46 protein-coding genes (2 of these 46 running past the window's edge) are annotated in these 57671 nt (G+C 62.8%); 19 read left to right on the top strand and 27 right to left on the bottom strand.

Annotated elements, in window-relative coordinates; all coding sequences use genetic code 11:
• The 9 genes from AABE10_RS16285 to AABE10_RS16325 form a co-directional block, all read right to left on the bottom strand.
• Positions 1–122 carry the 5' portion of a glycogen/starch/alpha-glucan phosphorylase gene (locus AABE10_RS16285; protein ID WP_428983331.1) on the bottom strand. Its footprint begins 2473 nt before the window's first position, so only the first 122 of its 2595 coding nucleotides appear in the window; its start codon is at positions 120–122; its stop codon lies beyond the left edge, outside the window.
• 105 nt (positions 123–227) lie between these two features.
• Positions 228–1184, bottom strand: coding sequence for a helix-turn-helix domain-containing protein (locus AABE10_RS16290; protein WP_342934297.1), 957 nt, complete (start codon positions 1182–1184; stop codon positions 228–230).
• Between the two features lie 192 nt (positions 1185–1376).
• On the bottom strand, positions 1377–2777 hold the full coding sequence (locus AABE10_RS16295) for a response regulator receiver protein (RefSeq protein WP_342934298.1): 1401 nt from the start codon (positions 2775–2777) through the stop codon (positions 1377–1379).
• A 194-nt stretch (positions 2778–2971) separates the two neighbouring features.
• Positions 2972–4342, bottom strand: a complete 1371-nt coding sequence (locus AABE10_RS16300; protein ID WP_428983332.1) for a c-type cytochrome — start codon at positions 4340–4342, stop codon at positions 2972–2974.
• 5 nt (positions 4343–4347) lie between these two features.
• On the bottom strand, positions 4348–4806 hold the full coding sequence (locus tag AABE10_RS16305) for a hypothetical protein (protein WP_342934299.1): 459 nt from the start codon (positions 4804–4806) through the stop codon (positions 4348–4350).
• Positions 4803–5459, bottom strand: coding sequence for a cytochrome c oxidase subunit 3 (locus AABE10_RS16310; RefSeq protein ID WP_342934300.1), 657 nt, complete (start codon positions 5457–5459; stop codon positions 4803–4805). The genes AABE10_RS16305 and AABE10_RS16310 overlap by 4 nt, the downstream gene beginning before the upstream one ends.
• A gap of 1 nt (position 5460) precedes the next feature.
• On the bottom strand, positions 5461–7464 hold the full coding sequence (gene ctaD / locus AABE10_RS16315; RefSeq protein ID WP_342934301.1) for a cytochrome c oxidase subunit I: 2004 nt from the start codon (positions 7462–7464) through the stop codon (positions 5461–5463).
• Positions 7465–7480: 16 nt separating this feature from the next.
• The gene (gene coxB / locus AABE10_RS16320) at positions 7481–8554 is read right to left on the bottom strand and encodes a cytochrome c oxidase subunit II (RefSeq protein WP_428983333.1); all 1074 of its coding nucleotides are present in this window, start codon (positions 8552–8554) and stop codon (positions 7481–7483) included.
• A 256-nt stretch (positions 8555–8810) separates the two neighbouring features.
• The gene (locus AABE10_RS16325; protein ID WP_342934302.1) at positions 8811–10604 is read right to left on the bottom strand and encodes a thiamine pyrophosphate-requiring protein; all 1794 of its coding nucleotides are present in this window, start codon (positions 10602–10604) and stop codon (positions 8811–8813) included.
• Between the two features lie 198 nt (positions 10605–10802).
• Here AABE10_RS16325 and AABE10_RS16330 point away from each other — a divergent pair, with 198 nt between their 5' ends.
• The 5 genes from AABE10_RS16330 (at position 10803) to AABE10_RS16350 (ending at position 16326) form a co-directional block, all read left to right on the top strand.
• Entirely contained in the window at positions 10803–11951 is a 1149-nt protein-coding gene (locus AABE10_RS16330) for an enolase C-terminal domain-like protein (protein ID WP_428983334.1), read from the top strand.
• A gap of 70 nt (positions 11952–12021) precedes the next feature.
• Complete coding sequence (locus AABE10_RS16335) at positions 12022–12978, top strand: hypothetical protein (RefSeq protein WP_342934303.1); 957 nt, start codon at positions 12022–12024, stop codon at positions 12976–12978.
• On the top strand, positions 12971–13621 hold the full coding sequence (locus AABE10_RS16340; RefSeq protein WP_342934304.1) for a gluconate 2-dehydrogenase subunit 3 family protein: 651 nt from the start codon (positions 12971–12973) through the stop codon (positions 13619–13621). The genes AABE10_RS16335 and AABE10_RS16340 overlap by 8 nt, the downstream gene beginning before the upstream one ends.
• The gene (locus AABE10_RS16345) at positions 13611–15254 is read left to right on the top strand and encodes a GMC family oxidoreductase (protein WP_342934305.1); all 1644 of its coding nucleotides are present in this window, start codon (positions 13611–13613) and stop codon (positions 15252–15254) included. The genes AABE10_RS16340 and AABE10_RS16345 overlap by 11 nt, the downstream gene beginning before the upstream one ends.
• A gap of 16 nt (positions 15255–15270) precedes the next feature.
• Positions 15271–16326 carry an SDR family oxidoreductase gene (locus AABE10_RS16350; RefSeq protein WP_342934306.1) on the top strand — a complete coding sequence of 352 codons (1056 nt, stop codon included), beginning with the start codon at positions 15271–15273 and terminating at the stop codon, positions 16324–16326.
• 32 nt (positions 16327–16358) lie between these two features.
• Here AABE10_RS16350 and AABE10_RS16355 read toward each other — a convergent pair whose 3' ends face one another.
• From AABE10_RS16355 to AABE10_RS16370, 4 genes are all read right to left on the bottom strand, one after another.
• Complete coding sequence (locus AABE10_RS16355; RefSeq protein WP_342934307.1) at positions 16359–17681, bottom strand: NRAMP family divalent metal transporter; 1323 nt, start codon at positions 17679–17681, stop codon at positions 16359–16361.
• 17 nt (positions 17682–17698) lie between these two features.
• Complete coding sequence (locus tag AABE10_RS16360; protein ID WP_428983335.1) at positions 17699–19462, bottom strand: SulP family inorganic anion transporter; 1764 nt, start codon at positions 19460–19462, stop codon at positions 17699–17701.
• 111 nt (positions 19463–19573) lie between these two features.
• Positions 19574–20530 carry an NADP-dependent oxidoreductase gene (locus tag AABE10_RS16365; protein WP_342934308.1) on the bottom strand — a complete coding sequence of 319 codons (957 nt, stop codon included), beginning with the start codon at positions 20528–20530 and terminating at the stop codon, positions 19574–19576.
• A 45-nt stretch (positions 20531–20575) separates the two neighbouring features.
• A complete protein-coding gene (locus AABE10_RS16370) occupies positions 20576–21712 on the bottom strand; it encodes a glutathione-independent formaldehyde dehydrogenase (protein ID WP_342934309.1) in 1137 nt (378 codons plus the stop codon).
• Between the two features lie 167 nt (positions 21713–21879).
• Between AABE10_RS16370 and AABE10_RS16375 the strand changes: the two genes are divergently transcribed.
• From AABE10_RS16375 to AABE10_RS16415, 9 genes are all read left to right on the top strand, one after another.
• A complete protein-coding gene (locus AABE10_RS16375) occupies positions 21880–22473 on the top strand; it encodes a ParB/Srx family N-terminal domain-containing protein (RefSeq protein ID WP_342934310.1) in 594 nt (197 codons plus the stop codon).
• An 88-nt stretch (positions 22474–22561) separates the two neighbouring features.
• Positions 22562–23059, top strand: coding sequence for a DUF421 domain-containing protein (locus AABE10_RS16380; protein WP_342934311.1), 498 nt, complete (start codon positions 22562–22564; stop codon positions 23057–23059).
• 301 nt (positions 23060–23360) lie between these two features.
• Complete coding sequence (locus AABE10_RS16385; RefSeq protein ID WP_342934312.1) at positions 23361–24146, top strand: SDR family NAD(P)-dependent oxidoreductase; 786 nt, start codon at positions 23361–23363, stop codon at positions 24144–24146.
• Between the two features lie 436 nt (positions 24147–24582).
• Positions 24583–25626 (top strand): methyltransferase, encoded by a 1044-nt coding sequence (locus AABE10_RS16390; RefSeq protein ID WP_342934440.1) that lies wholly within the window; start codon positions 24583–24585, stop codon positions 25624–25626.
• 428 nt (positions 25627–26054) lie between these two features.
• Positions 26055–27638, top strand: coding sequence for an alpha-galactosidase (locus AABE10_RS16395; protein ID WP_342934313.1), 1584 nt, complete (start codon positions 26055–26057; stop codon positions 27636–27638).
• Positions 27639–27742: 104 nt separating this feature from the next.
• Positions 27743–28645 carry a LysR family transcriptional regulator gene (locus AABE10_RS16400; protein ID WP_342934314.1) on the top strand — a complete coding sequence of 301 codons (903 nt, stop codon included), beginning with the start codon at positions 27743–27745 and terminating at the stop codon, positions 28643–28645.
• A 294-nt stretch (positions 28646–28939) separates the two neighbouring features.
• A complete protein-coding gene (locus AABE10_RS16405) occupies positions 28940–30142 on the top strand; it encodes a CoA transferase (protein ID WP_342934315.1) in 1203 nt (400 codons plus the stop codon).
• Complete coding sequence (locus tag AABE10_RS16410) at positions 30139–30903, top strand: enoyl-CoA hydratase (RefSeq protein ID WP_342934316.1); 765 nt, start codon at positions 30139–30141, stop codon at positions 30901–30903. Before AABE10_RS16405 ends, AABE10_RS16410 begins: the two co-directional genes overlap by 4 nt.
• Positions 30904–30929: 26 nt before the next feature.
• The gene (locus AABE10_RS16415) at positions 30930–32228 is read left to right on the top strand and encodes an MFS transporter (RefSeq protein ID WP_342934317.1); all 1299 of its coding nucleotides are present in this window, start codon (positions 30930–30932) and stop codon (positions 32226–32228) included.
• 76 nt (positions 32229–32304) lie between these two features.
• Here AABE10_RS16415 and AABE10_RS16420 read toward each other — a convergent pair whose 3' ends face one another.
• The 6 genes from AABE10_RS16420 to AABE10_RS16445 form a co-directional block, all read right to left on the bottom strand.
• Positions 32305–32565: a hypothetical protein gene (locus tag AABE10_RS16420; RefSeq protein WP_342934318.1), complete on the bottom strand. Its 261-nt coding sequence runs from the start codon at positions 32563–32565 to the stop codon at positions 32305–32307.
• An 87-nt stretch (positions 32566–32652) separates the two neighbouring features.
• A complete protein-coding gene (locus AABE10_RS16425; RefSeq protein ID WP_152761854.1) occupies positions 32653–32817 on the bottom strand; it encodes an FmdB family zinc ribbon protein in 165 nt (54 codons plus the stop codon).
• A gap of 134 nt (positions 32818–32951) precedes the next feature.
• The gene (locus AABE10_RS16430) at positions 32952–35096 is read right to left on the bottom strand and encodes a response regulator (protein WP_342934319.1); all 2145 of its coding nucleotides are present in this window, start codon (positions 35094–35096) and stop codon (positions 32952–32954) included.
• Between the two features lie 9 nt (positions 35097–35105).
• Complete coding sequence (locus tag AABE10_RS16435) at positions 35106–41123, bottom strand: hybrid sensor histidine kinase/response regulator (RefSeq protein ID WP_342934320.1); 6018 nt, start codon at positions 41121–41123, stop codon at positions 35106–35108.
• A 474-nt stretch (positions 41124–41597) separates the two neighbouring features.
• Positions 41598–43895 (bottom strand): hypothetical protein, encoded by a 2298-nt coding sequence (locus tag AABE10_RS16440; protein WP_342934321.1) that lies wholly within the window; start codon positions 43893–43895, stop codon positions 41598–41600.
• 1043 nt (positions 43896–44938) lie between these two features.
• Entirely contained in the window at positions 44939–45145 is a 207-nt protein-coding gene (locus AABE10_RS16445) for a hypothetical protein (RefSeq protein WP_342934322.1), read from the bottom strand.
• Between the two features lie 216 nt (positions 45146–45361).
• On the opposite strand from AABE10_RS16445, the gene AABE10_RS16450 reads away from it, so the two are divergent.
• The 3 genes from AABE10_RS16450 to AABE10_RS16460 all read left to right on the top strand — a co-directional run bounded on the left by AABE10_RS16450 (position 45362) and on the right by AABE10_RS16460 (position 49311).
• On the top strand, positions 45362–46321 hold the full coding sequence (locus AABE10_RS16450) for a substrate-binding domain-containing protein (protein WP_342934323.1): 960 nt from the start codon (positions 45362–45364) through the stop codon (positions 46319–46321).
• Between the two features lie 72 nt (positions 46322–46393).
• On the top strand, positions 46394–47659 hold the full coding sequence (locus AABE10_RS16455) for a leucine-rich repeat domain-containing protein (protein ID WP_342934324.1): 1266 nt from the start codon (positions 46394–46396) through the stop codon (positions 47657–47659).
• Between the two features lie 272 nt (positions 47660–47931).
• Positions 47932–49311, top strand: coding sequence for an MFS transporter (locus tag AABE10_RS16460; protein WP_342934325.1), 1380 nt, complete (start codon positions 47932–47934; stop codon positions 49309–49311).
• Between the two features lie 95 nt (positions 49312–49406).
• Here AABE10_RS16460 and AABE10_RS16465 read toward each other — a convergent pair whose 3' ends face one another.
• Positions 49407–49769, bottom strand: a complete 363-nt coding sequence (locus AABE10_RS16465; protein ID WP_428983336.1) for an NAD(P)H-dependent oxidoreductase — start codon at positions 49767–49769, stop codon at positions 49407–49409.
• 142 nt (positions 49770–49911) lie between these two features.
• Between AABE10_RS16465 and pssA the strand changes: the two genes are divergently transcribed.
• On the top strand, positions 49912–50505 hold the full coding sequence (gene pssA, locus AABE10_RS16470; protein ID WP_342934441.1) for a CDP-diacylglycerol--serine O-phosphatidyltransferase: 594 nt from the start codon (positions 49912–49914) through the stop codon (positions 50503–50505).
• Between the two features lie 22 nt (positions 50506–50527).
• On the opposite strand, the gene AABE10_RS16475 is transcribed toward pssA, so the two are convergent.
• The 4 genes from AABE10_RS16475 to AABE10_RS16490 all read right to left on the bottom strand — a co-directional run bounded on the left by AABE10_RS16475 (position 50528) and on the right by AABE10_RS16490 (position 53825).
• Complete coding sequence (locus AABE10_RS16475) at positions 50528–50824, bottom strand: DUF4148 domain-containing protein (RefSeq protein ID WP_342934326.1); 297 nt, start codon at positions 50822–50824, stop codon at positions 50528–50530.
• Positions 50825–51185: 361 nt separating this feature from the next.
• A complete protein-coding gene (locus AABE10_RS16480) occupies positions 51186–52703 on the bottom strand; it encodes a diguanylate cyclase domain-containing protein (RefSeq protein WP_342934327.1) in 1518 nt (505 codons plus the stop codon).
• Positions 52704–52941: 238 nt separating this feature from the next.
• Positions 52942–53115 carry an LWXIA domain-containing protein gene (locus AABE10_RS16485; RefSeq protein WP_342934328.1) on the bottom strand — a complete coding sequence of 58 codons (174 nt, stop codon included), beginning with the start codon at positions 53113–53115 and terminating at the stop codon, positions 52942–52944.
• Between the two features lie 62 nt (positions 53116–53177).
• Complete coding sequence (locus tag AABE10_RS16490; protein ID WP_342934329.1) at positions 53178–53825, bottom strand: DsbA family oxidoreductase; 648 nt, start codon at positions 53823–53825, stop codon at positions 53178–53180.
• A gap of 172 nt (positions 53826–53997) precedes the next feature.
• Between AABE10_RS16490 and fusA the strand changes: the two genes are divergently transcribed.
• Positions 53998–56043 carry an elongation factor G gene (fusA, locus tag AABE10_RS16495; RefSeq protein WP_342934330.1) on the top strand — a complete coding sequence of 682 codons (2046 nt, stop codon included), beginning with the start codon at positions 53998–54000 and terminating at the stop codon, positions 56041–56043.
• Between the two features lie 40 nt (positions 56044–56083).
• Here the strand turns inward: fusA and AABE10_RS16500 are convergent, their stop codons facing one another.
• The 3 genes in view from AABE10_RS16500 to AABE10_RS16510 are tightly spaced (at most 35 nt apart) and all read right to left on the bottom strand, a layout consistent with a single transcriptional unit that may run on beyond the window.
• On the bottom strand, positions 56084–56731 hold the full coding sequence (locus tag AABE10_RS16500; protein ID WP_342934442.1) for a DUF2894 domain-containing protein: 648 nt from the start codon (positions 56729–56731) through the stop codon (positions 56084–56086).
• 35 nt (positions 56732–56766) lie between these two features.
• Complete coding sequence (locus AABE10_RS16505; protein ID WP_342934331.1) at positions 56767–57414, bottom strand: OmpA family protein; 648 nt, start codon at positions 57412–57414, stop codon at positions 56767–56769.
• Positions 57411–57671 carry the 3' end of a DUF802 domain-containing protein gene (locus AABE10_RS16510; RefSeq protein WP_342934332.1) on the bottom strand. The gene runs 1839 nt beyond the window's last position, so the window shows 261 of its 2100 coding nt (coding positions 1840–2100); its start codon lies beyond the right edge, outside the window; it ends in the stop codon at positions 57411–57413. The genes AABE10_RS16505 and AABE10_RS16510 overlap by 4 nt, the downstream gene beginning before the upstream one ends.

Raw genomic sequence — 57671 nt, forward strand, 5'->3', positions numbered from 1 at the left:
GATGCCGGATTGGTGGTCACGATGCCTCCTCCCGATTCGCCGCGTCGAACGCATGACGCTGTCGAGTCCGTTCGCCGGGGGCGCGATCCGCGCCCCCGGCGAACGAACCTCAACGGCAGCATATGTTACGGCGCAAGGATTGCAAGCTCGATGAACCGAACCGCGCATGCTTTCTGCTGACGATTATCGGCCGCGCAACGCTACGTATGCCGGGGAACGAAGGAAGATCACGCGGCGGCGCACTGCGTTGCGTCCATGTCGGCGTCAATCTCCAAGGGCCGCTCGCTCGCATGGATCGTCTGAAGACCATTCGTCCTGGCACGCTGCCACGCGCGATATTCGGTCGGCGACTTCCCGATACAACGGCGAAACAGCTTGCCGAGCCTGCCGCCGTCGGTCAAGCCGACGCGTCGCGCGATCTTGTCGGCGGGCAGCGAGGTTTCGGCCAGCAGCACGCACGCCAGATCGAGCCTCGCGCGTTGCAGGTATTCCGATGGCGAAGTCCCCAGACACGCCTGAAAGTAGCGCAGCAACGTGCGCTGGCTCATCGCGCACGCATGCGCGGCATCGGCGACACTCACGGGCCGATGGCAGTTGCGCTTGAGCCACCGTCCCGCGGCGCGCACCTTGTCGGCCGTGCTGATGCTCGCATCGATCGACGTCAGAATCGTGTCGACGTGTACGCTGACCGTGCGATGCAAGGCCTCGCGCGCAATCGGCTCGCCGATATCGTCGCGGATGATTTCGAAAGCCGCTTTCATCGCGCCGGATAATCGTGGCTTGGCCCGCGAGCCTTGCATGACGCGATCGTGCTCCGATACGCGCGCCGATATGTGTTCCGATCCGCACGTATCGTCGTTCACGGTATCGGCGGCAAGGAACCGCACGGGCGTGCCGGCCGCCCTGACCCGTTGCAGCCACGCCGCGTGCGCGAGCCCGTTGCACACATCATCGGCGTTCGGTCCTGCTGCGACGAACACGCACGCGAATCGCGTCCCGACCGTATCGCCCAATTTGCCCGTCGACACGACGAGCGAGCGATGGCACGTCACGGAGCCGCCATTCGCGGACAGAAACTGCATCCCGTATCTGCATGCATGCTGAGCGCTCGCCAGTTCGCTCGCGCAATCGAGCGCTTCGGCGACGACGGCCACGCCTAACAGGTCGCAAGCATCCGTCAGCACGAACGCGATTCGTTGCAAGCTTGAAACACTGCCTCTGTATCCGTCGGCGCGTTGACGCCCGTTCTCCGCCACAAACATGATTCCTCCGCCCGATTCGTCGCGACATGCGTTGGCATGCATCGATTGACAAGACGAACTTCTTCATACGTTTCCGAAATGGTCGAACGTATGGGGACGATGCGCACCTCCGCGCTACCGTCGGGCCAGCGCTTCCATGACCGCTTCGACCACTTCGCCCGGATCGGCGGAGCGCGGAAACCAGCCGTCCCACTGCGTCCAGTCGAGGCGCGCATCGTCGGCCGAAAACGCGATCATCACGGGACGGCCCACGCCGGCCGCACTGTGCAACGCGGTGTCCGATACCTCGCCATCATCGGCACCAGCAAAGGGACTCGACGTAACGATCACGCGCGGATCGAGCCGCCGCGCGGCATCGCGTGCTTCTTCCATCGTGAGGGCCGGCATGACGACGACGCCACGCGAGGTCAGCCGTGAAGCCAGCGCCGACAACCGGCCCGCATCGGGATCGAGAATCAGCACATCGACCCTCGCAGCGTGACTGACGGGCATCACGCGCAAACGCGCGCGTGCGCGACGCCACTGCCTGAGCGGCCACAGCATCCGGTTGAGCGCGTGCGCGAGCACGATCCTGCGCCAGATACGCTTCGCGCTGAACGTCGCGCGGCGGGCCTGACGTTCGAGCAGCCGCTTGCTGCCCGGCAGATGCACAAACGCACATCCCTTGTACCAGCGCAGATCGCGATGCGTGTTGCCGGACCAATGGCGACCCACGAGCCGGTGCGCGCCGAGATCGATGATCTGCTGCCCTTCTTCGACGAACAGGTTCAGCGCCGCGGAGATGAACGCTTCATCGCCGTGATGGTTCAACTGCCCGATCGAGGACCTGTATCGCTCGAAGCACAGGCGCGCGCGAGGCACGAGCTTGTCGATGAACGCCGCCGATGCCAGCAGCGCCTCGCCGCCAAACCATCGCGGGTTGACAAGCCGCTTGCCTGCGACCGTCTCCAGATCGGCGATGACACGGCTCTCGCCATAAGCGGAGAACTCCTGATCGGTGATGTCATACGCGCCCACGCCCGTCGCCCGGCAGCGCAGCAGCAGTTCCGCGTTCACGCCCCGAAGCGCGAACACGTCGGTATCGACCAGCATCAGCAACTGGCCTTCGTGCAATGTAGCGGCTGCCTGCTCCAGCAAATCGAGTTTGAAATGCGTGCCATAGAACCGCGTGACCTTCGGCAATTCGAGTGTCGACGGCTTTAACTGCAACACATCGGGACGCCAGTCCCCGGCGACATTCGCAAGATAGCGCTCGACCTTGTCCGCCACGTTGGTCGCCACGGTCAATCGTGGCAAGCCGACAGCAAGCAGGCTCCGGTTGAGCGTGATGGCCTGTTCGAGATACGCGAACGGATCGACGCTCGTGCTATTGGGACTACCCGTACTGTCCGTATCGACGTACACGAGCGCATAGGGTACGACGCCCGAATGGGCGCGCACCACACGCGACGCACGCCGTGCCGTCTGCGCGGAGCCGGACCGAAAACCGTTGCGAAAAACAGCGGTGTCAAGCATGGTCGCCTCCAGCAGACCGCATCGACGCGCGGCATGGCACTCGCCCACTCGCACGTCTCGTTCCCAAAGACTAGTCGCTACGGATTACTTTATTAAGACCGTCGCCATGTCCGAAGATCGACTCTTTCGTACAACGCGCGCAGTTTCGATGTCAAGCATCGCGGATGCAACGATCCGGCTCTTGCGCTTCAGCGTCACTTGCCTAATTCCTGATGGATGCGCGCTACCTCGCGTGTCGTGACGGGGGCCGCATCGTTGCCCCATGTATTGCGTATGAACGTCAGCACACGCGCCATTTCGGTATCGGTCAACTTGCCTGCGAACGACGGCATTTTCTTCGGGTCCGGTCCCGATTGCGTATGCGGCGCCTCGCCACCTTCCACCAGCAGGCGCACAACCGAATCGGCGTGCTCGCTCAATACTGCCGGGTTGCCCGCCAGCCGCGGATACTTGAGCGGCTCGCCCATCCCATCCGCCTTGTGACAGCGCGCGCAAAAGCCCTGATAGATGCCCGCGCCGGGCAATTCGACATCGCCCGTTTTCAGCGCGCGCACGGTCCGCAGCGCAGCGCGCGACTGGTCGTCGAAATGGCCGGACGGCGCTTGCGCGGGCAGGCTCTTCAGATAACGCGCGATCGCGTGCAGATCGTCGTCGGTCAGATACTGCGTGCTGTCCTCGACGACCTGGATCATGCTGCCGAACGTGACGAGACCGCCGCCATGTCCGCGTCTCAGGAATGCGGCGATGTCCTCTTCGGAAAAGCGTCCGAGCCCCGATCCCATGTCGCCCGTCAGATTCGGCGCGAACCAGTGATCGTTCGTGCCGCCCGTCAGATAGAGCCGCGAGTGCTCGCTATAGCCGCGCTCTTCGTAAGCCGGCCCGCGCGGCGTGTGACATGCGCCGCAATGCCCGAGCGATTGCACGAGATACGCGCCGCGATTCCATTCCGGGCTGCGCGACGATTGCGGCACGAACACGTCATCGGGTGCGAATGCAAAGCTCCAGAACATCAGCGCCCAGCGCAGATTGAACGGAAACGGCAAGCGCGTGCGCGGCGCGGCCTTCGATACGGGCGCGACGCCGTGCATGAAATACGCGTAAAGCGCGTGCATGTCGTCGTCATTGATCTTCGCAAACGACGGATACGGCATCGCCGGATAGAGCCGCCGGTTGCCCGGCGCAACACCGTCGCGCACGGCGCGCGCGAAATCGTCATAGCTGTAGCGCCCGATTCCCGCGACGGGATCGGGCGTGATATTCGACGACCAGATCGTGCCGAACGGCGAGCCCATCCCCAGGCCGCCTGCGAAAGGCGCCGACGGGTGCAACGGTTCCTTGCCCGACGGTCCGCCCGGCGGCGCCGTATGGCAGCCCGCGCAATCGGCGGCTTTCGCGACGTATTCGCCCTTCGCGATCAGTTTGGGATCGTTGGTGTCGATCGGCATCGTCGACATCTGCGCGTCGGCATGCTCCGGCATCATGCCTGACGCGATGAACGCCACGAACGCAATCGCCGCGAGCGCCGCGATGCCGATACCGATGCCAGGAACGACACGTTTGCTCATGTTCGTCACCACTGCCCGCACGGGGACACGACCACCACGGCAACAGCCGTCGTGACAAGCGCGAACATGAACATCGCGCTCGACAGCGCGCTCACCCGCGCAAGAAACCATTCGAGTTCCGCGACCCGGCGCGCGCGTCCGTCGAGCCCATGCCCGCGCCTGTCGCGCGTGAACACGACGGCGCGCCACGCGATGATCGCGCCCGCGACGCCCACGATCAGGCACGCGACGCTCAGTGCGGCCAGCGCCGTCGTCACCCATGTCGGCGGCGACGTGGGACGCAGCGGATCGGATAACGCGCACGCCTGCGACGTCAGCACTTCGCCGACGAACATCTGCGCGAACCATGCGAGCGGCGTCGCCAGTGCGGCCGTCAGCAGGCGCCCCGAGTGAAAGCGCGGAATATCGATGCGCGTCGCCGGCTCCTCGCGCCGCTGCCGCGTTTGCATGCGGTCATCGCTCATGCGCGCCCCCTCAGCACATACGGCGACAGATAGATCGTCGTGAAGATAAAGAGCCATACGAGATCGACGAAGTGCCAGTACAGACCGCCTATCGTCAGCGCGAGGCAGCGCTTTTCGTCGAAGTAGCCGCGCGCCGTCCATAGCAGCAGCAACGCCAGCACCACCAGCCCGACGACGACGTGCGCCATATGAAAGCCCGTGATCGTGAAGTACAGCGATCCGTACAGATGCGCGGTCATCCCATAAGGATGGTTCTGCCATTCCTTGATCTGAATGCCGACGAACGTCACGCCAAGCACAAGCGCCGCGCTCATCGACGCGACAGCCCAATGGATGCGCCGACGCTTCACGCAGCGCTCGCATAGCCACACGAAGACGCTGCTCGTCAGCAGGATCGCCGTGTTCACGCCGCCGAGTCCGAGCTTCGGCAAGCCTTCGGGCGGCCACATGCGGCCGCTCTGCGACGCGAGGTACAGATACGAAAAGATCAGATAGCCGAACAACGAGCCTTCCGTGACGATCAGCGCGAGACACCCGAACCAGCCGCCGGAGCGCTCGCCCGCGCTGCCGACCGGTAGCCTCACCTCGCGTCGGTACGCGTCGCCGCGTGAGTTGTTGTCGTGCACCGTGCCGTTGCGCAACGCGTCGCTCATATCAGTTCCCCGCGTCGCGCACTCGCTGCGGCTCGCGCTGGATCAGGCTGCGCTCGGGCCACAGCCACACGACGATCGACGCCGCGCAGCCCACCAGCATCGCCGCCACGAGCCACCACGCGAGCAGCGCAAGCCCCGCGAAAAGCAATGTCGCGAACACGCTCAACACGAAAGGCGTGTACGAGTCTTCCGGCATCTTCAGGATCACATCCGGTCGCGCTTCGAGCGCCGTCGTGCCGAGCGCTTCGCGGCCGCGATCGAGAATGAAGCCCTCTTCGAGCGACGAGCGCGCACCGTTCTGCTCCTCCTCTTCGATGCGCCCTTCCCACAGCGGATGCCGGCTCGCGACCGTCGGCGCGACGGCGAAGTTGTACGGCGGCGGCGGAGAAGTCGTCGACCATTCGAGCGTGCCCGCGTCCCACGGGTTGTCGCCTGCAACAGCGCCGTGCCGCAAGCTGTAGAGCAGATCGCACAGGAAGAGCAGAATGCCGAGCGCGAGCACGAACGAGCCCACCGACGTAATCAGGTTCACCGTACTCCAGCCCATATCCGGCGCGTACGTGTAGATGCGGCGCGGCATGCCGAGCAGTCCCGCGAGATGCATCGGAAAGAACGCCACGTTGAAGCCGATGAACATCACCCAGAAGGCAAATTTGCCGATACGCTCGCTCATCATGCGTCCCGTGAACTTCGGAAACCAGAAGTACACGCCACCGATCACCGGAAATACGTTGATGCCGAGCAGCACGTAATGCAGATGCGCGACGACGAAGTACGTATCCGTCAGTTGCCAGTCGAACGGCACGGCCGCCGTCATCACGCCCGACACGCCGCCGATCACGAACAGCAGCACGAAGCCCGCGAAGTAATAGAACGGCACGCGAAACACGGGCCGTCCCGTCCAGATCGTCGCGATCCACGCGAAGGTCGCGATCGCGCTCGGCACGGCAATCGCCATGCTCGCCGCGCCGAACAGCGACAGCGCGAGCGCGGGCAGGCCCGTCGCGAACATATGGTGAATCCAGACGACGAAGCCGATCAGCATCGTCGCGACCGTCGACAACGCGACGGGCCCATAGCCCACCAGCGGCCGGCGGCAAAAGACGGGCAACGCATCGGAGACGATGCCCATCGCGGGCAGCACGACGACATACACCCACGGATGCGCGAAGATCCAGAACAGGTGTTGCCACAACAGCGCGCGTCCGCCGTTCGCCACGTCGAAGAAGTGCGTGCCGATGCGCCGGTCCATCCACAGCAGCAAGAACGCGAGGCTCACCGACGGCACCGCCAGCAGATTGCCGCACGACGCCGTCATCGTGCCCCACACGAGCACCGGGATACGATCGAGCGACATGCCCGACGCGCGCATGCGCAACAGCGTCACGACGAAGTTCACCGCGCCGACGGTCGTCGAAATGCCGAGCAGCACCATGCCGAGCGCGTATACGTCGATGTTCGGCCCCGTGTCGTATTCCAACCCGGACAGCGGCACATAGTTGAACCAGCCGGCGTTGGGCGCTTCGCCGAGCGGAAAGCTCGCATACAGAAAGATCGCGGCGAACAGAAAGATCCAGTACGAAAACGCGTTGAGGCGCGGAAATGCCATGTCGCGCGCGCCGAGGATCAGCGGCCACAGGTAGTTCGAGAAGCCGGACAGTACGGGCAGCGCGTACAGGAAAATCATCGTCACACCGTGCATCGTGAAGAGCTGGTTGTATTGCTCCGGCGTGAGTACCGTGCCGTCAGGCTGCGCGAGTTGCACGCGCATGATGAGCGCTTCGACGCCGCCCGCGATCAGGAATATGAAAGCCGTGACGAGATAGCGGATGCCGATGCGCTTGTGATCGACAGTCGACAGCCAGCCGCGCCAGCCCGGCGGCGTCTCCCATAGTTCGCGAAGGGCCTTCTCTGCCGCGCTGCCGCGCGCGACGACGCCGCGCTGCAACGTGCGCTCGAGCGGCTCGCGCGAGGAAGTCGAAGAAGGAGTCGTGGTGTCGGCCATCCGTGTGTGTTTCCCGTCAATGCAAGGTCGCGAGATACGCGGAGAGCGCCGCTGTCTCGCTCGTCGTCAGCGCGATGCTGGGCATCAGCGAATCGGGCTTGATCCGCTGCGCGTGGCGAATCCAGTCGAGCTGATGCTCGCGCGTGTTCGTCAACGCGCCCGCCGCAATCAGCCTGCGCGCGTTCAGATGCGTGAGATCGGGCGCCTGTGCGCCGTTCGCGTCCGTGCCGCGCACCGTGTGACAACCGGCGCAGCGCGCGTCGAAGAGTTGTTTGCCGTGCGATGCCAGCGCATCGGCCGAAGCCGCGACGGGCGTCGCAGGCCTGGCTTCTTCGCGACGCCATGCATCGAAAGCGGCTCGATCCTGCGCGACGACCTCGAACGCCATATGCGCATGCTGCGCGCCGCAAAACTGCGAGCATTGCCCCCGATACACGCCCGCTGTATCCGCCTGAATCCATTGCTCGTTGATCTGCCCCGGAATGGTCTGCGTCTTGCCCGCGAGCTGCGGCACCCAGAACGCGTGAACGACGTCGGCGCTCTTCAGCACGATCTTCACGGGTTCACCAACAGGGATGTGGATCTCGTTCGCCGTGACGAAGGGAGGGCCGCCGTCCGTATCGCTGTATTCGATTTTCCACCACCAGTCGTATGCCGTGACCGTCAGCGTCAGCGAAGGCGCATGCGGCGGCGCCGCTACCGAATCGAGCGTGACGAGCGTATAGGCGAGCGCGGCCAACAGCAGCACGGATGAGATGCCCGTGCCGATGTACACCCAGCGAAGCGCGCCCTTTTCCCCTTGTTCAAGCGTGTTCGCGGCGCGTGCACGGCGGCGGCGCGCAATTGCGACGGCGAGCAGCAGCGCGACGATCGCGATAACGCTCATCGAGAGCGCGGCGAGCGCCCAGCCGAGGCGCATCGTGGGCCCGGCGGCGGGACCGCCTGCGTGCAGGAAATAATCGAGGGGCGCGCCCTGTGCATCGGTCTGTGCAGCCATCAAGCCAGCCATCGACGCAATCGCGGCGGCAGCAGGCGCGCGAGTCCACACGCCTGTGCCGCCGAGACGCGCGTCTTCCGGCCTCCGTTGCATCCGCCTACTCCCCCTTTCGATGCCTGCATACCGCGACGTGGCGCGCCCGTACTAGCCCAGCAAGAAACGGGCGCGGTCCGGGTCACGCTGCTTTCCCAATCAGAACGTGAAGCCGCTACAAACGCCGCGCCGCGCACGTGCAAACATGCCGGCAACGGCAGCCTGCAATACGCGTACGATTTACATCACACTGTGACCTTTACATGGATGTCAGGCACAGTTTTTCGCATGTAAGCGCATCACGCACGACCGTCCACTAGTCCTTCCCGCCTGGAATCACCGAGCCCAGCACCTGACGCGCGGTATTCGCAATCACGCTGCCTTCTTTCGGATCGCCTTCCATCAGCGTCCGCGCAAATGCGCGCGCCTGCGCCATCGTCACGTGAGGCGGCAAAGGCGGCACTTCCGGGTCCGACTTCACCTCCAGCACGACGGGGCGCTTCGCGGCCAGCGCGGTTTCCCACGCATCGGACAACTGCTCGGCATCGTCGACGTAAAGGCCCGTCAAACCGAGCAGTTCCGCAAAGCGGTGATACGGCACGTTGGGAATTTCCTGCGATGCGTTGAACTTCGGATCGCCTTCCATCACGCGCTGCTCCCACGTCACCTGATTCAGGTCTTCGTTGTTCAGCACCATGCAGATCCAGCGCGGATCGGCCCACTGCTTCCAGTACTTCGCGACGGTGATCAGCTCGGCCATGTTGTTCATCTGCATCGCGCCGTCGCCGACCATCGCAATCACGGGGCGGCCCGGATACGCAAATTTCGCCGCGATCGCATACGGAACGGCGGCGCCCATCGACGCGAGCCCGCCCGACAACGACGCCATCATCCCGCGGCGAATCTTCAGATCGCGTGCGTACCAGTTCGCGCACGAGCCGGAATCGCTGGTCAGAATGACGTTGTCGGGCAAGCGCGGCGACAGCTCGGTGAACGCGCGCTGCGGATTCACGCCCTTGCTCGATGGCTGATGCGCGCGCTCGTCGAGCGTCTCCCACCAGCGCGAAGTCCAACGCTCGATACGCGAGCGCCACACGTGACTGTCCTTCTCTTTCAGCAGCGGCAACAGCGCGCGCAACGTTTCCGCGCTGTCGCCGACGAGGTTCACTTCCATCGGATACCGCAGGCTCAGCATGTCGGCTTTAATGTCGATCTGCACGCCGCGCGCATCGCCTTCCTTCGGCAGAAATTCCGAGTACGGAAAGCCCGAGCCGATCATCAACAACGTGTCGCATGACGTCATCAGCTCGTAGCTGGGCTTCGTGCCAAGCAGGCCGATCGATCCCGTTACCCACGGCAGATCGTCCGGCAACGCGGCCTTGCCGAGCAGCGCTTTGGCGACGCCCGCGCCGAGCCTGTCCGCCACCGCGATGACTTCGTCCGTTGCATTCAACGCGCCGGCGCCGACCAGAATCGCAACCTTGTGACCTGCATTCAGCACATCGGCCGCGCGTTGCAGATCGTCTTGCGCCGGCACGACTCTCGGCCGCGAATAGCCGACGCCTGAATGCGCGGTGCCATGCTTGCGCGCGGGCGGCTCGAATTCGAGGTCCTGCAAGTCGTTCGGCAAGACGAGCGCCGTCACGCGCCGCTCCGCTAACGCAATGCGCACCGCGCGATCGATCATGTGCCGCACCTGCGCGGGCACGCTCGCCTGCTGCACGTACGAGCCGGCAACGTCCTTGAACATCGCCGCAATGTCGACTTCCTGCTGATAGTGCGAGCCCAGCGCAGCGCGCGCCTGCTGGCCGGCGATCGCGAGCACGGGCATGTGGTCCATCCGCGCGTCGTAGAGGCCGGTGATCAGGTGCGCGGCGCCCGGCCCCGACGTCGCGATGCAGACGCCCAGCTCGCCGGTGAACTTCGCGTGCGCGCTCGCCATGAACGCGGCCATTTCCTCGTGGCGCGCCTGCACGAATTCGATCTTCCCTTCCGCCCGGTTCAGCGCGCCGAAAACACCGTTGATGCCATCGCCCGGATAGCCGTACATGCGTCTTACGCCCCATTGATGCAGCCTGTCGACGATGAAGTCGCCCACTGTCTTTGCCATGAAAGCCTCCGCAGAAGAGAAGTTGTGCGTGCCCGCTCGCATGCCCTTGCGCGGACACTGCGCCGTCTGTCGGGACAGCAAGACTTGCGCCCTATCCTTGCGCCCCACCGCGCGAAACCCTGCTGTAAGGCACATCCATTGCTGGCCGGTGAGTAACGCAACACGACCTGTCGCAGTCGCCAGTCACGGATGCCACGAATGCACACCATGAACGAAGCCGCTTCTTCTACAACAACGGATCGTTACGCCGCGGCGCCCATCACGAGAATCGCGGCAGACGCCTACACGATTCCGACGGATGCGCCCGAGGCAGACGGAACGTTCGAATGGAACTCGACGACACTCGTGCTCGCCGAAGTCGAAGCGGCTGGCGTCACGGGACTGGGCTACACGTATAGCGACGCCTGCACGGCAACGCTGATACGGCATGCGCTCGCCGATGTGCTGACCGGCGAAGAGGCATCGCAAATCCGGCGCTTGTGGCTTCGGATGCAACGCCGCGTGCGCAACCTCGGTCGCGAAGGCATTGCGGCAACCGCGATCTCCGCGCTGGACTGCGCGCTATGGGACCTGCACGCAAAGCGCCTGAACGTTCCCCTCGCGAAGCTGCTGGGCCAGGTGCGCGATCGCGTGCCTGTCTATGGAAGCGGAGGCTTCACGACATATACCGATGCACAGATGCGAGAGCAGTTGACGCGCTGGGTGCATGACGACGGATGCCGATGGGTGAAGATCAAGATCGGCAGCGAGCCCGAGCGCGATCCGGCGCGTGCACGATGCGCGCGCGAAGCGATCGGCGATGACGCCGGGTTGTTCGTCGATGCGAACGGTGCATATGACAGAAAGACCGCGCTGCGGTTTGCCGCGCGTTTCGCCGAACAACACGTGCAATGGTTCGAAGAGCCCGTCAGTTCGGACGATCTCGCGGGACTCAACGCGATCCGATACAGCGCACCGCCCGGAATGGACATTGCGGCAGGCGAGTACGGCTATACGCTGGACTACTTCCGGCGAATGCTCGAAGCGAATGCCGTAGACGTGCTCCAGGCCGATGCGAGCCGTTGCGGCGGCATCACGGGCTTCATCGAGGCCGCTCACGCTGCGGCGGCTTTTCATGTGCCGCTGTCGGCTCACTGCGCGCCGGCCCTGCATCTGCACGTCGCGTCCGCTGTGCCTGGGCTCGCGCATCAGGAGTGGTTTCATGATCATGCGCGCATCGAGTCGATGCTGTTCGATGGCGCGCCGCATGTCGCGGATGGAAACATTGTGCCCGATCTCTCGCGGCCAGGCTGCGGCCTCGAATTAAAACGCCAGGATGCGAGCCGCTTTGCGACCAGCGTGCCATGAACGGACCGAACCCACGAATCGAACTCACGCTGACGCATCGAGCGGCCACTATGCAAACTATCTGATCACGATGACAAGAACCGCGTTATACGTGCTCGGCGCGCTCTGCGCTGCATCAGGCGCCGCGGCGCTTGCAACGAAAACGAACAGCGCGCCCGAGCGGCCACGTGCCCGTGTTCGTCTCGCGCCGGCTCGTGCATCGGGCACCACAACGCGCGCTCACATCGATGCCGCGCGCGGTTTCAATCACGGTTCCGCCCTGCTCGCTTTTTCCGCGCTCGCCGACAGCGCGGTCGAGCACTATCGCGGATCGTTCGAGAACCCGGCGATGTATACGCCGCTCGTGTCCGCGACCTGCGCGCTGATCGCCGGATTGCATGGCGGCGCGGACCACACCGAGGCCGCGCATTCGGTCCGCCACGCGGTGTATCTCACGGCAGCGGCGGCAGGCGTCGCCGGTACGGCGTTTCATCTCTACAACGTCACGAAGCGACCAGGCGGTTTTAGCTGGCACAACCTGTTCTACGGCGCTCCGCTCGGCGCACCGATGTCGCTGCTGCTGTCCGGCGCGCTCGGCGCAGTCGGCGAACGCTTGCGCAACGAACCCGCTGTCGATCCGCGTCTGTTCGGCATGCCTGCCGGCAAGGCGCTCGCGCTCGCGGCCAGTATCGGATTGGCGGGCACCGTTGCCGAAGTCGGCCTGCTGCATTTTCGCGGCGCGTTCCAGCATCGCGCGATGTATGCGCCCGTCACGGTGCCGCCGCTCGCCGCCGCGATGCTCGCGAATGCCGCGCTATCCGCGCCACGGCAGCGCTGGCTCACGCGAGTCTGGTTACGCGCGACGGCCGCGCTCGGTGTGATCGGCACGCTCTTCCATGCACGCGGTATCGCGCGCAGCCAGGGCGGCTGGCGCAACTGGTCGCAGAACATTCTGGGCGGACCGCCCTTGCCCGCGCCCCCCAGCTTCACCGCGCTCGCGCTGGCGGGACTAGCGGCCTTGCGCCTGAGGGAGACAGAAAATGAATGACGCCACGCCTTCACGCGCCACGCGTCTACCCGATTACACCGGCTACGACGTACTCGACAAACGCGACACGCCATCATGGGACGACGCGTCGCGCGCAGTCATCGGCGATCGCATCGCAACTACCGACGAGCCCGCGTGGTGCAATCGCGAGCAGTGGCGTGCGCTGCGCGCGCTGTGCGCGATTATCGTCCCGCAGCCGGAGAACCGGCCATCGGTGCCGCTTGCCGCGCTCGTCGATCGCAAGATCGCAATGGGCAAGAGCGACGGCTATCGCCGCGCCGGTCTGCCTGCGTTGCAGGAAGCATGGCGAATCGGTCTCGCGGCGCTCGACGCCGAAAGCGTTCATCGACATCGCAAGGTCTTCGCCGACGTCGAGGAGAGCGCGCGCATCGCCCTCGTCCAGTCGATGGAGCACGGAACGCTGACGGGCGACGCATGGCGCAACATGCCGTCGACGCTGTTCTTCACGCAGCGCGTGCTGCACGATATCTGCACGACCTACTATTCGCATCCGTCGGCGTGGAGCGCAATCGGATTCGGCGGGCCTGCCAATCCGCGCGGCTATGTGCGCATGAACTTCAATCGAAGCGATCCCTGGGAGGGCAAGGAAGTGCCGCCCGAGGAGAGACAGCGTGCTCGATGATGCGCTTCGCGATCCGCGCGGCAAGCAAGGCCGCGCACCGGATGTCTTCACGCCAGGCGGATGGATGCCGATGCGCGAGTATCCGCTGCATGAGGAAGTCGATTTTGCGATCGTCGGCACGGGCGCGGGCGGCGGCACGCTGGCCTGCCGTCTCGCGGAAAAAGGCTTCAAGGTGGTCGCGCTCGACGCGGGCGCGTGGTGGAGACCGCTCGAAGAATTCGCCTCCGACGAAACGCATCAGTCGAAGCTGTACTGGACCGACGAGCGCATCGTCGATGGCGACGATCCGCTCGTGCTCGGCGCTAACAATAGCGGCAAGGCGATTGGCGGAAGCACGGTTCACTTCGCGATGGTGTCGCTGCGCTTCAGGCCCGAATGGTTCCGCTCGCGCTCGCTGCTCGGCTATGGCGCGGACTGGCCGCTCGACTGGCGTGAGATGTGGCGCTACTACACGTATGTCGAAGATGCGCTGAAGATTTCCGGTCCCGTGCGTTATCCGTGGGGACCGAAGCGGCCGCGCTATCCGTATCGCGCGCACGAAATGAATGCCGCTGCGCTGGTGCTCGCGCGTGGCGCGGACGCCCTCGGCATCGACTGGAGCCCCACGCCGCTCGCGACGCTTTCCGCGCCGCGCGGCAAAGCGCATCCGTGCGTGTATCGCGGCTTCTGCGTATCGGGCTGCGCGACGAATGCGAAACAGAGCGCGCTCGTCACGTGGATTCCGCGCGCCGTCCACGCGGGCGCCGAGATTCGCGACCTCGCGATGGTCGGCCGCATCGACGTGAATCCGGCGGGACGCGCAACGGGCGTCGAATATCTGCGCGAAGGCCGATGGCAATTTCAACGCGCGCGTCATGTCGTCGTGGCCGGATATGCGATCGAAACGCCGCGTCTGCTGCTCATGTCGGCCAACGATCGTTATCCGGATGGTCTCGCGAACAGCTCGGGGCTCGTCGGCAAGAACCTGATGGTGCAGTCGAATCAGGCCGTCTGGGGCGTGCTTGACGACGAGATACGCTGGTACAAGGGGCCGCCGTCGCTCGCGATCACAGAGCACTGGAACTACAAGGACAAGGGCAAGGATTTCTTCGGCGGCTACGCTTACATGAGCCAGGGGCCGCTGCCCGTCGTGTGGGCGCAGACGCAGATCGGCCGCGGCCTGTGGGGACAGCCGCTGCTCGACGAAATGCAGATGTACAACCATCAGGCGGGACTCAAGATCGTCGGCGAGACGATGCCCCAGGAGCGCAACCGCGTCACCCTCGCCGACGAGAAAGACCAGTACGGTCTGCCCGTCGCGCGCGTCACATGGAGCTATTGCGACAACGACCGGCGGCTGATCTCGCATTCGCTCGGGTTCATGACCCGGGCGCTCGAAGCGGCAGGCGCGAAACGCATCTGGGCGCAGCACGACGATACGTGCCATCTGAACGGAACGGCGCGCATGGGCGACGATCCGGCGACGAGCGTCGTCAATGCGGACTGCCGCAGTTGGGACATTCCGAATCTGTGGATTTGCGACGGCTCGGTGTTTCCGACCGTCGGCGGCGTCAACCCGTCGCTGACGATTCAGGCGATCGCCTGCCGTACGGCCGACAGGATCGAGGCGCTCGCTTCGCGCGGCGAGCTATAGGCATGCACATCGAGGCATGCACATCGAGGCATGCACATCGAACAACGTCGAACAGAAGGAGGGATTCATCGTGGGCGGCATCCGCAAACCCCGAACGGTCGTGATAACAGGCGCCACGGCGGGCGTGGGCCGCGCGGCCGCACTCGAATTTGCGCGGCACGGCGCGGACGTCGCGCTGATCGCCCGCGATGCCGACGCCCTGCACGACACCGCTCAGGAAGTCCGCGCAGCGGGCGTGCGCGTCGTATCGATCAAGGCGGACGTGAGCGACGCCGACGCGGTCGATGCAGCGGCGGGGTCCATCGAAGCGCGGCTCGGGCCGATCGACGTGTGGGTGAACAACGCGATGGTGACGGCCTTCGCGCCCGTCGATGCGCTATCGCACGAGGATTTCGCGCGCATCACCGATGTGACGTATCACGGCTTCGTGTGGGGAACGATGGCCGCGCTCAAACGAATGGCGCAGCGAGACGATGGCGTGATCGTGCAGGTCGGCTCCGCGCTCGCCTATCGTTCGATTCCGCTGCAATCCGCGTACTGCGGCGCAAAGCACGCGATACGCGGATTTACCGATGCGTTGCGCTGCGAGCTGCATCATCGCAAGAGCCGCGTTCACGTGACGATGGTGCAGATGCCGGCGCTCAACACGCCGCAGTTCGACTGGGCAGAGAACAGGATGCCCCATGCGCCGCGGCCCGTCGCGCCCATCTTTCAACCGGAAGTCGCGGCGCGCGCGATCTACTGGGCCGCGACGCATCGACGCCGCGAAGTGTGGGTCGGCGCTTCGTCGATCAAGGCGATTGTCGCGAACCGCTGGGTGCCGGGCTGGCTCGACCGCTATCTCGGACGCAGGGGCGTCGATGCGCAGCAAGATGCACGCGTCGCCGTTCAAGGGCAGCCGTCGAACCTGTGGGAGCCCGTCACAGGCCTGCATCGCGTGCGAGGGCGCTTCGATGCCCAGGCGTCGTCGTCGAGTGCCGCGTTGTGGCTTGACACGCATCGCGGGCTTGCGGCACTCGGCGCCGCCGCGATTGCCGCGCTTTGTGTCGGCATGGTCCGGCGACGGATGTGATCGTATTTGTCGAGCGGCGTGACAGCCCCCTGTCAGTCCAGCCATTCGAGCACGAACAGCGAGACCAGCGCGGCGCCCGCGCAAATGGTCGCGAGCCAGCACAGACCTCGCAGAACCCAGTGCGCGCTCAGATCGCCGACAGCCGAGTGCTTCGTGCTCAGCAAAACGAGCATGAACATCACGGGCATCGCCGTCGATCCGTTCACGAGCGCGCCCAGGTACAGGATGCGCAGCGGCTCGACGTGCGCGCACACCATCGATACGCCGAGCGCGCCGCCGAGCAGCATCACGGCGATCAACATGAATGCGACGCGACGGTTGGCGAGCCCGCTGTCCTCGTTCTCCTTCTCGAACACACCAGCCGCCGCATGCGCCGCCGAACCCGCGAGCGGCGGCAGCGCAATCAGCGCCGTGCCGATCAGCGCCAGCGCGAGCACCTGCGACGCATACCCATGTGCGACGGGCTCCAGCACGCGCGTGGCGTCTCGCATGTGCTGCATGTCATGCCCATAGGCGTAGAGTGTCGCGGCCGTAGCCGCCATGATCGCGAACCCTACCGCGTTCGAAAGCGCGGTTCTGATCAGCGTGTCCTTGCGGACCTTGCGAAACTGCGCGTCGAGCTTGCGCCTGTACTCGTCCGATTGCTTGTGCCCGGGATCGAGCCGCAATTCCTCGACCTGTTGCGTCGCCTGTGAAAAAAGCAGGTACGGGCTGATGGTGGTGCCGAGTATCGCCATCAGCATCGAGAAGTAGTGTTCCGTCCAGTGCAGATGCGGCACCAGTGATCCAACCAATACGCTGTGCCACGATATCTGCGTGACGATCATCACGCCGGCGTACGCGAACAGCGCGAGCGTCAGCCACTTCACGACCTTTGCGTAGCGCGGGTACGGCACGGTGAATTGAAGCACGATGGAAAGCACCGTCGATAGCGCCGCGAAAACGGGCACGGAGCCGTTCCACAAGAAGTTCGCCGCGACGCCCATCGCGACTGCGTCGGCGGCGATGTTAAAGACGTTCGCGATCAGAAAGCGTGCAACGGCCAGATAAAAAAAGATGCGCGGATAGTGCTCGCGCATGTTGCTGGTCAGCCCCTTGCCCGTCAGCGACGCGATCCGCGAAGCGACCAGTTGAAACGCGACCATCGACGGATAGGACAGCACGCACAGCCATAGCATCTCGTAGCCGAACTGCGCGCCCGCAAGCGAGTATGTCGCGATGCCGCTAGGATCGTTGTCGCTCGCCATCGACGCAAGCCCCGGTCCCAGGTCCGCCGCCCAAGAACGAGCGGGCGTTTCAGCAGGCGTCTCGTTCGGGCCGTTGGCGTTCTGCTTGCGTCGCGTGGTTGTCGACATGGTCCACTCGACGCGTGCTACGCGTCCTCCCAGTCACGCCACTTCACGTCGTGTGTTTGCAGATAGCCGCTGACGGATTCCCCGATGGTCGGAAACACACGGTCCTCGCCGATCATGTCGAACATCTCGTAGCGCTTGAGGCTGTCCTTCACGGGGCCCTTCATCTCCGCGAAGCACAGCGTGATGTTCCGTTCCGCGAGTTCCGCGTGCAAGGTCTCGAGCACTTCGGCGGCGGTCAGATCGATATCGGTAACGGGCTCGGCGGCAATGACGATCCAGCGCACCTGGGTTGGCGATTCGTCGATGGCACGCTGCACATGCTCGCGAAAAATCTCTCCATTGGCGAAGAACAGCGGCGCGTCCCAGCGCAACAGCACGAGCCCCGGAATGCGCCGCGCTTCCGGATGCCGCGATACGTCGTGATAGCCCTTTCTGCCGTCGATGCGCCCGAGCACCGCATCATAAGGACGCCACGCACGCCATAGAAACGACAGGACGGCGAGCAGCAGCGCGAGCGCAATGCCGTTGACGACGCCAAGCACCGCGACGCCTGCAAAGCACACGATGGCCTGCACGAACTCGCTCTTGCGCAAACGATACAGACGGATCATGCCGCGAAATTCGATCATGCCCAGGCACGCGGCGATCACGACAGCGGCCAGCGCGGACTGCGGCGTGTCCTTCAGCGCGCCCGGCACGAACACGAGCAGTGCGGCCACAACAGCCGCCGCTACGACGCCCGTCAATTGTGTCTTTGCGCCCGCGGCCTCGGCTACGGGCGTGCGCGAGCCGCTGGCGCTCACCGCAAAGCCCTGAAAAAAGCCGGCGGCGATATTCGACAGGCCGAGCGCAACGCACTCCTGGTTGCGATCGACCTTGGTTTCGTTGCGAACTTCATAGGTGCGCGACAGCACGCTGACGTCGGTGAACGACACGAGCGCTATCGCGGCGGCGCTGCTCGCGAGACGCCACCATTCGTCGAGCGGCAACATCGGCAGACGCGGCGCAGGCAAGCCGTGCGCAATCGTGCCGATCACGGCCACGCCTGCGCGCTGCGCCGAATCCATCAGCATCACGGCGACCGTCGCGCCCGCTACCGCGATCAGCACGGCAGGCGTTTTCGGCCAGAAACGCTTGAGCACGAGAATCAGCACGAGCGCAGCGGCGCCTAGCGCAAGCGACATCAGGTTCACCTTCGACGCGGCGATGCCGCCCGTCAGATCGCGTATCTGCTCGAAGAACGATTCGCCGTTTCCCTTGAAGCCCAGCAGCTTCGGAAGCTGCCCGACGATGATCGTGAGGATCACGCCGTCGAGAAAGCCATAGCGGATCGGCAGCGATAACAGCTCGGTGACGAAGCCGAGCTTGAGCATGCCGACGACGACGCAGGCCGCGCCCGCGAGAATCGCGAGCGCGGCTGCGGCAGCGAGCGCTTGATTGGCGTCGCCGTGAGCGAGCGGCATCACGCTCGCCGCGATGAGCGCGACGAGCGCCGAGTCGGGACCGAGCACGAGAATGCGACTGGGGCCGAACACCGCATAGGCGAGCAGCGCCGCAAACGATGCATACAGGCCATTCACGGCCGGCAATCCGGCGGCTTCGGCGTAGGCCATCCCTGCGGGTACGAGCACCGCGCTCAGCGTGACGCCCGCGACGATGTCGTGCGGCAGCCAGCGCGCCTCGTAGCTGCGCGCAACGGCGAGTCCGTTGATCCAACGCATCGGAGCGCGTGGCCCGGCCGCTTTTTTCACGTGACGGTGATCGTCGATTCTGCTGTTCATTGCGGTGTGTTTCCGCACGCCCTGATTGCTACCCTGGCGTTTGAATCAGCAAAAACGATTCCACACGGATTGCAGCGATACCCGCTTCAGTCGGGGCTCGATCAGCCTTGATCAGCCGTCAATCGTCGCATCAATCACGATCTTTCCGTGTATGTGTCCGCGCTGCAGATGCGCGAGGGCGGCGCTCAATTCATCGAACGGATACCTGGCCGAAACGACGACGCGCACGGCCCCGTCGTCGATCAGTTCGCCGATCCGCGAGAGCGTCTTGCCATCGGGATGCGCGGTATAGCGCAACGCTTCTGCGCCGCGTTCGCCCGCCTTGACCTGCGACGGCTCGTTGAGCGTCGACACGAGCCTCCCGCCCTTGCGGATCACGTTCCAGGATCGTTCCTGCGTCTGCCCGCCGACCAGGTCGTACACGAGATCCACGTCACAGACGGCATCCTCGAACTTTTGCGTCTTGTAGTCGATCACGTGATCGACGCCGAGCGAGCGGACGAATTCGACTCCGTCCCCTGACGCCGTCGCAAAGACGTTCGCGCTCGTGAGCCTCGCGAACTGGACGGCGAAATGCCCGACACCGCCCGAGCCCGCGTGAATCAGCACGCGCTCGTCGGCTTCGAGCATGCCGTGTTCGTAGAGGCCCTGCCACGCTGTCAGTGCGGCAAGCGGAACGGCGGAGGCCAACGGAAAGTCGAGCGTATTGGGCTTTCTGGCAAGCGCGCGCTGATTCACGAGCACGTAGTCGGCGAATGCGCCCGGTCCCTGACCGACGAACGCATACACCTCCTGCCCCGGCTTCCATCCGCTGACACCCTCGCCGACGCGCGCGACGACGCCCGCAAAATCGCGGCCTGGCGTGAACGGCAACGCGTCTTCGCGTATCAGCGGATAGCGGCCTTCGCGCGTCTTGATGTCCACGGGATTGACACTCGCCGCAAGCACCTTGACGAGCACTTCGTCGCGTCCGGGCTGCGGCACGGGAACCGGTTCGCGTTCCAGCACTTCGGGACCGCCGAAGCGGTGGACGCGGTACGCGTGCATATTGTCGGGCACATCGGACATGGCTCTTCTCCCTGCGATATCTGCTGTTCTCCGGACGTGACGTTGTCAGGCGGCAGCCTTGAGCACGACCTTGGTCCATCCGTCGTTGCGCTCGTCGAAGTGCCTGTAGCCTTCGGGCGCCTGATCGAGCGGCAACTCGTGCGAAATGATCTGCGAAGGCTTCGCCTTGCCCGCAGCGATCAGGTCGCGCAGCTTGCGGTTGTACGCCTTCACGTTCGCCTGGCCGGTCGCCATGTGTTGCCCTTTCATCCAGAACTGGCCGAAGTCGAAGGCGAGCTGGCCTTTCTTCATCAGCTCATCCGGCGAGCCTGGATCTTCCGCGATGAACACGCCCACGACGCCGATGCCCCCCGTCGGACGAACGGCCTTCACCAGGTTGTTCATCGTCAGATTGGGGACTTCGTGACCGTTGCATCCGCATTGATAACCGACGCACTCGCAACCGCGATCGGCGCCCTCGCCGCCCGTCAGTTCGAGCACGCGCCCGGCGGAGTGGCCGTCGCTATCGTCGATGGGTATCGCGCCCAGATTCTCCGCCAGCTTCAGCCGGTCCTTGTGCGTGTCGACCACCATGATCTTGCTTGCGCCTTTGAGATTCGCCGATATCGTCGCCATCAGGCCGACGGGACCCGCGCCATAGATCACGACACTATCGCCCGCTTCGACGCCTGCCAGCACGGTCGCGTGATAGCCCGTCGGAAATATATCGGACAGCAGCACATAGTCGTTTTCCTTTTCCTCTGCATCGGGCGGCAACAGCAGGCAGTTGAAATCGCCGAATGGCACGCGCAGCAATTCGGCCTGGCCGCCGCTGTATGGTCCCATGCCCGCAAACCCATACGCCGCGCCCGCCATGCCGGGATTCGCCGTGAGACAGAAGCCCGTGAGGCCGCGCTCGCAATTCTTGCAAAAGCCACAGCCGATATTGAACGGCAGGCACACGCGATCGCCGACCTTGACGCGCTCGACCGCGCTGCCGACCTCGATCACGACGCCGAGATTTTCGTGTCCGAGAATCCGTCCGCTTTCCATGTTCGTGCGGCCTTCATACATGTGCAAATCGGAGCCGCAGATATTGGTGGTGGTGATTTTCACCAGCACATCAGTAGGCTTTTCGATGCGCGCATCGGGCATGTCCTTGACGACAATTTTTCTTGGGCCCTCGTAGACGACTGCTTTCATTCGACACTCCAGTTGAAGATTGAAGTTTGGCTTTGCGCCATTCGCATCTCGCGATATGGCGACCCCATTCTTCGAGCATCCGTTGTTCCTATCGGGGGTCATGCGCGCGCAAAGGGCATCGGCACGGGCACAAATCCTGCACCGCAAAGGCAGGAGGGATGGACAGCATGGAAAAACTCGACATCGAGCGCTTGCGTCCGACGCAGATGACGCACGGCGAACGGCAGATCAAACAGAAAACCGCCATGTACACATCGTTGAGCGGTCACGATCTGGATATGGCGGTCGCCGAAAAGCCCATACCCGTCGTGTTCGGACCGGGCGGCGCGCCATACGCAATCGACCACCATCATGTCGCCGCCGCGTTATGGCGCGTCGGTATCCGCATGGTTCCGTTCGTCCTCGTCCGCGATCTGTCGTCACTGACGCAAGCGGAGTTCTGGCTGACGCTGGAGAACAATGCGTGGACTTATCCGTATGACGCGGATGGCCGGCGTGTCTCCTTCGCGCACATGCCCGTGCATGTATGGGAAGCCGCTGACGACGAATTCCGCAGCCTCGCTGCTGCCGTGCGCGATGCGGGCGGCTATGAAAAAACATCCGTGCCGCTCGAAGAATTCAGATGGGCCGATCTGTTTCGAGGCGTGCTTCCGCATCCCGATAGCGATGAGGCATTCGATGCGTTGGTCCAAAGCGCTATCGACCTGGCGAAATCGACAGCCGCTTTGGGACTGCCGGGATATATCGGACCGCAAGCATAGGCCGACCTGCCTTTGGCTACGTGGCCGCGCGTCGCCGATGGCTGATGGTGTCGATTGCGTCCGCCGCAATGCAGGAAAGGAAAGCAAAATGGATGTGCTGATTGCAGTATTCGGCGAGGGCAGAGATCTGAACGCGCTTCAGACCGCGATGCGAGCGATCGTCGTATTCTTCGCGGCGCTGCTCTTTATCCGCATTTCCGGCCGACGTTCGTTCGGCCAGCGTTCTCCGTTCGACTATGTCGTGGCGATTCTGCTTGGCGCGACGTTGAGCCGCGTGATCGTCGGCGCGTCGCCCGTCGTTCCGACGCTGACTGCGTCGCTCGTGATCGTTCTGATCCATCGCGCGCTTGCATGGGTTTGCGTGCGCTCGCGATGGCTCGAATCGCTCGCGGTCGGAAGCGAACGCGAGATCTATCGCGAGGGCCGCTTCGACGCGCGCCAGATGTCGGCGGCACTCATCACGAAGACGGATATCTTCGAGGCCGCGCGCCAGTCGTTTCACTCGGCCGATCTCGACGAGGTGCAGGCAGCCATCCTCGAACGCAACGGCGAGGTCAGCCTCATTCGCAAGCGGAACCGTAAGTGACGCAAAGCGAATCTGAAAGTACATCGATGCGGCAATGACGCGGGCACAGGCATAGCGCTTGCGCGCTCTTCTGTGCTCACGGAAAACGGAGGCCGACATGCAACCAGGCGATACACCCTTGAACCCCGGAGACGAAGGGCCGCCCGACGCGCCAGGTGTCGGAGAAGACGTATGCAGCGCGTGCCGCGGAACAGGCACCGTCGAAGGGCAGCGCTGTAGCGTTTGCAACGGCACAGGAAAGGTGCTCCAGGGAATCGGCGGCGGCTAGACGGGACGAAACCTGCTGGAACGGGAGAATCGGATGGACTTGAAAGACAGGGTCGCGCTCGTGACGGGCGCGGGCTCGGGCATCGGCAAGGCGTGCGCACTCAAGATGGCAGCCGAAGGCGCGCGCGTGATCGCCCATGCGCACAAGGAGCAGGAAACGAAGGCGACGGTCGACGAAATCGGCCGTGTCGGCGGCGTCGCATTCGGCATCACAGCCGACCTGCGCGACGACAAGGGCTATCAGGCAGCGCTCGAAAAGGGCATCGGCCATTTCGGCGCGCTCGATATCGTCGTCGCGAACGCGGGCATCAACGGTGTGTGGGCGCCCATCGACGAGCTTCAGCCCGACGAATGGGACAACACGCTCAACACCAATCTGCGCGGCACGTATCTGACGCTGCACTACACGGTGCCGCATCTGAAGCGCAAGGGCCGCGGCTCGATCATCATCATTTCGTCGATTAACGGAACGCGCGTCTTCAGTCACGGCGGCGCATCCGCGTATTCGACGACGAAAGGCGGCCTGCTCGCGCTCGGGCAAATGGCGGCGCTCGAACTCGCGAAGCACAAGATTCGTGTGAACGTCGTGTGTCCGGGCAAGATCGAATCGGAGATCGGCGAAAACACGCGCGCGCGCTCCAGCGAAGAGGCGTCGGAACCTGCCGATTTTCCGGGTGGAAAAATTCCGCTGACGGACGGCCAGGCGGGAACGGGCGAAGATATCGCAGAGATGGTGAGCTTTCTCGCGTCAGAGCGCGCGAAGTTTGTCACCGGGACGCCTGTGTGGATCGACGGGGGCCAGTCGTTGCTGGTGGGATAAAGGACGTCTCCTCCATATCTCCTACGGATATGGTTTGAGCCCGCCTGATTTTAGGCGGGCTTTTTTTGGCTCATCGGCGTTGGTCGGGGAAATGGCAGCTTCGGGAGCGGCAACGGTCATTCGCGTGCCGTCGTGCCGGTCGGCAGCCCGACGCCGTGGGCCGTTTCGAATGATGACGAGGCTGCGCCGGCACCCGTCCGCAAAATCGGGCGCGGTTGCGGTGAGCCTTGCGGTCGATCGGCCTGTCGGCATTCGCATTGATGGCGACATGCGACGCGCATCCGGCGCGAGACGCGATCCGGTTACGGCGGGCATACCGAGGCGCTGGAGTCCGTCTGTGCGGTAGCGAACGCTCGAAAACTTTCGTTTCGCCTACTATCCTGTCAGATGCTTCTTCACACGTCCCCCGGGAGCAATGATGGAAAGCACATCGAGCATGGTTCAACATGAGCCTGGCGCTGACAACCCGCGCCAGCGGGAACCCTCCCCTGAACGGCTACTCCAGCTGGGCATGGGGTTCTGGGCGTCGAAGACCTTATTGTCCGCAGTCGAACTCGGTGTGTTCTCGTGCCTCGCGACGGGACCTCGCGATGCCGCCGAGCTCACCGAGGCACTCGGACTGCATCCGAGATCGGCCCTTGATTTTCTTGACGCGCTGGTCGCATTGAATCTGCTGGAACGCGACGACGGGAAATACCGCAATACGCCAGACGCCGAGCTCTTTCTGGACATGGCCAAGCCCAGCTACGTCGGTGGATTGCTGGAAATGGCCAACGCGCGCCTATATCCGTTCTGGGGCTCTCTGACGGAAGCCCTTCGCACGGGGCTGCCACAGAACGAGGCAAAAGGGGGTGGCGATCTCTTCGACTCGATGTATCGCGACGAACAGAAATTGCGCGGTTTCCTGCGCGCGATGAGCGGGGTGAGCCTCGGCGCGGCCAAGGCGATTGCGCAACAATTCCCCTGGCAAAACTACAGCACTTTCATCGACATCGGCGCGGCTCAAGGTGCGTTACCCGTACAGGTCGCGCTCGCCCATCCCCACTTGCGCGGCGGCGGCTTCGATCTGCCCGTGGTGGGCCCTGTGTTCGAAGAGTACGTAGCGTCGCACGGCCTGCAGGAACGGCTCCATTTCTATCCGGGCGACTTCTTCAAGGATGCCTGTCCGGCAGCCGATGTGCTCGTGATGGGACACATCCTCCACGACTGGGACCTCGGGCAGAAGCTCGAGCTTCTCGCGAAGTGCTACGCGTCGCTACCGCCTGGCGGTTGCCTGATCGTCTACGACGCGGTAATCGACGATGACCGCAGGCGCAATGCCTTTGGCCTGCTGATGAGCCTGAACATGCTTATCGAGACGCCTGGCGGTTTCGACTATACCGGCGCGCAGTGTCGCGAATGGATGCAGCAGGTCGGCTTCACACAGGTACGCGTCGAGCCGCTCACCGGCCCCGATTCAATGGTGATTGGAACCAGATAGAAACTCGCCGCGAGAGTCACAGGCATTCTCAAGGGCGGAAAATGACACCACGGTACGGGTCTGGACGGCTGGCGCGTCGCGCGCGACATGCCGTCGTCCGCAACGTCGGATGTTCAATGCGGAGCAGTCGCCCGCATGACCACCCGACTGCGATCTCGAACGACCGTTTCTGTCCGATCGCAGGCCCTTGCCCCCGAAATCCCCGAAGAACCTTTTTGCGCCCCTACCAGTAGACTGGCTCCATGCGATCCACGCAGGAGACGGCTATGCAATTGCATCGTCATCGGCGCGCATTCGTTGTTCTTTGCGTTGTTCTTTGGCTCATCGCGAGCCTGTGCGCATGCGGCCGCATCACCGACTCTGGACATATCGACGCAAACAGATCTGCGCACACGCCCGCCGACACCCGACGTGCGACGCAAATACCCGTGCCCCCACCGCCGATGGGATGGTCGTCATGGAACAGCCTTGGCGAAGGCGTGAACCATGACGTCGTCAAGGCAGAAGCCGACGGACTGGCGGCGCTGAACGCGCGCATCGCCTCGGGCCATCGATACGAGTACGTGAACATCGACGAAGGCTGGTGGCGCTCGGGACAACGCGACGCAAGCGGCAACTTCATTGTCGACGCGACGCAATGGCCCGGCGGAATGCAGGCCATTGCGCAATATATCCATAGCAAGGGGCTGAAGGCGGGCATCTATATCGATGCGGGTCCGCGAGGCTGCGGCAAGCGGGCCGATGGCACGCATTTCGTCGGAAGCGATCCAGCTCACTACGATCACGACTTTCTGCAATTTGCCCAATGGGGATTCGACTTCGTCAAGGTCGATTTTTGCGGGGGCGCGGCGAACGGCTACGATCCGGAGAAAACCTATCGCTCGATTGCGCAGTCCATCAGCCGGGCTTATTCGAAGACAGGCCATCGCCTGACGTTCAGCCTCTGCGACTGGGGCACGATACCCACGGACAAATCGTTTCCCGACTACAACGAAGGACCGTGGACATGGGCCGCCGGCGTCGGCACGATGTGGCGAACCACGCGCGACATCACGCCGGACTTCGACAGCGTCGTGTACAACCTGGCCGGCAACTATCACCCGGAGGGACAGCATACCGGCTACTACAACGATCCCGACATGATGGTCGCCGGCATGCGGATGTCCGCCGTTCACGACCAGGCGCACATCAGCCTGTGGGCGATCTCCGGCGCGCCGATGATCCTCGGCAACGATCTGGCGAAGCCGCTCTCGCCCGACACGGCACGCCTGCTGACGAATCCCGAAGTGCTCGCAATCGATCAGGACGCGCTAGGCCTGCAAGGTCTGCTGGTCGCGCAGTCGGGCCGCCTGCAGGTGTCGGCGAAGCTGCTGACGGGAACAGGGCAGCGAGCGGTCGTGCTCTTCAACAACTCGGCGAAGGCTGCGCCGATGACGGTCACATGGGACTCGCTCGGCCTCGTTCCGTCATCGCAGGCAACGGTGCGGGACGTGTGGGCGAGGAAGGACCTCGGCCGTTTTACGACGTCCTATACGGCGCCCGGCGTGCCCGCCGGAGGCGTCATCATGCTCACGATAAGCGGCACTGATCCTTCGCCCGTGATGTGGCAACCGGGTGCGCTGGCGGGCGGCGCCGTCTCTGTGCGCTGCCCGACGTGCGCAAGCGGCAACAAGATAACGGGCCTCGGCACCGTGAATTTCAGCGGAACCTCGTTGGGCGCGCGCGGAGGCTTCATCGAAATCGGCTACGCCAACGACAGCACGCGAACCGTTTTTGCGCAGCTGACGATGAACGGCCAACGGCCCGCGATGCTCGCCTTCCCTCCGACTGGCAGCGACGCAAGCATGGGCGCCATCACGGTCTACGTGCCGTTTCGAGCGGGACCGAATGCGCTGTCGTTGTCGAATGCGGACGCGTCGACGCCCGCGCCCGATATCGGCTACGTCGCGACAGTCAGCGGACCCGTGCCGCTTTCGCAGAGTGAGGCCATAGCGCGCCGCGCCGAAAACTGATTGCCATTCGAGGGACGGTCAGCCGCAACTCCGCTAGTCACCCGCGTGCGGCTGATGGACAATCCCGCTCACCCGCCCTCATTCAACCCGGAGATTCGATCATCGTGAGAGTCGACACGACAACCGTTCGGCTGGTCCTCGCCATCGTGGACGAAGGCAGCATTTCCCGGGCAGCGGACAAGCTGGGGCTCGCGGTGGCGGCCGCGTCTCGCCGCGTGTCCGATCTGGAGCAACAGCTCGGCGCAAAGCTGTTTCGCCGTGTGCCGCACGGCGTCGAAGTCACCGAGTCCGGCGACAAGCTGCTGCGCTACATCCGCCAGATCGACACGCTCGTCGACCGGCTCGCGGGCGATGCACAGACACTCGCTCACGGACTGGAGGGGCGCATCATCATCGGCGCGCCGAAGGCGGTCGTCATCGAATTTCTGGCGCGCGATATCGCGGGCATCCAGCGCACGTACCCGGGCATCTCGTTGAAAATCGTCGAAGAGAACAGCAAGATCGTCCAGCAGTTGCTACGCGACAAGGTGATCGACATCGGCATCTACGAGAAAAAGAGCGGCTTTCTGGACCTGCCGCAACGGCCGTATCGGGAAGACCGTCTGGTGCTCGTCTACAGCCGGCCGCATTTCCAGTTTCCGGATACGCCCATCGCCATCGACGATCTGTTCGACATTCCCCTCGTCAGTCTCGGCAAAGGCTCGGCGATTCTTTCCGCGGTGCAGCGCGCGTATCGCAGCCGCGGCCGCCACTTCACCAACGATTATTCCGTCAACGGCTTCGATACGATGCTCGCATTCGTGCGGCACGGTCTCGGCGTCGGCCTGATGCCGCCCGACGTGCTGGAAAGCTTCCATCCCGAGGACACGCTCGCCTGCGCCGAACTGCAAGGCGACTGGCATCAGCGCAGCTATGTGCTGTCATGCGCCGAGGGGCACGCGCAGGCGCAGACGCTGGAGAACGTAGTCAACGCGCTGGTCGGGTCACAACGGGACACACCGCGCTGAAATCTCCCACGGCCTTTCGCGATTCGCGAAACCAGCCATGATTCTTAGATGCTTGCCGCCGTCTCCTAACTGAGTGACAGTTGTAAAAACAACGAGCACCTGGAGACAACACGACGGCCGGCGCACTTCGGCTCATAGCACCGAAGCATCCAGGCGGCCATCACGCACCGCGCCGCGCACACGCGCCCCGACATTTCCGCAGCCCGCTCTTGCCGCTGCGGATGCATTCCCATCGATTGCCGCCCCGCACTTCACGCACGGCGATCGTTCGCACAACCTTTCAGGAGACTTTACATGGCGCAAACCGATCAATCCTCGCGACCGGCGCGATCCGCACAAACGCGAGCGTTGCCGTTGCAGGGCATCCGCGTGCTGGACGTCAGCCAGGTGATGGCGGGACCGTTTGCCTGCATGCTGCTCGCCGATCTCGGCGCCGACGTGATCAAGGTCGAGCCGCTCGAAGGCGATCAGACGCGCGGCGCAATGGGCTTCAAGATGAAGGGGCCCGACAGCATGGGCTTTCTGAATATGAACCGCAACAAGCGTTCGCTCGCGCTGGATCTGAAGAGCGACGAAGGTCGCGAGTTCTTCTACAAGCTCGCGAAAACGGCCGACGTTATCGTCGAAAACTACCGGCCCGGCGTCGTGCAGCGCCTGCGGATCGACTACGAGTCGATTCGCGCGATCAATCCGAAGATCGTGTACGCAAGCATTTCCGGCTTCGGTCAGAGCGGGCCGTGGGCATCGCGCCCCGGCTTCGATCTGATGGCGCAGGCGATGTCGGGCGTGATGAGCGTGACGGGCTACAGGGGCGGCAAGCCCGTGAAGGCGGGCGTGCCCGTCGCCGATATCGGCTGCGCGCTCTTTGCCGTCTATGGCGTGCTGTCGGCGTATATCGGCGCGCAAGCGACGGGCGAGGGACAGCACATCGACGCATCGCTGTTCGACTCGGCGATGGCGTTCTCGATCTGGGACATGTCGGACTTCTGGGGCACAGGCGTGCCGCCGACGCCGCTCGGTACGAGCAACAAGATGAGCGCGCCCTATCAGGCCGTGAAGGCGCGCGACGGCTACTTCGTGATGGGCGCGACCAACCAGAAGCTGTGGACGAAGCTGTGCGAACTGCTCGAGCGTCCCGACCTGCTCAGGCATCCCGACTACGAAACCGTATCGCTGCGCCTCAAGAACCGCGAAGCGCTGATCGAAACGCTCGAGCAGTCGTTCGCGCGACGCGACTGCGAGGACTGGATCGACACGATGCTTGCGGCCGGCATTCCGGCGGGCCCGATCCTCTCCTATCCCGAGGCGTTCGGCAGCGAGCACGCGCAGCATCGCGGCATGTGCATGGAGATCGATCACCCGATCGAAGGCAAGGTGAAGAACATCGGCTTCCCCGTCAAGCTGCTGGGCACGCCGCAGCGCGTGCGGCGCCACCCGCCGCTGCTCGGCGAGCACAACGACGAACTCTTCGCCGAAATCAATGGGACACAGCCATGAGCGACCAGGTCAGGTTGAGCATGCCCGACGCGGGCACGGCCGAGATTCTGATCGATCGTCCCGAGCGGCACAACGCGATGACGATCCCGATGTACGAAGCGTTGCTCGCGCTGATCGACCAATGCGAGCGCGACGAGGCCGTGCGCTGCATCCTGATCCGCGGCGCGGGCGGCAAGTCGTTCGTATCCGGCACCGACATCGGCTATTTCAACGACTTCCGCGACGGACGTCAGGGCGTCGCCTACGAGGCCCTCGTCGAACGCGTGATCGATGCCGTCGAACGCATCCGCGTGCCGACGGTCGCCGTCATCGACGGCTGGGCCGTGGGCGGCGGGCTCGCGCTCGCGACCGCGTGCGATTTCCGCGTGTGCAGCGATGCGTCGAAGTTCGGCGCGCCGATTGCGAAGACGCTGTCGAACACGCTGTCGTCGCGCAATATCGCGCGGCTTCATGCGGCGTTCGGCGTGCCGCGCGTCAAGAAGATGCTGATGCTCGCGGATTATCTGGGCGCCGACGAAGCGCTCGCATGCGGCTACATCTACGAAGTCTGCGCAAAGGACGCGCTGGACGCAGCAGCGCGCGCGCTCGCGCAACGCCTGAGCGCGCTGTCGCAAGTGACACAGCATGCCGTCAAGGAAAGCTTGCGGCGCATCGTCGTCGAACAGCGCCTCGACGACGAAGACCTGATCGAGACCGTCTACGGCAGCAGCGCGTTTCGCGATGCCGTCGCCGCGTTCACGGCCGGTTCGTCGAAGCGCTAGCAGAAGAACCCATAAGAGGAGGAGACATGAAACGAATGCTGCCGAAGGCCACTACCGTGGTTCTGGCGATGCTGTGCCTGATGTACTTCATCACCTACGTGGATCGCGTCAACATCAGCACGGCTGCGGGTCAGTTCAAGAGCGAACTCGGGCTCACGAACACGCAACTGGGGCTGATCTTTTCCGCGTTTGCCTATCCGTATGTGATCTTCCAGTTCATCGGCGGATGGGTCAGCGACCGCTTCGGCGCGCGCCGCACGCTGATCGCGTGCGCTGCCGTCTGGGCCGTCGCGACTGCCCTCACGGGCCTCGCGGGCGGATTCGTCTCGCTGATCGCCGCGCGCCTGTTGCTCGGCCTCGGCGAAGGCGCGACCTTTCCCGCGTCGACGAGCGCAATGGCTGCATGGGTGACGAAAGACAAGCGCGGCATGGCGCAGGGCATTACGCATTCGTGCGCGCGACTCGGCAATGCCATCGCGCCGATGCTGGTGCTCGCGCTGATGACGGCGTTCGACTGGCGCTTCTCGTTCTATCTGCTCGGCGCGCTCAGCGCGGGATGGCTCGTGCTATGGCTTTTCACGTACACGGAGCGGCCCGCCGATCATCCGCGCATCACGCGCGACGAACTGAACATACTGCCGCCGCCGAAGACGACACATCCCGCCGATGCGCGCGGCACGTGGATGCGGCTCTACCGCCGCATGGCGCCCGTGTCCGCCGTCTACTTCTGCTACAACTGGATTCTGTGGCTGATGCTCGACTGGATGCCGCTCTACTTCATGCACAGCTTCCATCTGAACATCAAGAAGGCCGTAGTGTTCACGTCGGGCGTGTTCATTGCCGGCGTGGTCGGCGATCTGGCGGGTGGTCTCATCAGCGACCGGCTGTTGCGCAAGACGGGCAACGTCAAGCTCGCGCGCAGCTATTTCGTCGCGTTCTGTATGGCGCTGACGGGTCTGTCGCTGGTGCCCGTCGTGCTGCTGCATGATCCCGTGTACTCGCTCGTGTTTCTCGGCGCCGCGATGTTCTTCAACGAAATGAACATCGGTCCGATGTGGGCGATCCCGATGGACATCGCCTACGATCGCGCGGGCACGGCGAGCGGGATCATGAGCGGCAACGGCTTCATCGCGGCGATCGTGAGCCCGGTGGTCGCAGGCTATGTCGTCGATCACATCGGCAACTGGAACGTGACCTTCATGCTGTCGATCGGGATCATGATCTGCGGAATCCTGTTGAGCTTCGCGATGAAGCCCGACGTCGCCTTTGCCGAAAGCGCGCAAGCCGGCAAGCCGCGCGGCATCGCGGAGCCATCGACTTTCTGAGCGTCGAGGAAAATAACGCACCGTCCGCTACGCAATTGCTGCGAACGCGTGCGGCGAAACGCAAAGTGCGGCGGCGTCAGCGATGATCGTCGCCGTCGGGAGCCGGCAATGCAAAGCCCTTTGCCTGCTCCCGGTCCTGCAGGTTCACTGCGGCAATGACCGTGTTTCGCGGAATCAGGATTTTCAATCCGTCATGTTCCGCTTCGCAGATATCTTCGCTCGCGTCGAAGGTTTCGCAAACCAACTGGCTCCAGTCGTCCCGCTTACCGTGCTCCTTGAACACCTCGGGCGAGACGTCACGCCAGTAGGCGCCATGCAATATGACGAGCCATGCCATCACGACCTCGTGACGTTAAGACGTGTTTTGATGCATCCATTTACCGCACAACGACGCGCGTCATGACGGCGGGATTTGATCGGGCGCTCAACTCTTCCTGGATGTCTTCGCGACAAACGGCGTGGGTGCGTGCTGCACCTTGTCGCTTCCGCATTTGGGACATTTCAGTTGCACCGTTGCATGTTCCGCGACGTGCTCCGCATGTTCGAACGTTTCACCACAACTTTGGCAACGATACTGGTAAGTCGGCATGCTGATCCTCCCGTGCGGATGAATGGGACGCGCGATCAAGCGCATTCGTGCGACGTCGGCTCATCTCATTCTAGTTCGTGCACGGGGCGCGCACCTACCATCGTTTGCGCAATCGGACAAAACTGCAAACGAAATCACGGTGCGGCCATGCCGTCGTAATCGCGGCCCTCGTCGCGTGTGGCCAGCAGTTCGAGCAGCGCCGCAGGATCGGCGGGCTTGACGAGATAGTGGTCGACGCCCGCGTCCATCGCCTGCCGCACGTTCTCTTCCTGGCCATAGCCGCTCAGCGCGATCATCAATGCGCGAGGGCAAGCGCTTCCCTGCCGCAGATATCGCGCAAGCTCGTAGCCCGTCATGTCCGGCAGCCCGATGTCGAGCACGACCACGTCGGGCTTCATGTCCGCGGCGACGCTCAACGCAGATTCGCCGTCCGTCGCGCATCGGACGACGTAGCCGTGTATCGCGAGCAGCGCTTCGAGGCTTTCCGCCGAAGCCACGAGATCGTCCACGACGAGAACGCGCGTCGCCGCCTTGCGGTTCAGATGGACGACGGTTGCGCGCACGGGTGCGATGCGCTCGGCCATCGTGCCGGGCAAGCGGATCGTAAACTCAGAGCCTTTGCCGAGCCCTTCGCTTCTGCACTGGACGGACCCGCCATGCAGTTCCGTCAGATGCCGCACGAGCGTCAGTCCGATGCCGAGTCCCCCTAAAGAACGATGCAGCGACGCATCGGCTTGCGCGAAAAGATCGAACACGTGTGGCAGGAATGCGGCGTCGATGCCCTGTCCGTCATCGGCGACGGTAATCGACGCGATGCCGTCGGCAAAGCGCGTCGACAGCGAGATATGTCCGCCTTGCGGCGTGAACTTCGATGCGTTGTTCAGCAGGTTCGCGACGATCTGCGCGAGCCGCACCACGTCGCCGTCCACGACGGCATCGACGGCCCCTTCGTCGCAGCTCAACGTTTGCGAATGACGGATGAGATGAGGACGGCTCGTCTCCACCGCCCGGCCGATCACGACGGAAAGCGGCACAGGCGCCTTGCGCAGCGTCACCGTGCCTCTCGCAATACGCGACACATCCAGCAGATCTTCGACGATGCGCACCATATGCTCGACCTGCGTGCCGACGATCTCGCTCGCCCAGCGCAGCACTTCCGTATCGCCCTTCTTCGCGCTGCGCATCACGGCGGCCGCATTCGCGATCGGCGCGAGAGGGTTGCGCAGTTCATGCGCGAGCATCGCGAGGAATTCGTTCTTGCGCCTGTCGCCGTCGCGGATCGTCGAAAACAGCAACGCGTTTTCCAGTGCAATGGCTGCACGGCTGACGAACTCCTGAACGAGCGTGGTCCGCTCGGCGGGCATCGGCCCCGTGGCCGAGCAGAGCACGAGCACGCCCTTCTGGCTGCCCGTCAACAGCGGAAATGCGCTCGCACACCGGATGCCTTCGCAAGCGCACGTGTCGCTGAGGCTCTCGGTCACGAACTCGTCGATACCCGGCTCGTTTTCAGGGCTGCTCTCATGCAGCAATCTGTCGACGAAGCGGTTCACGCCGGGAAAGGCCTGCGCGAGCGTGCCGGCCTGGAACGCTGCGAAATCCGGCGCATGCTGATCGTGGCGCCGTGCCGACCTCGCCGTATAGTCCGCCGCGAACTCGCCGATGCCCCTTACAGCGACGAACGCCGTCTCCGCGAGTTCGCCCGATGCAAGCTCCGCGATACGCTGCAACGTCGTATCGATTTCGAGCGAGCGTGTCAGCACGTGGCTCGCGGCCGCCAGAAAATCGGCGCGTTGCCGCGCGCGCTCGGCGGCCGCCCTGCCCGCTTCCGCGCGCACGAATGCCTCGCGTTCTTCAGCGCGCAACAGCAGTTCCTTGTGCATGCGGTGCATTTCGACGAAGACCTTGACCTTTGAGCGCAGGATCTCAGGAACGACGGGTGCGGAAATATAGTCGACGGCGCCCAGCGAATAGGCGCGTTTCATCTCCGACTCGTCGATATACGCGGTCACGAAGATGATCGGCGTGCTGGCCGTGCGCCGATAGGTGCGCAACAGCGACGCCGTTTCGAGACCGTCCATGCCCGGCATGTTCACGTCGAGCAGGACCACCGCGAAGTTCCGTTCGAGCACGGCCTTCAAAGCCTCGCGCCCCGATCCGACCGTAATCACGTTCTCGCCAAGCTCTTCGAGAATCGTGCGCATCACGAGGTGCTGTTGCGGCAAGTCATCCACGACGAGAATGTTGACGGGTTGCCGCGAAGAGGCGACGGCATTGTCCATTGCGCTCTCCTAGCGATGCAGCCACGCATGAAGCACCGCGAGCAGATCTTCGCGGTTGACGGGCTTCGACAGATAATCCCACGCGCCCGCTTCGATGCAGCGTTCGCGGTCGCCCTTCATCGCTTTCGCCGTCACCGCGATGATCGGCAGCGTGCGGCCGACCTCGCGTTTGCGGATCTCTCTCGTCGTCGCAAGACCGTCCATCTCCGGCATCATGATGTCCATCAGAATGATGTCGATCTCGTCGTCCGCTTCGACGAGCCGGATCGCGTCCCTGCCATTGTCGGCCCAGACATGCTGCATGCCGTGATCTTCGAGGACGGTTGCGAGCGCAAAGATGTTGCGCATGTCGTCGTCGACGATCAACGCCTTGCGGCCGGAGAGGTCCGCATTCGCGCCATGCAGACTGTCGATCACATCGCGCGCTTCGTCGTGTAGCCACTTGCGGTCGAAGTGCAGCGATGCGACCGTCGCATCGAGCAGGCGGCTCATGTCCGACACGGCGAGCGGCCGGAACGTCTCGACATCGCGCGCCCACGCGCCCGGCTCTTTTCCATGCGTCAGCACGACGAACGGCAGCGGTGCGAAAAGCCCTCTGTTCGAGAGCGCCGCCTTGATGTCCTCAAGGCTCGGCTCGAACAGTTCCGCCCCGATCGCGACTGCGCCCAGATTCCTGTCTGCGAGCGCCGCCATCAGTTGCTCGCGCGTTGCCGCAAACACAGGCGCAATCTTGTCGCTCGACAACGACGAGGCGAAGCGTTCGCGCTCGGGCGACTCGGGCAGCGCGACGAGCAGCTTGCGCGGCGTCGTGTCGGCGTAGCGGGCCAGCACGCTTAGCGCGTCGTCGAGGATTTCGCGCGCCTGGATCGGCTTCGCGAGAAAGGCGAATGCGCCCGCCTGCAATGCGCGCTCGCGCGACTCGTCCGTCGAGATCACGCAGACGGGCATATGCCGCGTCGCCATATCGTGCTTCAGGCGGCTCAACACACGCCAGCCGTCCATATCCGGCAGGAACAGATCGAGCGTGATGACGTCGGGCTTGTACTGGTCGGCGAGCGTCAACGCGGGCGCGCCAAGCGGCGTGACAAGTCCCTTGAAGCCCCGCTCGCGCGCCGCGTCCAGCAGGAAATGCGCGAACGCCAGATCGTTTTCGACGATCAGCAGCACGCGGTCTCCGGGCATGATGTTGAAGCGGTCGTCTTCGGCCGTGCCCGCGAGATCGCGCGTTTCGCTGACGACGGTATCGATGAACTCATGCGCTGCAAGCGCGCCGGCGTCGCTCGCGGCATCGCTGGCATCGTCGCCGGAAACAGAGACGGTCTTTCTCGCGACGCGGCCCATCTCGCCCGACAACGGCAAATAGAGTGTGAAAGTACTGCCCTTGTTCGGCGAGCTGACGAGCCGTATTTCTCCGCCAAGCAGTTTCGACAATTCGCGGCTGATCGCAAGGCCAAGACCCGTGCCGCCGTATTTCCGGCTCGTGCTGCCGTCGGCCTGCTGGAAGGCCTCGAAGATGATCTGCTGCTTGTCCGCCGAAATGCCGATGCCAGTGTCGGACACCGAGAACGCAATGACCTCTTTCGAGCGATTGAGCCCTTCGTTGTCCGCGTTCCATCCGCCGAATACTTCCTCGATTGACAGCGTGACGTGACCGCGATGCGTGAACTTGAATGCGTTCGACAACAGGTTCTTGAGAATCTGCTGCAGGCGCTTGATGTCGGTGCGGATCGACGCAGGCAGACGCGTGCCGAGATGGATGACAAAGTCCACGTTGCGCGCTTCGGCGACGTGGCGGAACGTGCGCTCGACATACGACATGAGATCGGCGAGGCGATGTTCGGCAAAGTCCATCACCACCGTGCCCGATTCGATCTTCGACAGGTCGAGAATGTCGTTGATCAACATGAGCAGCTCGTTGCCCGACGAGTGTATCGTTCTCGAGAACTCGATCTCTTTCGTCGACAGATTGCCTTCGGGGTTCTTGCACAACTGATCGGAAAGAATGAGCAGGCTGTTGAGCGGCGTGCGCAACTCGTGCGACATGTTCGCCAGGAATTCCGATTTGTACTTCGATGTCAGCGCAAGCTGCTTTGCTTTTTCTTCGAGCGCCTGGCGCGCCTGCTCGACTTCCGTGTTCTTGCGCTCGACTTCCTGATTCTGATGCGCGAGAAGTCGTGCCTTTTCCTGCAGTTCTTCATTGGTCTGCTGCAGTTCTTCCTGACGGCTCTGCAATTCATGCGCAAGCGACTGCGATTGCTTGAGCAGATTTTCCGTTCTCGTGTTGGCTTCGATCGTATTGATGACGATGCCGATGCTCTCCGTCAATTGATCGAGGAACGCGAGGTGAGTGGGATTGAAGCACTCCGACGAAGCGAGTTCGATTACGCCCTTCACCTGCCCTTCGAACACGATGGGAAGCACGAGAACATTGTGCGGCACGATGCTGATCAGCCCGGACGTGATGCGGATGTTGTCGGCGCCCGACGGCTCCAGCAGAATCTTGCGACGCTCGACCGCGCATTGGCCGATGAGTCCTTCGCCGAGTTGTACGCGCTTGCCATGCGATAGATGACCGCTCGACGCATAGCTCGCCATCAGCAGCAACGACGCGGCCTCATCGGACGAATCGAGCACGAAGAACTCGGCTTGCTGAACGCCGACCACGGGCGCAAGTTCGGAAAGAATCAACTGGCCGACGGCGACGAGATCCTTCTGCCCTTGCAGCATGCGGCTGAACTTGGCGAGGTTCGTCTTGAGCCAGTCCTGTTCGGTGTTGACCTGCGTCGTGTCCTTCAGGTTGCGGATCATCTCGTTGATCGTGTCCTTCAGGGCCGCGACCTCGCCGAGCGCCTCGACGGTGATCGACCGCGTGAGGTCGCCCTGCGTGACGGCCGTCGCGACTTCAGCGATGGCCCGCACCTGCGTCGTCAGATTCGCTGCAAGCTGGTTGACGTTTTCCGTCAGCCCCTTCCATGTGCCCGATGCACCCGGCACCTTGGCCTGACCACCGAGCTTGCCCTCGACGCCGACCTCGCGCGCCACGGTCGTCACCTGATCGGCGAACGTCGCGAGCGTATCCGTCATGCTGTTGATCGTGTCAGCGAGTGCCGCGATTTCGCCCTTCGCTTCGACCGTCAGCTTGCGCGCGAGATCGCCGTTCGCGACGGCCGTCACGACCTTCGCGATGCCGCGCACCTGGCTCGTCAGGTTGCCCGCCATGAAGTTCACGTTGTCGGTCAGGTCCTTCCACGTGCCCGCGACGCCCTGCACATAGGCCTGGCCACCGAGTTTGCCTTCCGTGCCAACTTCGCGCGCGACGCGTGTCACTTCCGATGCGAACGAGCGCAACTGATCGACCATCGTGTTGATCGTGTTCTTCAGTTCGAGTATTTCGCCCTTCACGTCGACGGTGATCTTCTTCGACAGGTCGCCTGCTGCAACGGCTTTGGTAACGTCCGCGATATTGCGCACCTGGGCCGTCAGATTGCCCGCCATGAAGTTCACGTTGTCGGTCAGATCCTTCCACGTGCCCGCGACGCCCTGCACGTCGGCCTGCCCGCCGAGCTTGCCTTCCGTGCCGACTTCGCGCGCGACGCGCGTCACTTCCGATGCAAACGAGCCGAGCTGATCGACCATCGTGTTGATCGTGTTCTTCAATTCGAGGATCTCGCCCTTCACGTCGACGGTGATCTTCTTTGACAGGTCGCCCGCTGCAACGGCCTTCGTCACGTCCGCGATATTGCGTACCTGTGCCGTCAGATTGCCCGCCATGAAGTTCACGTTGTCGGTCAGATCCTTCCACGTGCCCGCGACACCCTGCACGTCCGCCTGACCGCCGAGCTTGCCTTCCGTGCCGACTTCACGCGCGACGCGTGTCACTTCCGATGCAAACGAGCGCAACTGATCGACCATCGTGTTGATCGTGTTTTTCAGTTCGAGTATTTCGCCCTTCACATCGACGGTGATCTTCTTCGACAGATCACCCGCCGCGACAGCCGTCGTCACTTCCGCGATATTGCGCACTTGTGCCGTCAGATTGCTGCCCATCGAATTGACCGAGTCAGTCAGGTCTTTCCATGTGCCCGCGACGCCTTGCACGTCCGCCTGCCCGCCGAGCTTGCCTTCCGTGCCCACTTCGCGCGCGACGCGCGTCACTTCCGACGCAAATGAACTGAGCTGGTCCACCATCGTATTGATCGTGTTTTTGAGCTCGAGTATTTCGCCCTTTACATCGACGGTGATCTTCTTCGACAGATCGCCCGCTGCAACGGCCGTCGTCACTTCGGCGATATTGCGGACCTGGGCCGTCAGATTGCTGCCCATCGAATTGACCGAGTCCGTCAGGTCTTTCCATGTACCGGCAACGCCCTGCACCTCCGCCTGGCCGCCGAGCTTGCCTTCCGTGCCCACTTCGCGCGCGACGCGCGTCACTTCCGATGCGAACGAGCGCAACTGATCGACCATCGTGTTGATCGTGTTCTTCAGTCCAAGAATCTCGCCCTTCACGTCGACAGTGATCTTCTTCGACAGGTCGCCGGCCGCGACGGCCGTCGTCACTTCGGCAATATTGCGCACCTGTGCCGTCAGATTGCTGCCCATCGAGTTCACCGAGTCGGTCAGGTCTTTCCAGGTGCCGGCGACGCCTTGCACTTCGGCCTGGCCGCCGAGCTTGCCTTCCGTGCCGACTTCGCGCGCGACACGCGTCACTTCCGACGCAAACGAGCGCAACTGGTCGACCATCGTATTGATCGTGTTCTTAAGCTCAAGTATTTCGCCCTTTACGTCGACGGTGATCTTCTTCGACAGGTCGCCCGTTGCAACCGCAACTGTGACCTCGGCGATGTTGCGCACCTGGCTTGTGAGATTGCCGGCCATGAAGTTCACGTTGTCGGTCAGATCCTTCCACGTGCCCGCGACGCCCTGCACATCCGCCTGGCCGCCGAGCTTGCCCTCCGTGCCGACTTCGCGCGCGACGCGCGTCACTTCCGATGCGAACGAGCGCAACTGATCGACCATCGTGTTGATCGTGTTCTTCAGTTCGAGTATTTCGCCCTTCACGTCGACGGTGATCTTCTTCGACAGATCGCCGGCCGCGACGGCCTTCGTCACCTCCGCGATATTGCGCACCTGGCTCGTGAGATTGCCCGCCATCGAGTTGACCGAATCGGTCAGATCTTTCCACGTGCCCGCGACGCCCTGCACGTCGGCCTGGCCGCCGAGCTTGCCTTCCGTGCCCACTTCGCGCGCGACGCGCGTCACTTCGACGGCAAACGTGCCGAGCTGCTCGACCATCGTGTTGATCGTCTTCGCCGTATGCAGAAACTCGCCCTGCAACGCACGGCCATCGGCTTCGAGCGCCATGCTCTTCGACAGATCGCCCTGCGCGACCGCGCCGATCACCCGCGCAACTTCGCTCGTCGGATGAACGAGGTCGGCGATCAGCGAGTTCACCGCATCGATCGAATCGCCCCAGAAGCCGCGCGCATACGGAAGCGCGGCGCGCTCCTTCAACCGCCCTTCCTTGCCGACCACCCGGCTCAAGCGGCCGAGTTCTTCCGACATGCAGATGCTCTGCTCGACGACGTCGTTGAAGACTTGCGCGACTTTGCCGTGCATGCCCGTCCAGTCCGCCGGCAACGAAACGGCCTCTCCTTTTTGCAAGGCAGCCAGCGCGGCAAGCACTGTTCTTGTGCATTCGTGAGCGGTCGTCACGCTGTCGAAGAGCTGATTCACATGGGACGCGCTATCGAGCCAGACGCCTGCCAGCGCATCGCTACTGACCGCGACTTCCTTCGGCAGAAAGCCGGGACCGGAAAGACGCCTCGACATCTTGCCGATATCCTGCGCGACGCGCCCCGTCTGCGAAGACAACGAATTGAATTCGGACGCAACTTTCCCGGCGTCGCCCTCCCAGTCGTCCGGCAGACGATACGACGTGTCTCCCCGGCGCAGCGCATTGAGCGCAGCAGCGATATGGGCAAGCTGATCATTGGATTGCTGCGGTGACTCGACTGCGAACGTGTCCATGCGTTCCTCACCTGTCACAAATAAGCGGCTTTATTCTCGTTTTGAATTGCGTGCCTTTTACAAACTTCGTCGGTCTATGTCTTTGCTCTATTTCCGGAGTCGGGTCTGCGCGGGCGAACGCCTGCGCCGGGCAGGCTGGATGCCCAGCAAGCAGACGTTACCAGTTATGGGCATGCATCGGGCGGCACGCCGCTATTAAATTTGTCGTGAGCTTGCGGGCTGACATCGACGCACGCAACAAAGAATAGATGAATCCGCCGTGAAATGTTAAAGCCGAATTACAGGCTATGACCCGGCGTAAAGAGAACCGGTACTTGTTTCCGGTCCTGCTTTAATGACGAGTATTTTTTTCTTGAGCATTGCGGTTGCGACTTTTGCTCAAGAATAAAAAAAGCCCGGCTATTGCCGGGCAAGCTAAGCATTCGATTTCATCGCCGCCATACATCGGCGGCGAGTCGTCGGTGTCACTTCATATTATTGGCCGGTGTAACCAACAGGAACCGTGGAATTGTTCTTCGCAACGGTCGCGTTGTTCGACACGATGTACTGCGGCACTTCCGTCAGCGTCAGCGACACCTGGCCATTCGAGTACGGAACGGTCGTGGTATTGCCATAGCCATCGATCTTCGTCACGTTGCCCGACGTACCCGGATTGTCGACTTGCAGCGAATAGCTGGTCGAATACGTCTGGCTGTACGTGCCGTTGCTCGTCGGCCACTGGCTGTTGCTGTGCGCCCATGCAGCCGTCACGACCTTGCCGTCGCCGAGCTGCTGGAAGGCGTACGCGAACGTACCCCCCGGCGTGCCCTTGACGCGACCCAGCGTGTTCGTGCCGTCGAGCACGCGGGTCATCGTTGCGAAGGCCATCGCTTCAGGCTTCGGCGACAGATTCGATGCACCGAATGCGCCCTGCGCGTTGTTCAGGTCGAAGAACGAACCGTAGCCCACTTCGCCCGGATAGTCGGGGCCGAAGAACAGCGTCGTCACTTGCGCGCCGCCGCCCAGCACGATGATGTGTGAGCGAACACCAACGGCAGCATGCGCGAACAACTGGTTCTGCGACGGAGTCGTCGGGCCGTAGTTGATGCCCGGGTCGTAGCTCGTGCCCGCTTCCGTGAAGAACAGCTTCATGTTCGGCTTGCCGGCCTGCATCACCGAGCGCAACTGGATCATCTGGTTGTCGAGCGCGTTGGCCTGGTTCGCCGGATCGGGATCCGAGTCCTGCAGTTCAGGCGGATGCGCCGGATACGTACCCGCATTCCAGTAGCCGTGCGTCGAAACCGCATCGATGTAATTCCACAGTCCGAGCGCGCCGAACTTCTTCAGATAGCCCGTCGTACACGTATCGCAATTGGAGGCGAACGGATTGCCCGTGCCCATCACGATCGCGTTCGGATCGGTCGAGTGGATGCCTTGATAGGCGGCCTTGTACATCGCGACAAAGTTCGCGTCGCTATCGGCCCAGCCGAGGCTCGGCTCCCACGTCACCTGATAGTAGTTGTTCTGCTGCTTCGGATAGTTCGCCGCGCGGATCAGGCTCGTGTCGGTGCCGACCTTCGCCATGAAGCTCTGGAATTCACCCAGGTCCTTCGGCGCGTAGTAGCTGTCGGTGAACTGCCCCGTCTTCGAGTTCCATGCGGGGATACCGTCGAGGCGCACGATGCGCATCTGGTCGGGGTTGTTCTTGTAGAACGGATCGAGGTCGCTCACATTCGGCGTGTACGAGTTCGGACCGTTGGGTTCCATCGCCGACTGCTGACGGTCGTCGATCGTCCACGAGATGCCGAGTGCGTGCAGCGCGGCGATGTTGCCGTTGAAGCCTTGCATGCCGAAGCGGTGCTGATCCTGATGCGCGTAGTTCACGGTGCCGAGGACAGGCGCAAGGTTCGGCAGCACGCCGAATGTCGCGATGCCCGTCGGACGCGTGCCGCTGTGCGGCAGCGTGCCGCCGCTCGCGCGCAGCGTGGCCGTCAGCGCGCCGTAGCCCGACCACGTCGACGTACAGGAGATCGTGTTGGTCTGCACGCCGGCGCTCACGGGGAAGCTACCCTGCGTCTTGATCGCGCCGTTCGAATCGGCAATCGACCACACCACGGTGTCCGCGTTCGGCGCGTTCGTCGTGATCGCGAGCTTGAACGGCGTGTTGTTCTGGAACACGCGCAGGCCGTCGCTGGTCGGCGTATCGGCCGTGATCAGGCCGTTCGCCGTGCCGCCCGCCTGTTGCGTTGCCGTGCCGCACGAGAGCGTCGAGCTGCCGGACGGCGACGGAGCCGGAGCAGGCGTCGGAGCGGGTGCCGGCGTGGGCGTAGGCGTCGGAGTCGGGGTGGGCGTCGGAGTCGGCGCAGGTGCCGGTGCCGGCGTGGGCGAGGGCTTCACCGACGGCGCGGGCGACGGTGCCGGCGCAGGTGCGGGAGCCGGAGCGGGCGCAGGAGCCGGTGCCGGCGACGGGGTGGCCGCGACAGCGCGCACCCAGCACGCCTTGTCATAGCCGACTGCAGGGTCCGTCTGCGAAACCGCGCCGACGTAGCAGCCGACGCCGTTGCTAAAAGTACGCGGAGCCGTCAGCATTGCCGATGGCGCGTCCGGAGGCACGGCCCCGAACACGACCGCGCCCGTTCCGAGGAACGAGCAGTTGGCGTTTTCCGCTCCGCACAGCGTGTATTGCTGGCCTGCGACGGTGATCGTCTTGGTCTGCGCCTGCACGTGTTCCGCACCGAACGATGCCAACACGGTTGCCGACGCAACCCCCAGTAGTTTCCAATATCTCATCATTGTCCGTATGTTTCGCTGAAAAGCAGTTGTCCCCGAAGGCAAGCAAGACCGATCGGAGTCGTCCCGCCTTGGCGTTATCGAATAGAAGGAGAAGTGAAACGGAGAACGCACGGCCTGCGTTCATTGCCTGAGCCGCTTGTGCCTGTATCGGTTGCGTCTTCATGCATTTGCCCGAACATGCACCGCATACAAACCCGCAAACTTGCACCCGTTACAGCTTTGTTGCGCACTTCGTTACTGCGAAGTTCACGGAGTCCGTCGTCCGCTCTATGACAGAAAAATATCCAGCGTTGCCGTTTTTCAGCAAATTTAGGATCACTGATTGCCAGGCGAAGTACTTCGCGTTTCTTTTGGCAAAGCAATGCCATCGCGGAACCTCCTCGGTTCAACGGCACTCGACACAATCCTGCGATTGAACAGCCAGAATCCATGCGTCGGCTTCTCGCGAACGAGAACCGGGCAGGAATTGACAACCGGACTTCAGGAACTTCAGGAACCGCCTCTTCGCCGATGCTATGGCGAAGTGATGCATGGCTAGGCGCCACACCCTCTCCAGAAATTATTACCCTGTGGATGGCGGCTTAATGCTTGATCCGGTATTAATTACGGAAGATTTTTTGGGCAGACGAATTATAAACGTTTCATCCTTGAAACGTGAACCGCGAAAATGCAGAAAAGGACTAATCTCAATAACGGGGGGGAAAATCGGCCCGGTATTTTCTTGATCGGCTGGTGTCGGGGGCGATCTGCCTACGAAGGCCCGATAAAAGGTATATCTATGATCGTTCTGGATATTTTTTCGCAGTCGAACTTTTTATAATATTAATACGAATCGCAGATACGGGCCTTTCTGATCGTAATTATTTAATAAATCTGGCAAATGCTGGTGAAATGCCCGGCATTATTTTACCTCAATCATTTACGTAAATAGGCTGGAATTGGCATTAGCGCATTTCATTCGTCTGGCGCCCTCGCTCAATTCCGTCACGATAAACATGGTCTTCACACGCTTCGCATTCCAAACTAACTGATTCGGCCCGCTGTCACGAACCGCTGTTCCAGTGCCCGATGGATCTGAGTATCGAATGTCCGCGTGCAGTTAGATGCACATGCGCATGCCCCGATGCAAGTTTTTCCAGCGAAACCAGTTGGCGCTCGCACAATGCGTGCAGATCGTCACGGTCCAGGTCGTCCGGATATCGCGCCGTGCCGATGAGCATGAGCGCGGCGATCTCGTGTGGACTGAGCATGATTGCCTCCATCGGCGTGACGTCTACGTAGCGCCTGCACCTCGTGTGTGAGGCGGACCGTGCTTCAAGAATAGAAGTTCACAGCAGGTTGTCGACGCGCACTTTGTCGCACGCAAAGCTCTTCGTATTCCCTGTAATACCTGCGCTCCCATTGCTGGCATACACTGTCATATTCCCGCCCGCACACAACGCGTCGCCCCTCCCATTTACTCAGTCATGCCTCACCAACAACGCCGTCGTTTCATTATCGCGGGTGCACTTGCCGCCACGGGTATCGCCGTTCTCAATCCATCGAAAGCCGCGAGCCGCAACGGCACGATCGCCCTCGCGCTGAAGTCGATTGCCGATCCGTTCACGTCGTCGATGATCGACGCGGCCCGCGCATTCCAGAAGCACTCCCCTTTTCCATTCGATCTCGTCGTGCAGGGCACTTCGACGGAGACCGATGTCGAAGGCCAGATACGTATCGTGCAGAACCTGATCGCGCAACGCGTCGGCGCCATCGTGCTGGCGCCGACCCATTCGAAAGCGCTGATCCCCGTTGTGAACGAGAGCATCAGGAGCGGCATCATCACGCTGACCATCGACAACCCTCTCGATCCGGAGTCATCGAACGTCGATGGCACGCGCATTCCTTTCGTCGGACCCGACAACCTTCGCGGCGCTAAACTGATCGGCAACTATCTCGCTCAAAGGCTGCATGGCGGCGACCATGTCGGGATTGTCGAAGGCGTGCCGTCGGACCGCAACGCACAGCAGCGCACGACGGGATTCTCGGACGAGATGAAGGCTGCGCATGTCGACATCGTTGCTGTCGAAGCGGGCGACTGGGAACACGCGAAAGGCAAGCGAGCCGCTGCCGCGATACTTGCGCGCAAGCCCGAAATACGCGCGCTGCTATGCGGCAACGACAATATGGCGATGGGTGCCGTCGACGCGGTTCGCGACGCGCGCAAGACAGGCAGCGTGTTGATCACCGGCTACAACAACAGCGACGCGATCAAGCCACTGTTGAAGAACGGCAGCGTGCTGGCGACCGTCGATCAGTTCGCCGCAAAGCAGGCTGTGTATGGCATCGACGTCGCGTTGCAGGCTTTGCTGCAACAGCGCAGACAGGAGGACCTGTCCGCATACATAGAAACGCCCGTGGCGCTGGTTACGCGCGCCAACGCCTGAATCGTCGCCGATCAAGATCGTCGCCATGCTCTTCGTGTATAAAGAGAGCAATCCAAAGCAAGCGGAGCCGCTATGCCCGACACGCCAACCCAGGATTCCAAACCGGCTGCCGAAGCCTTGCGCGCCTCGATCCCGCCTCGAGCAAAGCCGTGGATCATCGGTGGCGGCATCGCGCTCTTGCTTGCAATCGTGTTCTTGACCCTCAGACCTTCGGGAGAAAAGCGCGACCTGCGCGAGCTGACCGACCTCGGATTCTCGACCGACGCATGTATCGACGGCAATGGTTCAGCTGCCATTCCGAGGTCCGAATGCGTTGCACTGCGAGCGAGGCCTGCACTGACCACATCGCAGCTTGCGACAGCGCTGCCGCATCTGAAAGGACTCGATCGCAGACTCGAACTGAATCTTGCAGGCACGCAGGTCGACAGCATCGATTCATTGAACGGTCTCGATACGCTCGAATCGCTCGATCTTACGGACACCGCCGTATGGCGCATCGATGCGCTAAAGGGCATGCGTTCGCTGAAACGGCTCGTGCTTCACCGGACGGAAGTCGAGAACATTGATGCGCTAAAGGAATTAACGGGACTGCAATCGCTCAGTCTTTGGGATACGCGTGTTGCGAATCTCGACGCATTGAAGGCTCTCACCGATCTGCAACTGCTCGATCTGCGGGACACGCAGGTTCGCGATCTCGATCCGCTCGAAGACTTACCTCATCTGGAAACCCTCAAGCTGGGCGGCGCAAGAAACGTCCATGACATCGATCCGCTGAGCCAGTTGACCACCTTGAAGACGCTCGATCTCAACGAGACGCAGGTCGAGAGCATCGGTGCTTTGAAGAAACTGCGCGGCCCGCAAGCGCTCTATCTTGCGAACACGCCCGTGCGCAACATCGATGCGTTGAAAGGAACGCCGTCGCTGAAAACGCTGGTGCTCGACGGCTCCAGGGTCGAGAACATCGATGCGATACGCGGACTGACCCAGTTGGACACGCTTGTTCTTGCACGCACTCAAGTCACCCGCATCGATGCGCTCAAGGATCTGACGAAGCTGCAAAGGCTTAACCTTGCGGATACAACGATTGACAACATCGACGCGCTCGAGGGCTTGAAAGCGCTTCAATCGCTGAATCTCTTCCGCACGCGAGTCCGCAGCATCGACGCGCTGAAAGGCATGACCAGTCTGCGAGAACTGTATCTCGCGAACACACCCGTCGATGACGTCGACGTGCTAAAAGGCCTGACCGGTTTGCGTGAAGTCGTGCTCTACGGCACCAAGGCACGAAACGTCGACGAGATCAAATCAGCGCTGCCGAAGACTCGTATCGTCTGGTGATGATTTCGTAAGCGCGCGGCGCTCACTCCTTCATTACATACCCTTTACACTGCACGACGGCCGCTTTTCGCGGACGTCCGCGCGCGTATGTGCCCCACTCGCTTTCCCTTGATGCGCCTTGCGCGCAGGCCTTGTGACGCGCATTCGAGCACCGGCGATACAGGGGAAATCCCCAATACGAACATCGTCCTATGACAAAAGGAAATATATCTGGCGACGTTACCTTAGATCACATCAGCGACCCGACGGGCCGCAGCTAAGCGAGGAAGCCAATGCGTTACGCGCAACCCTGGAATGCCACACCCGCCGCCCCGTCCTTCCAGGACGAAGCCGATCAACGTGAACGCGCAAGTGACGCGTCAAACCTGCTGAAGCGTGCCATCGCCGCCGCCGCACTCGGCAATGCAACCGAGTGGTTCGATTACGGCATCTATGCGTATGGCCTCGCCTATATTTCAGCAGCGCTCTTTCCCGGCAGCGCCGCAAGCGCGACGCTGTTCGCCCTCGGCACGTTTGCCATTTCGTTTCTGATCCGTCCGCTCGGCGGCCTCTTCTGGGGTCCGCTCGGCGACCGCCTGGGACGCAAGCGCGTGCTCGCGCTGACCGTTCTGCTGATGTCAGGCGCAACGCTGCTCGTCGGCGTGATTCCTTCTTATTCGTCGATCGGTTGGCTCGCACCCGCTGCGCTGATCGTGCTGAGAATGCTGCAAGGCTTCTCCACGGGCGGCGAATATGGCGGCGCAGCGACGTTCATGGCCGAGTACGCACCCGATGATCGGCGCGGCTTTTGCGGCAGTTTTCTCGAGTTCGCGACGCTGGCCGGCTTCTCGCTCGGCGCGCTGCTGATGCTCGGCTGTTCGCTCCTGCTCGGCGATCAGGCGATGCACTCATGGGGCTGGCGTCTGCCGTTCCTCGTGGCAGCGCCGCTGGGTCTCGTCGGCTGCTATCTGCGTTCTCGCCTCGAAGAAACGCCCGTGTTTCGCGAGCTCGAAGAGCAGGCGCACAAGAAGAACGAGCAATCCGTTCCGCTCAAGACGCTCTTCGTTCAATACAGCCGGCCGCTGTTCCTGCTCGGCGGCCTCGTTGTCGCGCTCAATGTCGTGAACTACGTGCTGCTCGCGTATATGCCGACGTTCATGCACAAGCAATTGGGTGTCAGCGAGAACATGTCGTTGCTGATCCCGCTGATCGGCATGCTCACGATGATGGCGTTTCTTCCCTTCGCGGGTTCGCTGTCCGACCGCTTCGGACGCAAGACGATGTGGTGGTTCTCGCTCGTCGGCCTGTTCGTCGCCGCCGTGCCGATGTTCACGCTGATGACGCACGGCGTCGCAGGCGCGCTGATCGGCTTCGCGGTGCTCGGTCTGCTGTACGTGCCGCAACTCGCGACCATCTCGGCGATGTTCCCGGCGATGTTCCCGACGCACGTGCGCTATGCGGGCATGGCCATCGCCTATAACCTGTCGACGTCGATCTTCGGCGGCACCGCGCCGATCATCAGCGACTGGCTCGTGGACAAGACGGGCAGCGCGCTCGTCCCCGCCTACTACATGATGGGCGCATGTGTGATCGGCGCGATCGCGTTGCTGTTCGTGATCGAGACGAAGGGCTGCTCGCTGCGTGGCCAGACGTTGCCGGGAAACAAGCGCTGACCTCAAGCACCAGATGCACGAAGTTGAACGACGGGCGCAACAGCGCCCGTTTTTCATTTGCACGCGCGGTTATCGGTGCGCCTAGCAGCGGATCGCTATCGACGCCGCGCTAGTTCAGCAGTCGCCAGCGCCACCGCCTGTTCACGCGCAGCCTGTCTCGCCGCGTGATCTACTTCTGCGCCGAACAGCGTATTCTCGACGACGATCGATTCGATATCGGTGACACCGACAAAGCGCAACCACGCTTCCACATACGGCCGCTGAAAGTCGAACACCTCGGCGGACGTGCTCGACTGCTTCGAATAGTCGAGCCCTCTTGCATAGATCACGGCCGCGTTCTTGTCTTTCAGCAATCCGCCGAAGCCTCGCTCATCGAACGAGAACAGAATGCCTCGCTGCGACACGACGTCGATGAAATGCCTCAGCTTGTATGGGATCGAAAAAATCCACAGCGGCACATATTTCGCGACAACATATTAACGAAGTATTATTGGCCTATTCAGTGTGGATCGCACTGAATCGGAGATAGCGCCGATGAGGAGAATGACGTTGCCACGTTCACCGATCGACAACACCACGCCCGGCAAGAAGCGATTCTCGATGATCCGCGAGTTTCATCTCGCCGACTGGTTCACGCTCGGCAATGCGATCTGCGGCACAGGTGCGCTGTTTTCGATGATGAGCTACATCGGCAGCGCCGACGTCATGCACATCTATTTCGCGTGCGCGCTGGTGTTCGCCGCGCTCGTTTTCGATGTGCTCGATGGACGCATCGCGCGCTGGCGACAAACATCGTCGCTGCTCGGCAAGGAACTCGATTCGCTTGCCGATGTAATTTCATTCGGCGTCGCGCCCGCCGTGATCGGCTATGGATGCGGCATGCGCGGTCTTTACGACCGCTTTCTGCTCGCCTATTTCGTTGCGTGCGGCGTGTCGCGGCTTGCGCGCTACAACGTCACGACGGAAGCGATGTCGGGCGGCACCGGCAAGGTCACGCATTTCGAAGGCACGCCTATTCCGACGTCTTTCGCCATCGTTCTGCTGCTCACCGTCGCTGCATGGCAAGAAGCGCTCGGCGCGCAACTGTGGCTAGGCGAATGGCGTATCGCGGGACACGTGCTGCATCCGTTGACGCTTGTCTTTGGCATCTCGGGATCGCTGATGATCAGCCGGATCCAGATTCCAAAGCCCTAGCACCGCGCATCGCATCGCTTCGTCAATGATGCGAGAACACCGACGTGCTCATCGTTGCTTTCGAAGGCGCGCCCGATTGCGAGAAATTCAACGGCATCGTCCCGTACGCTTCCGTTGATTCGCGCGCAACACCCGTCTGCGCCGCCGCGTAGTCGGGATAGTGCACTTTCGATTGATGCAGCGTGCCGTCCTTTTCGGCCTGAACGATCTGCGCCTTGACTTCGCTGCGCGTGACGGGGTCCTGAGTGGACTGCGCATACGACATCGCAGGCATAGCCAGCGCGGCGACAATCAAAGAAACGGTGAGTGAAGCTTTCATCACGCTCTCCTTTTGAGCTTGCGAATCTGAAACAGGCAATCAGCCCGGCGACCATCGCTTCGTCATTCCAAGGACATATGGCGCCAGAGTCTGTCGTGCTGTTCCAGTTCAGATTAGGGCGCTTAACTTAAAACTGCCTTAGCCGCGCCATCGAATTGCGTTCGATTCACTGCATGTCGAAAAGCGGTGAATGGCTCGCGTGATTGATTGTCGTCATCCGACGCTGACCAAAGACTGACCAGTCGATGACAATTCTGTCATCTGCCAAACAGACGTTGCTGGCGCAACTGCGCGAGCGCGCTTGTCTTCCCAGGCGGGAATGAAGAAAGGGATTTCGAAAAAAGCCATGGAGTGAAAGACGTCAGGCGTTCGAGACCCGATAGGTGCCTCTGCCCGCCTGCTTGGCGTTGTACAGCGCCTGGTCCGCGCGCCGGATCAGGCCGTCGACGGACTCGTCGTTGGCGGCAAGCGCAATGCCGATGCTGGTGCCGATGCTGATCGCCTCGCCCGTCGACAGGTGATACGGCATCGCAATTTCGCGGATCACACGTTGAGCGAGTGCGACGATGGAAGGGAGCGTCGCGTAGTCCGCGATGATCGCGAATTCGTCGCCGCCCAGGCGCGCGACCAGTTCGCCAGGGCGCAGCGTGCGTGTCAGGCGCAATGCGACCGTCTCCAGCACTTCGTCTCCCGCGCAATGGCCGAGCCGGTCGTTGACCTGCTTGAAGCCGTCGAGATCGAGATACATCATCGCGATGGCGGCCTCTTTGCGCTTCGGCGCGGATGCAAGAATGCACTCCAGCCGATCGCGCAATTCACGCCGGTTCGGCAGGCCGGTGAGCGAATCGTGCCGCGCCAGATGCAGGATTTGCGCCTCGCTCTCGCGCCGTTTCGTGACGTCCTCGATGATGATGACGGCGCTGCCGTCGGGCACCGGGTTGCGGGTCATTTCGAGCTGGCGGCCGTCGCCCAGTTCGAGATCGAGTGGCCTGCCCTCGTCGGAAAGCCATGCGGCGCACCGTTCGACCAGTTGCGTGCGCAGCGTTTCGCCGAACTGCGCGATGCCCACCTGGCCGATGAACTCGGGCAGCGGCACGTTGAGCTTGAGCGTTTCGACCGTCGCGCCGAAAAGCTCCGCCGTCCGTCGATTCGCGATGATGACCTTGCCGTTCGAATCGATCGTGCACAGGCCGTGCGGCATGTGGGCCAACGCGGCATCGAAGCGGGCCGCCAGTTCGGCGTGCCGCTGCTCGGCCGTCATCAGCGCGACGAGGCCCTCGTAGTGCCGCCCGACCACCGACACCATCGCGCCGATATACGCGACGAGCGGCGGGACCAGAATCCACAGGCCGCTCTTCGCGGAGAAGAGCGCGCCGACGCCGATCGGAATCGCGCCCAGGCAGATCTGCGTGATAGCGAGCCGTGGCAATGCTGCGTTTCGTGAAGCGATTCCGCCGAGGATGCCAGCCGTCACCATGATGGCCAGCAACGCAAGCTGCCTGTCCGCCGACATCACGCACGCCATCGTGCCCAGACCGAACACGAGACATGCGACGAGGCCCACGGGCGCATAGCGCGTCGCCCACGCCGCCGGATGCACGACGCCCGAGCGGCTGCGCACCAGATACAGACGCACGATGCCGAGGCGCGTGAGCAACAGGCCGATATCGGCGACGAGCCATGCCGCCGTCCACGGTTCGCGCAGACGGATGAACGCGACCAGCGCGACGAACACGCTCGCGATGCCGGACAGGAACAGCGGCCACACGTTATCGAACAGCGTCGAGAGCAACGACGCGCGGATCGACGGGCTGACGACGCACTTTCCATGCGCTGGCGTCACCAGAAACGGATCGAACAGGGAAGGTCTCTCTGACATGGGTGCAGCCGTGGTCAAGAATGTCGAACGCCGGCTCATGGTAGGCATGATTCGCTTTCTGCCTTCGCTTTTTGCCTTTGATCTCTGTATTAACGGCACGAATTCGCAATTCTTGATTATTACCTGATTATGGACCGTCTGTTCTTCTCCTTACAAAACGACAGCTCACAAAACAAAAGCCCCTTCGCATCAGCGAAGGGGCGAAATCGTTTCGTGTGCAATGAAAATAAAATCCGCGCTACCCGACGATGATCTTCTCGCCCGGATGAACCAGCGTCGGATGCTTCGCGACCTGTGGGTTCAGTTGGAAAATCTCGTTGAACGCGGCCGCGTCCTGCTCGCCGCGCGTCATCTGACGCTGGTCGCCGCTTGCCACGTGCGCGGCGTCGTTGATCGACGCCTGGCTAGCCATCGGGTCGCCTCGCAGGCTCGCGAGGGTCGCTCACGGATTGACGGCCTCACGCGCGAAGGGAACTACGCTTGCGGTTCCGCGAGAATCTGCTGGATGGCCTGCTCGAATGCTTCGGGCGGCTGTCCGCCCGTCACCAGATAGCGCTGGTTGAAGATGATCGACGGCACCGACTGAATGCCCAACGACTGGGCCTCGGTTTCCTGCGCGCGCACATCTTCGGCATAGTCGGTGCTTTCGAGCACGGCACGTGCCTGCGCGGCATCGAGCCCTACCGATTGCGCGACTTCGACGAGCACGTCGTGATTGCTCGGGTCCTTGCCTTCCGAATGATAGGCATGCAGCAGTGCGAGCTTGAGCGGCAACTGCTTGCCTTCGATGCCGGCCCATTGCAACAGCCGATGCGCGTCGAACGTGTTGTACACATGCTCACGCGGCCCGAACACGAAGCCAACGCTTGCGCCGCGCTCGCGGATCGACTCTTGCGTTTCGGCGATCTGCTCCGGCGTGCGCCCATATTTCTTGCCGAGATAATCGACGATGCGCTCGCCTTGCGGGCTCATCTGCGGATTCAGTTCAAAGGGATGCATGACGATCTGCGCATCGACCGTGTCGCCGAGACGCGATAGCGCAAGCTGCAATGACGACAGGCCGATAGCGCACCAGGGACATGCGACATCGGAGACGAAATCGATTCTGAGTGGTTGAGTCATGGGCCTTTCGATCGAAGAAGTTGGTGGAGGTCAGTCCACCTTAACAGAATCAGGCGAGATAGTTTTATGCCGCGCCGCAGCACATCTGTTCGCTCGCGAATCGTCGCCGCAGGTGGCGGGCCGCGCGGTTTTCACGAATAATGGCCGAACAACTGTCGCAGGGAGGACGGACATGGAATATCCACCCGAAGCCATCCGCACCATCGCGTTGGTCGGCCATGCCGGATGCGGCAAGACTTCGCTGATCGAGGCACTGCTGCATCAGGGAGGCGCGATCCATGCGGCAGGCAGCGTCGACAAAGGCTCGACCGTCTGCGACTTCGATCCGCTGGAGCGCAAATACCACCACTCCCTCACCTCCGCGATCACCCACCTGCATTACCAGAACACCCGCATCTACCTCGCCGACACCCCTGGCTACCCCGACTTCTCCGGTCTCTCGATCAGCGCGCTGCCCGCCGTCGAAACGGCTGCGATCGTGGTCAACGCGCGCACGGGCATCGAGATGACCACGCGCCGCATGATGGCGTGGGCGGAAGCGCGCAAGCTGTGCAGGATCATCGTCGTGAACGGCATCGACGGCGAGAAGGTCAACTTGCCCGAACTGCTCGAAGAGATTCAGGAGACATTCGGCAAGACCTGCCTGCCCATCAATCTGCCCGCGCAAGGCGCGCAAGCGGTGGTCGACTGCTTTTTCAATCCGTCCGGAGAAGCCGATTTTCTGTCGGTTGAATCCGCGCACGACGCGCTCGTCGACCAGGTGATCGAACTCGACGCGAAGCTGATGGAGCTTTACCTCGAACAGGGCGAAGCGATCAAGCCCGAGCAGTTGCACGAGCCGTTCGAGCGCGCGCTGCGCGAGGGACATCTGGTGCCCGTCTGCTTTACGTCGTCGGCAACGGGCGCGGGCATTCAGGAACTGCTCGACGTGTTCGTGCGGCTGCTGCCGAATCCGCTCGAAGGCAACCCGCCCCTTTTCTATCGCGACGTCGACGGCCGGCGCGAGACGGTGCAGGCCGAGCCGTCCGCCGACAAGCACGTGCTCGCGCATGTGTTCAAGATCGTGATCGACCCTTACATCGGCAAGATGGCCGTGTTCCGCATTCACCAGGGCACCGTGCGGCGCGACAGCCAGCTTTATATCGGCGATGCGCGGCAGCCGTTCAAGGTCGCGCATCTGATGATGCTGCAAGGCAAGGACCACGTGGACGTCACGGAGGCGGGCCCTGGCGACATCTGCGCAACCGCGAAGGTCGACGAGATCGGCTTCGATGCCGTGCTTCACGATGCGCCCGAAGACGGCAATATCCATCTCGCGCCGCTCGCGTTCCCGACGCCGATCTATGGTCTCGCGATCGAGCCCGAGCGACGCGGCAACGAGCAGCGTCTGTGGGAACTCCTGCAAAAACTGGCGGCTGAAGATCCGTGCCTGAAGATCGACCATCCCGTCGGCACCAACGAAACGGTCGTGCGCGGGCTGGGCGAACTGCATCTGCGGCACATGCTCGAACGGCTCGCCGATCAGTACAAGCTCGCCGTCATTACGCGGCCGCCGAAGATCGCGTATCGCGAGACCATCGGCGGCAAGGCCGAAGGGCATCACCGGCACAAGAAACAGACGGGCGGCGCCGGACAGTTCGGCGAAGTGATGCTGCGCGTCGAGCCCTTGCCGCGCGGCGCGGGCTACGAATTCGTCGATGCCGTCAAGGGCGGCGCGATTCCGGGCCAGTTCATCCCCGCCGTCGAAAAAGGCATCTTGCAGGTGATCGAGAGCGGACCGCTCGCGGGCTTTCCGATGCAGGACGTGCGCATCACCGTGTTCGACGGCAAGAGCCATCCCGTCGATTCGAAGGAAGTCGCGTTCGTCACGGCGGGCCGCAAGGCGTTCATCGATGCCGTGCTCAAGGCCCAGCCGATCCTGCTCGAACCGATCGTCGACATCGAAGTGATGACGCCCGAAGCGACGATGGGCGACATCATCGGCGATCTGTCGGCGCGGCGTGCGCAGGTCCAGGGCACGCGCAACCTCGCGGGCCACGCGGTGGTGGTGGCGGGCAAGGTGCCGCTGTCGGAGCTGGCGGATTATCAGTCGCGCCTGAACGCGATTGCGGGCGGACACGGCAATTACAGCATCGAACTGAGCCACTACGACGCGGTGCCGCCGAACCAGCAGGACAAACTCGCTTCACAGTACAAGAAGCAGAGCGACGCGGCGTAGCAGGCAGCACGCCCGCGCGCTTCGGCGCATCAGCGGTGCATCAGCGCGAGCGGCTTCGCGCGCCCTTCTTCGTGCTCGCGGCGCGAGGCGCATCTTTGGCCGGCGATGCGATGCCGTTCGTCATCTGCTCCATCCACGACAACGCGTCGACATACGACAGGAACTGCTGGAGATAGCCCGGCGACAACTCGCGCATCAGCGAGAGCGAACGGTGCACGAGGCTGCTCGAATTAAGCGGCCCTGCGTTGCCGGGCACCTGTTCGAGCGATTGGCGCAACTGCTTGTCCGCGCTGAGCTTCGACCAGGTTTGTCTGAAGTAATCGAGTGTATCTTGCTGTGGGTTTGACGACGGGCGGTGCTGTGCGTTGCCTTCCGCCCACGCCTGATTCGACGCGATGTAATCGGCGAGTTTGCCTAGCGGACCGCGAGCGTGTGCGGGACTATCGTCGACCGCATCGGCAGCGTGTCTATCGTTCTCGCGGTTCAGATCGGCGGCATAGGCTTCGAGCAGCGCCGACAGACGCTCGTCGAGAATACGCCGCGCTTCGCCGTGATGAGCGGCTGCGCGCCGCGCCATCGCGTCGATGAAATGAAAGCGCATCGGGTCGAGCCGATCGGCGCGTTGCGCGCGCCATGCGTCGAGTGTCGCGCGCGCGTGGGTTTCGGCTTGCAAGCTTTGCTCTTGCATCTCGCCGTCCGCGCCACCCGCCATATCGTCCTGACTCACGGCGTCCGCCCGCCGCTCGACGAAGCCGGCCTCGGCACCGCCGCGATTTCGACGCGCCGGTTCTTGGCCCGTCCCACGTCATCGGCATTCGAACTGACGGGCTGCTCGGAGCCGAACGCCGCGGCAAACACCGATGAAGCGGGGATGCCCGCGTCGATGAACGCGCGCGTCACCGTCAGCGCGCGCTGCGCCGACAGTTCCCAGTTGTCGGCGAAACGGCGGTTGCCCGCGCGCACCTGCTGGTCGTCGGCGAAACCGCTGACCATCAGGATCTCGTCGCGCGACTTCAGATACGAGGACAACGGCCCCGACAGGCTCTTCAACAGTTCGCGGCCCTGCGGCTGCAACTGGTCGGAGTTCAGCGCGAACAGCACGTTGCCGCTGATGCCGATGCGTCCGTTGACGAGCGTCACCCGTCCCGCCGCCAGCGGCCCGGCGAGCGCCTGCTCGAGCGTCTTGCGGCGCTGCGCTTCCATCTGACGCTGCCTGACCTCGTCGTGAAGCCTCGTCGTCAGTTCGAGCTGCATGCCGATGACGCCCACCAGGATCAGCACGAACGCGCCGAGCAGCACCGACATCAGATCGCCGAACGCCGCCCAGATGGGCGTCGTCGGCTCCATGCCGCCGTCGATTTCGTCGTTCATGCCGATTCGGCTCCCGCCGACGCCCGCTGCGCCGCAAGCTGCTGCAGGTCTTCGACGATCTGCTTCTGCGACAGCATGCTCAGGTCGATCACTTCCTTCGCCTGCGCGACGTAGTAGGCAAGCTGCTCGTCGCTGCGCATCAGCGACTTGTCGAGCGCGGCCTCGATACGCTGCAGGTGGGCCGTCAGCTTGTCATTCGATTCGCCGAAGAGCTTCACGGCCACGCCGAACGCCTCGCCGAGGCTCGCCACTTCGAC

The organism is Paraburkholderia diazotrophica (assembly GCF_038900755.1).
Taxonomy (GTDB): Bacteria; Pseudomonadota; Gammaproteobacteria; order Burkholderiales; family Burkholderiaceae; genus Paraburkholderia; species Paraburkholderia diazotrophica_A.

Coding starts and splice junctions, on each gene's coding strand:
- ctaD (WP_342934301.1), bottom strand. CDS start 7,464: ATGGCCGACACCACGACTCCTTCTTCGACTTCCTCGCGCGAGCCGCTC.
- AABE10_RS16485 (WP_342934328.1), bottom strand. CDS start 53,115: ATGGCTAGCCAGGCGTCGATCAACGACGCCGCGCACGTGGCAAGCGGC.
- AABE10_RS16375 (WP_342934310.1), top strand. CDS start 21,880: ATGGAAAAACTCGACATCGAGCGCTTGCGTCCGACGCAGATGACGCAC.
- AABE10_RS16425 (WP_152761854.1), bottom strand. CDS start 32,817: ATGCCGACTTACCAGTATCGTTGCCAAAGTTGTGGTGAAACGTTCGAA.
- AABE10_RS16430 (WP_342934319.1), bottom strand. CDS start 35,096: ATGGACAATGCCGTCGCCTCTTCGCGGCAACCCGTCAACATTCTCGTC.
- AABE10_RS16490 (WP_342934329.1), bottom strand. CDS start 53,825: ATGACTCAACCACTCAGAATCGATTTCGTCTCCGATGTCGCATGTCCC.
- AABE10_RS16500 (WP_342934442.1), bottom strand. CDS start 56,731: ATGCAAGAGCAAAGCTTGCAAGCCGAAACCCACGCGCGCGCGACACTC.
- AABE10_RS16305 (WP_342934299.1), bottom strand. CDS start 4,806: ATGAGCGATGACCGCATGCAAACGCGGCAGCGGCGCGAGGAGCCGGCG.
- AABE10_RS16370 (WP_342934309.1), bottom strand. CDS start 21,712: ATGAAAGCAGTCGTCTACGAGGGCCCAAGAAAAATTGTCGTCAAGGAC.
- AABE10_RS16440 (WP_342934321.1), bottom strand. CDS start 43,895: ATGATGAGATATTGGAAACTACTGGGGGTTGCGTCGGCAACCGTGTTG.
- AABE10_RS16475 (WP_342934326.1), bottom strand. CDS start 50,824: ATGAAAGCTTCACTCACCGTTTCTTTGATTGTCGCCGCGCTGGCTATG.
- AABE10_RS16355 (WP_342934307.1), bottom strand. CDS start 17,681: ATGTCGACAACCACGCGACGCAAGCAGAACGCCAACGGCCCGAACGAG.
- AABE10_RS16450 (WP_342934323.1), top strand. CDS start 45,362: ATGCCTCACCAACAACGCCGTCGTTTCATTATCGCGGGTGCACTTGCC.
- AABE10_RS16455 (WP_342934324.1), top strand. CDS start 46,394: ATGCCCGACACGCCAACCCAGGATTCCAAACCGGCTGCCGAAGCCTTG.
- AABE10_RS16310 (WP_342934300.1), bottom strand. CDS start 5,459: ATGAGCGACGCGTTGCGCAACGGCACGGTGCACGACAACAACTCACGC.
- AABE10_RS16480 (WP_342934327.1), bottom strand. CDS start 52,703: ATGTCAGAGAGACCTTCCCTGTTCGATCCGTTTCTGGTGACGCCAGCG.
- pssA (WP_342934441.1), top strand. CDS start 49,912: ATGATCCGCGAGTTTCATCTCGCCGACTGGTTCACGCTCGGCAATGCG.
- AABE10_RS16420 (WP_342934318.1), bottom strand. CDS start 32,565: ATGGCATGGCTCGTCATATTGCATGGCGCCTACTGGCGTGACGTCTCG.
- AABE10_RS16335 (WP_342934303.1), top strand. CDS start 12,022: ATGACAAGAACCGCGTTATACGTGCTCGGCGCGCTCTGCGCTGCATCA.
- AABE10_RS16415 (WP_342934317.1), top strand. CDS start 30,930: ATGAAACGAATGCTGCCGAAGGCCACTACCGTGGTTCTGGCGATGCTG.
- AABE10_RS16295 (WP_342934298.1), bottom strand. CDS start 2,777: ATGCTTGACACCGCTGTTTTTCGCAACGGTTTTCGGTCCGGCTCCGCG.
- AABE10_RS16405 (WP_342934315.1), top strand. CDS start 28,940: ATGGCGCAAACCGATCAATCCTCGCGACCGGCGCGATCCGCACAAACG.
- AABE10_RS16505 (WP_342934331.1), bottom strand. CDS start 57,414: ATGAACGACGAAATCGACGGCGGCATGGAGCCGACGACGCCCATCTGG.
- AABE10_RS16350 (WP_342934306.1), top strand. CDS start 15,271: ATGCACATCGAGGCATGCACATCGAACAACGTCGAACAGAAGGAGGGA.
- AABE10_RS16380 (WP_342934311.1), top strand. CDS start 22,562: ATGGATGTGCTGATTGCAGTATTCGGCGAGGGCAGAGATCTGAACGCG.
- AABE10_RS16300 (WP_428983332.1), bottom strand. CDS start 4,342: ATGAGCAAACGTGTCGTTCCTGGCATCGGTATCGGCATCGCGGCGCTC.
- AABE10_RS16460 (WP_342934325.1), top strand. CDS start 47,932: ATGCGTTACGCGCAACCCTGGAATGCCACACCCGCCGCCCCGTCCTTC.
- AABE10_RS16330 (WP_428983334.1), top strand. CDS start 10,803: ATGCACACCATGAACGAAGCCGCTTCTTCTACAACAACGGATCGTTAC.
- AABE10_RS16390 (WP_342934440.1), top strand. CDS start 24,583: ATGGTTCAACATGAGCCTGGCGCTGACAACCCGCGCCAGCGGGAACCC.
- AABE10_RS16365 (WP_342934308.1), bottom strand. CDS start 20,530: ATGTCCGATGTGCCCGACAATATGCACGCGTACCGCGTCCACCGCTTC.
- AABE10_RS16435 (WP_342934320.1), bottom strand. CDS start 41,123: ATGGACACGTTCGCAGTCGAGTCACCGCAGCAATCCAATGATCAGCTT.
- AABE10_RS16445 (WP_342934322.1), bottom strand. CDS start 45,145: ATGCTCAGTCCACACGAGATCGCCGCGCTCATGCTCATCGGCACGGCG.
- AABE10_RS16325 (WP_342934302.1), bottom strand. CDS start 10,604: ATGGCAAAGACAGTGGGCGACTTCATCGTCGACAGGCTGCATCAATGG.
- coxB (WP_428983333.1), bottom strand. CDS start 8,554: ATGCAACGGAGGCCGGAAGACGCGCGTCTCGGCGGCACAGGCGTGTGG.
- fusA (WP_342934330.1), top strand. CDS start 53,998: ATGGAATATCCACCCGAAGCCATCCGCACCATCGCGTTGGTCGGCCAT.
- AABE10_RS16385 (WP_342934312.1), top strand. CDS start 23,361: ATGGACTTGAAAGACAGGGTCGCGCTCGTGACGGGCGCGGGCTCGGGC.
- AABE10_RS16410 (WP_342934316.1), top strand. CDS start 30,139: ATGAGCGACCAGGTCAGGTTGAGCATGCCCGACGCGGGCACGGCCGAG.
- AABE10_RS16360 (WP_428983335.1), bottom strand. CDS start 19,462: ATGAACAGCAGAATCGACGATCACCGTCACGTGAAAAAAGCGGCCGGG.
- AABE10_RS16340 (WP_342934304.1), top strand. CDS start 12,971: ATGAATGACGCCACGCCTTCACGCGCCACGCGTCTACCCGATTACACC.